The 57,671-nt window shown below is 50.8% G+C and carries 42 protein-coding genes and 2 pseudogenes (1 of these 44 cut by a window edge); 25 read left to right on the top strand and 19 right to left on the bottom strand.

The features are described 5' to 3' along the window. The 3 genes in view from PsWM33_RS04165 to osmF are tightly spaced (at most 11 nt apart) and all read right to left on the bottom strand, a layout consistent with a single transcriptional unit that may run on beyond the window. On the bottom strand, positions 1 to 506 hold the 5' portion of the coding sequence (locus tag PsWM33_RS04165; protein ID WP_063299329.1) for an ABC transporter ATP-binding protein. Its footprint begins 439 nt before the window's first position; the window shows 506 of its 945 coding nt (coding positions 1-506); the start codon lies at positions 504 to 506; its stop codon lies beyond the left edge, outside the window. Beyond that, positions 503 to 1,672, bottom strand: coding sequence for an ABC transporter permease (locus PsWM33_RS04160; RefSeq protein ID WP_063299328.1), 1,170 nt, complete (start codon positions 1,670 to 1,672; stop codon positions 503 to 505). The genes PsWM33_RS04165 and PsWM33_RS04160 overlap by 4 nt, the downstream gene beginning before the upstream one ends. 11 nt (positions 1,673 to 1,683) lie before the next feature. After that, on the bottom strand, positions 1,684 to 2,592 hold the full coding sequence (gene osmF / locus PsWM33_RS04155; protein WP_063299327.1) for a glycine betaine ABC transporter substrate-binding protein OsmF: 909 nt from the start codon (positions 2,590 to 2,592) through the stop codon (positions 1,684 to 1,686). 811 nt (positions 2,593 to 3,403) lie between these two features. On the opposite strand from osmF, the gene PsWM33_RS04150 reads away from it, so the two are divergent. The 7 genes from PsWM33_RS04150 (at position 3,404) to PsWM33_RS04120 (ending at position 13,640) form a co-directional block, all read left to right on the top strand. Further along, positions 3,404 to 5,065 (top strand): acetolactate synthase large subunit, encoded by a 1,662-nt coding sequence (locus PsWM33_RS04150; RefSeq protein WP_063299326.1) that lies wholly within the window; start codon positions 3,404 to 3,406, stop codon positions 5,063 to 5,065. Continuing rightward, entirely contained in the window at positions 5,062 to 6,447 is a 1,386-nt protein-coding gene (locus PsWM33_RS04145) for an aldehyde dehydrogenase family protein (protein WP_063299325.1), read from the top strand. Before PsWM33_RS04150 ends, PsWM33_RS04145 begins: the two co-directional genes overlap by 4 nt. Before the next feature lie 414 nt (positions 6,448 to 6,861). After that, positions 6,862 to 8,856, top strand: coding sequence for a BCCT family transporter (locus PsWM33_RS04140; RefSeq protein WP_063296817.1), 1,995 nt, complete (start codon positions 6,862 to 6,864; stop codon positions 8,854 to 8,856). Between the two features lie 265 nt (positions 8,857 to 9,121). After that, positions 9,122 to 9,586, top strand: coding sequence for a type III secretion system chaperone (locus PsWM33_RS04135; RefSeq protein ID WP_063299324.1), 465 nt, complete (start codon positions 9,122 to 9,124; stop codon positions 9,584 to 9,586). Positions 9,587 to 9,611: 25 nt separating this feature from the next. Next, complete coding sequence (locus tag PsWM33_RS04130; RefSeq protein WP_063299323.1) at positions 9,612 to 11,585, top strand: hypothetical protein; 1,974 nt, start codon at positions 9,612 to 9,614, stop codon at positions 11,583 to 11,585. Positions 11,586 to 11,746: 161 nt separating this feature from the next. Further along, the gene (locus PsWM33_RS04125) at positions 11,747 to 12,739 is read left to right on the top strand and encodes a hypothetical protein (protein WP_063299322.1); all 993 of its coding nucleotides are present in this window, start codon (positions 11,747 to 11,749) and stop codon (positions 12,737 to 12,739) included. A gap of 280 nt (positions 12,740 to 13,019) precedes the next feature. After that, positions 13,020 to 13,640: a 2OG-Fe(II) oxygenase gene (locus PsWM33_RS04120; protein ID WP_208991892.1), complete on the top strand. Its 621-nt coding sequence runs from the start codon at positions 13,020 to 13,022 to the stop codon at positions 13,638 to 13,640. A gap of 28 nt (positions 13,641 to 13,668) precedes the next feature. Here the strand turns inward: PsWM33_RS04120 and PsWM33_RS04115 are convergent, their stop codons facing one another. Further along, positions 13,669 to 14,115 carry an Lrp/AsnC family transcriptional regulator gene (locus tag PsWM33_RS04115; RefSeq protein WP_057465180.1) on the bottom strand — a complete coding sequence of 149 codons (447 nt, stop codon included), beginning with the start codon at positions 14,113 to 14,115 and terminating at the stop codon, positions 13,669 to 13,671. Between the two features lie 148 nt (positions 14,116 to 14,263). Between PsWM33_RS04115 and PsWM33_RS04110 the strand changes: the two genes are divergently transcribed. Both PsWM33_RS04110 and ctlX read left to right on the top strand, forming a co-directional pair. Next, a complete protein-coding gene (locus tag PsWM33_RS04110; protein ID WP_063299321.1) occupies positions 14,264 to 15,334 on the top strand; it encodes an ornithine cyclodeaminase in 1,071 nt (356 codons plus the stop codon). Continuing rightward, complete coding sequence (ctlX, locus tag PsWM33_RS04105) at positions 15,331 to 16,254, top strand: citrulline utilization hydrolase CtlX (RefSeq protein ID WP_063296812.1); 924 nt, start codon at positions 15,331 to 15,333, stop codon at positions 16,252 to 16,254. Before PsWM33_RS04110 ends, ctlX begins: the two co-directional genes overlap by 4 nt. A 76-nt stretch (positions 16,255 to 16,330) precedes the next feature. Here ctlX and alr read toward each other — a convergent pair whose 3' ends face one another. From alr to dctP, 4 genes and pseudogenes are all read right to left on the bottom strand, one after another. After that, entirely contained in the window at positions 16,331 to 17,473 is a 1,143-nt protein-coding gene (alr, locus tag PsWM33_RS04100; RefSeq protein WP_208994384.1) for an alanine racemase, read from the bottom strand. 88 nt (positions 17,474 to 17,561) lie between these two features. After that, positions 17,562 to 18,851: pseudogene (locus PsWM33_RS28320) on the bottom strand (TRAP transporter large permease). After that, a complete protein-coding gene (locus tag PsWM33_RS04090; protein ID WP_063299319.1) occupies positions 18,848 to 19,486 on the bottom strand; it encodes a TRAP transporter small permease in 639 nt (212 codons plus the stop codon). Before PsWM33_RS04090 ends, PsWM33_RS28320 begins: the two are co-directional and overlap by 4 nt. An 80-nt stretch (positions 19,487 to 19,566) precedes the next feature. Beyond that, a complete protein-coding gene (dctP, locus tag PsWM33_RS04085; RefSeq protein WP_063299318.1) occupies positions 19,567 to 20,559 on the bottom strand; it encodes a TRAP transporter substrate-binding protein DctP in 993 nt (330 codons plus the stop codon). Between the two features lie 166 nt (positions 20,560 to 20,725). On the opposite strand from dctP, the gene PsWM33_RS04080 reads away from it, so the two are divergent. Continuing rightward, positions 20,726 to 21,685, top strand: a complete 960-nt coding sequence (locus tag PsWM33_RS04080) for a LysR family transcriptional regulator (RefSeq protein WP_063296892.1) — start codon at positions 20,726 to 20,728, stop codon at positions 21,683 to 21,685. Positions 21,686 to 21,755: 70 nt separating this feature from the next. Here the strand turns inward: PsWM33_RS04080 and PsWM33_RS04075 are convergent, their stop codons facing one another. Beyond that, positions 21,756 to 22,925: an amidohydrolase gene (locus PsWM33_RS04075; RefSeq protein ID WP_244272535.1), complete on the bottom strand. Its 1,170-nt coding sequence runs from the start codon at positions 22,923 to 22,925 to the stop codon at positions 21,756 to 21,758. A gap of 511 nt (positions 22,926 to 23,436) precedes the next feature. Then, on the bottom strand, positions 23,437 to 24,432 hold the full coding sequence (locus PsWM33_RS04070; RefSeq protein ID WP_063299317.1) for a GlxA family transcriptional regulator: 996 nt from the start codon (positions 24,430 to 24,432) through the stop codon (positions 23,437 to 23,439). Between the two features lie 98 nt (positions 24,433 to 24,530). Between PsWM33_RS04070 and PsWM33_RS04065 the strand changes: the two genes are divergently transcribed. The 7 genes from PsWM33_RS04065 to PsWM33_RS04035 all read left to right on the top strand — a co-directional run bounded on the left by PsWM33_RS04065 (position 24,531) and on the right by PsWM33_RS04035 (position 34,506). Further along, positions 24,531 to 25,784 carry a sarcosine oxidase subunit beta family protein gene (locus tag PsWM33_RS04065; RefSeq protein WP_063299343.1) on the top strand — a complete coding sequence of 418 codons (1,254 nt, stop codon included), beginning with the start codon at positions 24,531 to 24,533 and terminating at the stop codon, positions 25,782 to 25,784. 12 nt (positions 25,785 to 25,796) lie between these two features. Beyond that, positions 25,797 to 26,114 carry a sarcosine oxidase subunit delta gene (locus PsWM33_RS04060; RefSeq protein WP_063299316.1) on the top strand — a complete coding sequence of 106 codons (318 nt, stop codon included), beginning with the start codon at positions 25,797 to 25,799 and terminating at the stop codon, positions 26,112 to 26,114. After that, positions 26,095 to 29,097: a sarcosine oxidase subunit alpha gene (locus PsWM33_RS04055; RefSeq protein ID WP_063299315.1), complete on the top strand. Its 3,003-nt coding sequence runs from the start codon at positions 26,095 to 26,097 to the stop codon at positions 29,095 to 29,097. The genes PsWM33_RS04060 and PsWM33_RS04055 overlap by 20 nt, the downstream gene beginning before the upstream one ends. Before the next feature lie 13 nt (positions 29,098 to 29,110). Next, positions 29,111 to 29,623, top strand: a complete 513-nt coding sequence (locus tag PsWM33_RS04050; RefSeq protein ID WP_063299314.1) for a sarcosine oxidase subunit gamma — start codon at positions 29,111 to 29,113, stop codon at positions 29,621 to 29,623. 701 nt (positions 29,624 to 30,324) lie between these two features. Further along, positions 30,325 to 31,599, top strand: coding sequence for an aromatic ring-hydroxylating oxygenase subunit alpha (locus PsWM33_RS04045; RefSeq protein ID WP_063299313.1), 1,275 nt, complete (start codon positions 30,325 to 30,327; stop codon positions 31,597 to 31,599). Beyond that, complete coding sequence (locus PsWM33_RS04040) at positions 31,596 to 32,726, top strand: hybrid-cluster NAD(P)-dependent oxidoreductase (protein WP_063288614.1); 1,131 nt, start codon at positions 31,596 to 31,598, stop codon at positions 32,724 to 32,726. The genes PsWM33_RS04045 and PsWM33_RS04040 overlap by 4 nt, the downstream gene beginning before the upstream one ends. A gap of 133 nt (positions 32,727 to 32,859) precedes the next feature. Further along, on the top strand, positions 32,860 to 34,506 hold the full coding sequence (locus tag PsWM33_RS04035) for a BCCT family transporter (protein ID WP_063299312.1): 1,647 nt from the start codon (positions 32,860 to 32,862) through the stop codon (positions 34,504 to 34,506). A 68-nt stretch (positions 34,507 to 34,574) separates the two neighbouring features. Here the strand turns inward: PsWM33_RS04035 and PsWM33_RS04030 are convergent, their stop codons facing one another. After that, on the bottom strand, positions 34,575 to 35,612 hold the full coding sequence (locus PsWM33_RS04030; protein ID WP_063299311.1) for a GlxA family transcriptional regulator: 1,038 nt from the start codon (positions 35,610 to 35,612) through the stop codon (positions 34,575 to 34,577). A gap of 474 nt (positions 35,613 to 36,086) precedes the next feature. Between PsWM33_RS04030 and purU the strand changes: the two genes are divergently transcribed. Both purU and PsWM33_RS04015 read left to right on the top strand, forming a co-directional pair. Beyond that, positions 36,087 to 36,944, top strand: coding sequence for a formyltetrahydrofolate deformylase (gene purU, locus PsWM33_RS04020; protein ID WP_063299309.1), 858 nt, complete (start codon positions 36,087 to 36,089; stop codon positions 36,942 to 36,944). A 71-nt stretch (positions 36,945 to 37,015) separates the two neighbouring features. Then, positions 37,016 to 39,577, top strand: coding sequence for a GcvT family protein (locus tag PsWM33_RS04015; RefSeq protein ID WP_063299308.1), 2,562 nt, complete (start codon positions 37,016 to 37,018; stop codon positions 39,575 to 39,577). Between the two features lie 126 nt (positions 39,578 to 39,703). Here PsWM33_RS04015 and speB read toward each other — a convergent pair whose 3' ends face one another. The 4 genes from speB to PsWM33_RS03995 all read right to left on the bottom strand — a co-directional run bounded on the left by speB (position 39,704) and on the right by PsWM33_RS03995 (position 43,690). After that, positions 39,704 to 40,702: an agmatinase gene (gene speB, locus PsWM33_RS04010; RefSeq protein ID WP_063288609.1), complete on the bottom strand. Its 999-nt coding sequence runs from the start codon at positions 40,700 to 40,702 to the stop codon at positions 39,704 to 39,706. Between the two features lie 20 nt (positions 40,703 to 40,722). Beyond that, positions 40,723 to 42,003, bottom strand: coding sequence for a TRAP transporter large permease (locus tag PsWM33_RS04005; RefSeq protein ID WP_063288608.1), 1,281 nt, complete (start codon positions 42,001 to 42,003; stop codon positions 40,723 to 40,725). Next, positions 42,000 to 42,605: a TRAP transporter small permease gene (locus PsWM33_RS04000; protein WP_063296878.1), complete on the bottom strand. Its 606-nt coding sequence runs from the start codon at positions 42,603 to 42,605 to the stop codon at positions 42,000 to 42,002. The genes PsWM33_RS04005 and PsWM33_RS04000 overlap by 4 nt, the downstream gene beginning before the upstream one ends. Before the next feature lie 62 nt (positions 42,606 to 42,667). Beyond that, positions 42,668 to 43,690: a TRAP transporter substrate-binding protein gene (locus tag PsWM33_RS03995; protein ID WP_063299307.1), complete on the bottom strand. Its 1,023-nt coding sequence runs from the start codon at positions 43,688 to 43,690 to the stop codon at positions 42,668 to 42,670. A gap of 142 nt (positions 43,691 to 43,832) precedes the next feature. Between PsWM33_RS03995 and PsWM33_RS03990 the strand changes: the two genes are divergently transcribed. Both PsWM33_RS03990 and PsWM33_RS03985 read left to right on the top strand, forming a co-directional pair. Further along, positions 43,833 to 44,714, top strand: coding sequence for a LysR family transcriptional regulator (locus PsWM33_RS03990; protein WP_063299306.1), 882 nt, complete (start codon positions 43,833 to 43,835; stop codon positions 44,712 to 44,714). A gap of 190 nt (positions 44,715 to 44,904) precedes the next feature. Then, the gene (locus PsWM33_RS03985; RefSeq protein ID WP_208991899.1) at positions 44,905 to 45,597 is read left to right on the top strand and encodes a hypothetical protein; all 693 of its coding nucleotides are present in this window, start codon (positions 44,905 to 44,907) and stop codon (positions 45,595 to 45,597) included. A gap of 103 nt (positions 45,598 to 45,700) precedes the next feature. On the opposite strand, the gene PsWM33_RS03980 is transcribed toward PsWM33_RS03985, so the two are convergent. Further along, complete coding sequence (locus PsWM33_RS03980; protein WP_063299305.1) at positions 45,701 to 46,981, bottom strand: 2-hydroxychromene-2-carboxylate isomerase; 1,281 nt, start codon at positions 46,979 to 46,981, stop codon at positions 45,701 to 45,703. 221 nt (positions 46,982 to 47,202) lie between these two features. On the opposite strand from PsWM33_RS03980, the gene PsWM33_RS03975 reads away from it, so the two are divergent. From PsWM33_RS03975 to PsWM33_RS03960, 4 genes are all read left to right on the top strand, one after another. Further along, on the top strand, positions 47,203 to 48,015 hold the full coding sequence (locus PsWM33_RS03975) for an IclR family transcriptional regulator (RefSeq protein ID WP_063299304.1): 813 nt from the start codon (positions 47,203 to 47,205) through the stop codon (positions 48,013 to 48,015). 22 nt (positions 48,016 to 48,037) lie between these two features. Beyond that, positions 48,038 to 49,348, top strand: coding sequence for a selenium-binding protein SBP56-related protein (locus PsWM33_RS03970; RefSeq protein ID WP_063299303.1), 1,311 nt, complete (start codon positions 48,038 to 48,040; stop codon positions 49,346 to 49,348). A 65-nt stretch (positions 49,349 to 49,413) separates the two neighbouring features. Beyond that, the gene (locus PsWM33_RS03965; protein ID WP_063299302.1) at positions 49,414 to 50,124 is read left to right on the top strand and encodes an SCO family protein; all 711 of its coding nucleotides are present in this window, start codon (positions 49,414 to 49,416) and stop codon (positions 50,122 to 50,124) included. After that, positions 50,124 to 51,314 (top strand): cytochrome-c peroxidase, encoded by a 1,191-nt coding sequence (locus tag PsWM33_RS03960; RefSeq protein ID WP_063299301.1) that lies wholly within the window; start codon positions 50,124 to 50,126, stop codon positions 51,312 to 51,314. Before PsWM33_RS03965 ends, PsWM33_RS03960 begins: the two co-directional genes overlap by 1 nt. An 85-nt stretch (positions 51,315 to 51,399) precedes the next feature. Here the strand turns inward: PsWM33_RS03960 and PsWM33_RS03955 are convergent, their stop codons facing one another. The 3 genes and pseudogenes from PsWM33_RS03955 to PsWM33_RS03945 form a co-directional block, all read right to left on the bottom strand. After that, complete coding sequence (locus PsWM33_RS03955; protein ID WP_063299300.1) at positions 51,400 to 56,583, bottom strand: hypothetical protein; 5,184 nt, start codon at positions 56,581 to 56,583, stop codon at positions 51,400 to 51,402. 345 nt (positions 56,584 to 56,928) lie between these two features. Beyond that, on the bottom strand, positions 56,929 to 57,198 hold the full coding sequence (locus PsWM33_RS03950; protein ID WP_153039894.1) for a hypothetical protein: 270 nt from the start codon (positions 57,196 to 57,198) through the stop codon (positions 56,929 to 56,931). An 86-nt stretch (positions 57,199 to 57,284) separates the two neighbouring features. Beyond that, positions 57,285 to 57,671, bottom strand: a pseudogene (locus PsWM33_RS03945) (integrase core domain-containing protein); the annotation flags it as partial.

Raw genomic sequence — 57,671 nt, 5'->3', positions numbered from 1 at the left:
ATGGGGTCCAGTGCCCCGAAGGGCTCATCCATGAGCAACAGGTCGGGCCGGGATGCCAAAGCTCGTGCCACGCCTACCCGTTGTTGCTGACCGCCTGAGAGCTCAGCAGGATAGCGATCCCGAAACTCATCTGGCGACATGGAGAATAGGTCCAACAGCTCGTTCACGCGCGCGTGGATCTTGTCCTTGTGCCAACCAAGTAGCCGCGGCACAGCGCCGATGTTTCTGGCAACTGTGTGATGCGGAAAAAGACCATGGCCCTGAATTGCATACCCAATACGGCGACGCAGGGCGTTCTTCGGCAATCCAGCAGTTGGTTCACCATTGATCCGAACTTGGCCAGACGTGGGCTCTACAAGCCGATTGACCATACGCAGTAATGTACTTTTCCCAGAGCCGGATGTGCCGACGATTGCGGTGATTGTTGCGCTCTCAATCGTCATCGATACGGCTTCGACAGCAGGCCGCCCGTCGTAAATCTTGGTTATGTTGTCGATCTCAATCATCCATGCCTCATCTGATTAGGGCGGGCCAGTTCGACCAGAATATCCATTGTAATTGCCGAGATAAGAGCAAGAATGACTGTTGGCAGAGCTCCAAGCAGGATCAAATCTGTTGCGGTCTGATTGAGACCTTGAAAGACAAAGGTTCCAAAACCACCACCGCCAATCAATCCGGCGATCACCGCAAGGCCGATATTCTGCACCAGAACAATCCGCAATCCAGCCAACATAACCGGAAGCCCGAGCGGCAGTTGAATCTGTATGAGGCGTTGATGGCGGGTCATGCCCATACCGCGCGCTGCATCCAGCGTCACGATTGGAGTGGCTTCCAGGCCAGCCACAGTGTTCGCCACCACCGGCAACAGGGAATAGATTACCAACGCAAGAAATGCTGGCAGAAAGCCGATACCGACGACACCCAGTTCCCTGGCACCGGGAATCGTACTGCCGACCCAGGCAAGAAGCGGGATCATGATGCCGAACATCGCAAGTGACGGGATTGTTTGCAGAAAGCTGAGTACTGGCAGAACTGCACCACGCAAGCTTTGGTTCCGGTGGCAATACACGCCAAGAGGGAAACCTATAGTAGCGGCCACAACAAGTGAGCCGAAAGCAAGGCCGAGATGCCGCCATGCTGCGTTGAAGAAGGCATCTTGTCTGTTGGCGTACTCTCTGAAGATTGACAGATCGGTCAAGGCTCCTGACCACAAGACCAATGCCGACACCACAATCGCAACCGACAACAAGGCACCGCGCATTTTGGGACCAGGAGAAAGAGAGGACAGAGCATCGGCCGCTAGCAGCAACAGGATGGCCAGCAAACACCAAAAGCCACTTCCTAGTGATACTCTGGCATATGTTCCAGCGCCTTCAAGAAGTGACGTACTGCCTTGCATCAGCAGCCAAACCAACGCCGCTATTCCAATCATTGAACCTGTAAAACGTACACTTTGCCAAGCGGATGGCAGGCCAAGGGCGAGCCCAATCAACACGCCAACCATACCGGGAATGATTGCTTCGGGTCCGGCCACGTCCCACACAGGAACAGCCTCGCCCGCTACAATACGATTGGCGGCAAGCGTCAGGAAAGGTGCGAATAAGGCAACCAGCCCCAGACTTGCGAACAAAAGCCCGGGGCCGGAGACGACTGATTTGATCCTGTTAGGCATAACTCGCGCAGTTAGTTCAGAACACCAATCTTGGTCAGGTAGTCTTTTGCAACCGAAGCTGCTGGCTCGCCACCAACTTGGATGCGGCCGTTTAGCTCCTGTAAGGTGGCCAGATCCAGACCTGCAAAAATCGGGTTCAAGACTGTAGCAACTTCCGGGTACTGCTTTAATACTGCGGCGCGAATAACCGGAGCTGGTTCGTAGACTGGCTGCACGCCCTTATCATCGGTCATAACAACAAGGCCTGTTGCAGCTACTCCGCCATCTGTGCCGTATGCCATAGCTGCATTGACGCCAGACGTACCACGAGCTGCAGCTTGTATCGTCGCGGCGGTGTCGCCACCTGAAAGAACAACGGTCTGGTCTGGAGACAGCTTGAAGCCATAGGTTTCCTGCATCGCGGGAAGAACTGCCGGAGAGGAAACGAATTCTGTCGAGGCGGCCAGCTTGACATTGCCTCCGTTTGCAACCCAGGCGCCGAAGTCAGACATAGTGGCAAGATTGTTCTGGGAGGCCAATGCGCCTGTTACAGCAATGGCCCAGGTGTTGTTGGCTGGCGCAGGCTGAAGCCATACCAGCCCGTTTTTCTCACCATCCAGCTCAGCTGCGCGGGCGTATCCGGCTTTGGCGTCTTTCCAGACTTCGCTGTCCGCCTCATTGTGGAAGTAGGCTGCATTGCCCGTATATTCAGGATAGATGTCGATTTGCTCTGCAAGCTGTGCTTCGCGAACCACCTGAGTGCCGCCAAGCTGCAGGCGGCGTTCTACTGGCAAGCCAGCATCTTCCAATGCAAGTGCAATAACGTTTCCGAGGAGACCACCTTCAGTATCAATTTTGGAAGAAACAACAATTTCAGCATGAGCTGCAACTGTTAAGGCTCCGGTCATGCCGATCGCAGCAAGAATTCGATTAAATGTCATGCGAAGTATGCTCCTCAAAGCTCTCTATTTTTCAGCACTGCATTGTGAAATTTCTATTATGGGAAGAATGTGGCATCCCTAAAAGGGCTATTGTCCTAAACTTGGGCGTTTAGCACGGAATCGATTTCGCCAAATCTGTCGAATATCATCTGAGATTTCCCCTCACTCGACTTCCTCCTCAGCCTCGAACACTCTTGTTAAAACCATAAGTAATCCAGAGTTGTGCCAAAGGCACCGCTCATATAGGTCGCCGCCTGTTCCTTCGCAACCCGCCTCGGGTCTCCAAACGGAACTTTATCCAGCGTTCATTCCGTCCCTTAATTCCCAAGGATATGCCCAGAGAAGTTCTGGCTGCAAGGTTTTGTTGAAATTGGCGCGTCAGAGATCAACAGTGATTTTACGGCTTTATTTCTGGAATGGCCAATCCAATAAATGAACTCGATTTTGGCCGTCATAGTGCGCAAGTTAAGAATTCATCTTGTTTAGAAGCAGTCCTGAAACCAAAGGAAGCAATACAAGTCTGACGCATGAGCAATAGCTGGTACCTCTGTCATGCAAGTTTGGAACTTCTAAATGAGAGCATACTGTCTTTACCTATTTCTGATCTTTTAGAGATCATTGGAGTAATCTGGAGCCTTGCAACGCAGTTTTGATCAAACCTACGTCAGGCATGAGTTGCAATGAAACATCAGTTCGTGATGATGTTTACAGGCCGTCTTTCGACCATTCTGATTACTCGCTCAGCTCTTTTAAAAAGAGCAAAGGAATACCTGAAGTTCTAAAGCCAAGCGTTGACTGAACAGGAGATCCCATGCCTGACTCTCACCCCCCGATGAAAGCTTCTGATCGTCTTGTAGCTGCACTGGAAGCGGAAGGTGTTGAATACGTCTTTGCTGTTCCTGGTGAGGAAAATCTTGACGTTCTTGAATCCCTTCGTACCTCCTCAATTGAACTGGTGCTGAACCGACACGAGCAAGGTGCAGCTTTTATGGCTGCCACTTATGGGCGCCTGACAGGCAAAGCCGGCGTCTGCATGGCGACGCTAGGCCCTGGTGCGACCAACTTTGCCACCCCGGCGGCCTACGCTTTTCTGGGCGGCATGCCTTTGATCATGATCACCGGGCAAAAGCCGATCAAGAAGTCCAAGCAAGGGCAATTTCAGATCATTGACATTGTCAGTCTGTTTGAGCCGATCTGTAAGATGTCCAAGGCGGTTGTCCATGGCAACACCATCCCTGCCCTGATCCGTGAGGCTTTCCGCGTGGCGGAAGAAGAGCGCCCCGGTGCTGTTTTGTTGGAGCTGCCCGAAGATATCGCCATTGAAGAAACGGATGAAGCTGTCTTGCACCCCCATCCCCGTTACTATGCAGTGGCTGGCGATACGGTGCTGAATGAAGCAGCTGATATGATCCGCAGTGCGAAAATGCCGTTGCTGTTGATAGGAGCTGGAGCGAACCGTAAGGACGCTCATTCCGTGCTCAGTGCTTTTGCTGAAAAGACCCAAATTCCGTTTTTCAACACTCAGATGGGTAAAGGCGTTATTGATGAGCGCTCTGACTTGTTTCTTGGTACTGCTGCACTCTCTGATGGAGACTACGTGCACTGCGCAATTGCACGCGCTGATCTGATCATCAACGTGGGTCATGACGTGGTTGAAAAACCACCGTTCCTAATGGAACATGGCGGCACCAAAGTGATCCATATGAACTACAAGGCTGCGCAGGTTGATCAGGTGTACTTCCCTCAGGTTGAGGTGGTTGGCGATCTTGCCCGCTCCGTTGCGCGGCTCGGCGATATCCTGGGCGGTCCGCTGGACTTTGATCGCAGTTATTTCCAGCGCATCAAAAAAGAGACAGACTTGCACACCTCTGAAGGTGGTGATGTTTCGCGTTTTCCGGTTATCCCACAACGGGTGGTCGCTGATACACGCAGGGTGATGGGTGATTTCGATATTATTGCGCTCGACAACGGGATCTACAAGATCTGGTACGCCCGCAACTACAAGGCTCATCAACCCAATACGGTGCTTCTGGACAACGCATTGGCGACAATGGGTGCTGGCCTGCCTTCGGCTATGATGGCAGCCAAGCTTTATCCAGATCGTCGTGTCATGGCGATCTGCGGTGATGGCGGTTTTATGATGAACAGTCAGGAGCTGGAAACGGCTGTTCGGTTGAAGCTCAATTTGGTGGTTACTGTTTTGGATGATCGCTCTTACGGTATGATCCGCTGGAAGCAGGCTCATGCAGGGTTTGAAGACTGGGGCTTGCAGTTTGGCAACCCTAACTTTGTCGAGTATGCGAACAGTTACGGTGCCACTGGCCACAGGATTACCCGCACAGAAGACCTGCTACCGACCTTTGAAGCGGCCTTTACCGCTGGCGGGGTCCATCTGGTTGATATTCCCGTTGATTACAGCGAAAATCAGCGGGTCTTGATTGATGAGCTTGCAGCCAAGGTGTGTCTGATATGAGCAAGACACTGGATGTCGTCAACCCGTACAGCCTGAAATACATAGGCAGTGTGGAGACCAGTGAATGGGAGCAGGTCGATGCATTTCTGGAGACTGCGCATAGTCTCTTTCGTCAGTGTGATGAGTGGCTTCCTGCCTTTCAACGAATTGCCATCCTGAAGAAAACAGCTCAGCTCATGGAGGCTCGTTTTGACGAGTTGGCGTTCCAGATCGCCAACGAAGGTGGTAAGCCATTGGTTGATGCCCGTGTGGAAGTTATGCGTGCCATTGATGGTGTGGAACTTTGCGTGCACGAGATTGGCCAAATGACTGGCCGCGAAATTCCGATGGATTTGACAGAGGCTGGATCAGGCCGCATCGCGTTCACCCAGCGCGAGCCGATCGGCGTGGTCGTTGCAGCGAGCGCTTTCAACCACCCACTCAACCTGATTGTCCATCAGGTGGCACCGGCGGTGGCCACCGGCTGTCCGGTTATCATCAAACCAGCTCCCGATACACCACTGTCCTGTTTAGCTTTTGTAAGCATGTTACATGAAGCCGGATTGCCTGCGGATTGGTGCCGTGCAGTTGTTTGTAATAACGAAGTGGCTGAGCAGATGATCACTGATCAGCGGGTTGGATTCTTCTCGTTTATCGGTTCTGCACGTGTTGGCTGGATGCTTCGCTCAAAGCTGATACCAGGTGCGCGCTGCGCTTTGGAACATGGCGGAGCAGCGCCAGTCATTGTCAGCGAAGATGCCCATATCGACGACATGATCCCTCTTTTAATCAAGGGAGGCTTTTATCACTCTGGTCAGGTCTGTGTTTCTGTTCAGCGTGTATTTGCTCCTCCCTCTAAAGCGCAGGAGATCGCGCAAAAGCTGGCAGAGGCTGCCAAACTGCTGAAAGTGGGTGATGCGACTGATGCGACAACGGATTGCGGTCCTCTGATCCGACCTGGTGAGGTGGACCGGGTTGAGGAATGGGTGAATGAGGCTATCGATGGAGGTGCCGAGTTGCTGGCAGGCGGAAAACGCCTGGGCCCGACAACCTATGCGCCCACCGTGTTGCTGAATCCGCCCGCCAATGTCCGCGTTTCACAACAGGAAATTTTTGGTCCGGTGATTTGCGTCTACAGCATTGATAGTATTGCAGAGGCTATTGAGACTGCAAACAGCCTGCCCTTTGCGTTCCAGGCCGCTGTTTTCACTCAAAGCTTAGAGACAGCCTTCCAAGCCGTCCAACGTCTCGATGCCACTGCCGTCATGGTCAACGACCATACCGCCTTCCGTGTGGACTGGATGCCCTTTGCAGGTCGTCGTCAGTCTGGCTACAACACCGGGGGTATCGGCTACACCATGCACGACATGACACAAGACAAAATGGCAGTCATCCGGCTTTGATGTTCCCTACAGAGTTGAACTGAGCATTTCAAAGCCCACTCGCGATCAGATATCTCGTTTTATGCTGTTTTGAGCTGGGCTCTCAGGCGAAACCGCTGAATTTGACAGCGCTGCTTTACAGCTCAGCACGAGCACTCTTAACTCAAATCTACAAGCCTTTGAAATTAAAAAAGAATGCGTACTTTCAGGCGCGACATAAAAGCTATTGCCTCTTGGTGACGGCAGGAGTAAATGCTCGGCCCCAGCTTTGGTCATTCGAAGCATATATATTTGTTTTGCTTAGAACCATCCTGAGTTGGACACATTGTTTTAAGAGGCCGTCTACACAACTGAGATAGCTTTGCTTTGAAAAATGCAGTCCTCGTCACTCGTGCGCCCTTTTTTTGCATTTTTCGGCGCTTGTTGAAGCACGTGATGAGAATAAAGCACAAGTTTAATCCTCCTGTTTTTATCAGCTCCATATCGCTGATTTTTCTGCTCCTGATTACAGCAGTTATCTGGCCAGAAGGCTCTCAGAGGTTTTACAGCAACATTCAGGATTGGATCGAAACTAATACTGGTTGGCTCTATATTCTGGCAGTTGCGATTTTTCTGCTGTTCATCCTTTTCATCATGGTGAGCCGGTTTGGCGATATCAAACTGGGTCCTGACCATGCCGAGCCCGATTATGCTTACAAAAGCTGGTTCGCCATGCTGTTTTCAGCGGGTATGGGCATCGGACTGGTTTTCTTTGGGGTCGCTGAGCCGATCATGCACTTCATGTCGCCCCCTGGCATGGAAGGGCAAACCATCGAAGCTGCTCGTGAGGCAATGAAGATCACCATGTTCCACTGGGGCCTGCATGCCTGGGCAATCTATGGAGTGGTGGCTTTATCACTGGCGTATTTCACTTATCGCCACCAACTGCCTTTGTTGCCACGGTCTGCACTTTACCCGCTGATTGGTGAGAAGATTTATGGCCCGATTGGTCATGCAGTTGATACATTCGCGGTATTGGGCACTTTGTTCGGTGTTTCTACCTCACTCGGTTACGGTGCGTTTCAGGTGAATGCTGGTCTGAACTACCTGTTTGATGTGCCAGTATCGACAACCTCTCAGATTGTTCTGATTGTGCTTATCTCCAGCATGGCAACGGCTTCGGTTTTTTCCGGCCTTGATCGCGGGGTGAAGCGTCTTTCTGAAACCAACCTCATTTTGGCTGTATGCATCATGTTGCTGGTCTTGATTGTTGGACCAACCGTCACCCTGCTCCAAACTGCTGTGCAAAATGCTGGTGCCTATATGGGCGACCTGATCCATAAGACCTTCAACCTTTACGCCTATGACCGAAAAGATGACTGGCTGGGTGGTTGGACGCTGCTCTATTGGGGCTGGTGGATTTCGTGGTCACCTTTTGTGGGCACTTTTATCGCACGTGTTTCGCGTGGTCGGTCCATTCGCGAGTTTCTCGTTGGACTATTGTTTGTGCCGACAGGGTTCAGTCTGATCTGGTTCACAATCTTTGGCAACACAGGTATCGATCTGATCCTCCATGGCGGAGCTGATAACCTTGCAGAAGCAGTTTCGACTGACGTGTCTCTGGCTCTGTTTAAATTTTTTGAATACATGCCATTTTCATCAGTGCTCTCCATGCTAGGCGTTGTGCTGGTGGTCGTCTTCTTTGTAACCTCTTCCGACTCCGGTTCCTTGGTCATTGACAGTTTAACCTCCGGCGGTGACATCAACTCACCTGTCTGGCAGCGCGTTTTCTGGGCTGTGCTACAGGGGGCTGTTGCAATTGTGCTGTTATCGGCAGGTGGGCTTGGGGCATTGCAAACTGCAACAATTGCCAGTGCGCTGCCCTTCCTCATTGTTATGCTGCTCATGTGCTTTGGCCTTTACAAAGCCTTGCAAGATGACGCTTTGCGCACCAAAAACCTGCAAATGCACCACACCACCGTTCAATACACAAAGAGCACAGTGGATTGGCGGCAACGCATCGGAACTCTGACTGAAAACGCGACTTTGAAAGACGCACGCCACTTCATGGCCACTGTCGGCAAACCCGCTTTGGAAAAAGTACAGGCTGAGTTTGAAAAGCGCGGTTTCAACGCCACGTTGACCGGCTCAAAGAACTATCGTTTGACCATTGAACAGTCTGAAGAGACCGTCTTTGTTTACGGCTTGCGAAAACGCTATTTCACAACAGCATTAGCCATCGGCCCCGGCCATCTCATCGACGAAGATGAAAATGAAGACGAGACCGAAGAAGAAGGCACCAACTATTACCGCGTCGAGGTGTTCCTTGCCCAAGGCGGTCAGGAGTACGACGTGCTCGGCTACACCGAAGAACAGCTGATAGCGGACGTCGTCACACAATACGAACGCTTCATGCAGTACCTGCACTTGTCGCAGTCAGAATTGCTTTGATCTAAAGAGACCGTCTTCGAGCAATAAGTTCGAAGACGGTCTCTCTTAAATGCTTGGTAGGCTTCGCAGCTTTGGCTCTAGCGAATATCTTCCCTGCTGAGACCATTTTGGTAACGCTGCTTCATTACTCAGCTTCCGATAGGTAAACATTTTCATCACACCTCTGTGAGCTATGCCTATCGGCACAATCACCTATTGCAACCTGTTCTAATGTTTTCCGCAGACACAAGGCCGTGGACGGCGGCAAGACATAGGGCGGAAAACTATGGTTGATACGAGTGAAGTATCGAAACTCGTCACGGAAGTGAGTGACTTATTCGTTGATGCATCCGTGTTTGCGGATCCGGCAAGAGACAGTTGGCTGTTTCAGTTCACTTCAGGTTTGGACGTGATTGCGACGCTGGAAGAAGACCGGCATGCCCTCGCTATCAGTGCGGAGTTGGGTATTTTACCAGAAGAAAACCGGGTTGATCTGCTGGGGTACTTTTTAAAGGTCAATCAGTCTTGGGCGGGCACCGGCAGCCTGCGGTTTGCAATGTTGGCAGATACAGATAAGACCATCACCCTCCTCTGGGATATTCCGATGAATGGGTTGGCTCGCCACGACCTTTTTGCTGCCCTTTCTGAGTTTGCAGAACGCGCGCAGGGTTGGAGGGAGCTTTTGAAAGCTGGCGTTCTCCTCACACAGGAGCTCGCTACAGAAATTCCCCAAAACTCTCTAAAAATCTGATCTCATAAGAACGAGGGCTTCCCCCATGACCATCCCGCAAGTGACTTCTGCGACACCAACAATTGCTCCTGCCAACATCCCACCACAGGCTGACACAACAAGCAGTCCAGCGTCGAGCACTACCCACCCTGCGCTGCAATCCCACCAACAAAAAGCGGTTGAAACCCAGTCTTCTGTTAAAGATCAACTCGCAACGACGCAAGGAAACGCTGGTGCTGATAAATCACTATATGATCTGATTTGTGTCGGGCGAGGCACATCGGCAGCAGCCTACCTCACCAGCCTGAAACGGTGTGATTGCTCTATTGTTGCGGACAGCACAAAGAACAACGTGCTTGTGGTTGGCAAAAATGATCCATGGGCCGGTGCACGAGGCTATGAGAAAGGCCATTACACTCAGTGCATCAACCAGGCACAACAGCTTGTGAACCCTGGCGATGAACCAATTGCATCCTCCAGTCTGGACCCGGTTGACAGACAGGAATGGTCTCAGCTCAATGCGCAACGCATCGATCAGGTCTCTGGTGGGAACATCCTTGATGCCGAAGTCCGCCAGATCAGCCGAGACAGCGAGACTGGTCTTTTTAAGGTGCAGACTGATGCAGATAGCGAGCCGCTTCTGGCCAAGAAGGTCGTCCTTGCTACAGGCGCCGGCATTGAACGCTCAGACTACGAGTACCACCACGTCCCACCGGAAGTTGCTGATTTTAGAAAATCTGGTCACCCCAATGCTGCAAACTGTCTGGATCTGGATCAGTTCCAGCGTAACGAAGCAGGCACACGAGACCTGACCGGACGTGTTGTGGCTGTTATGGGTCCGAATGCGGGCACAGATGCGATTATGGAGCTTTCAACACGCGGTGTTGATAAGGAAAACATCTTCTGGATGATGCAGCCCCATCAAAAGCCTGGCGTGGCACTGACATGGGATGTGCGCTCTGTTGGTATTGAGGCCACCTTTACGGCACAGGAAGCAGGTAATGACCGTTCTGATGGTGGCACTGTATTCCGTTATCAGCAGATCAACAAAGTCTCTGCGGGTGAAAATCGCCCCTTGACCATCAGCACAGATGGTGGAGACTTTGAAGCAGATTACCTGGTCTATGCAGTCGGTCAGCGTGGCGGCGGAATCAGCAGAACCGAAGTGGTTGAAGGGGCGGCTAAGAAAGTCCCGCTCCTTGAAAGAGAACTGGCCTCTCAATTGCAACCAGTCTACGACGTCAACCAGCGTTTCAGTGACCTCTCTTCCGGTGGGGCCTGGCAGCACGTGGTGGGTCTGGAAGTGGCAGGTACGACCAAGACTGAAGGTCTGGAAGTGGTCGGCGCTGCTGCGATGCAGTCCAGCCGTGGGATCCAACACAATTATCTTGATGCAGATTACAGCTCGCAGCTCAAAACTGTCCTTGAGAACAATCCTGAGTTCCGCTCTTTGGCCACAGAACATTTTCCGGCTCTGTTGGATGCAAAGCCATTTGAGCAACTTCTGAAGCCAGATTCCGGTTTGAAAAAAACGGGCGAATATGAGGATCAGAAGGCAGCACTGTTAAGCGCACTCAAAGCAAACGATGCTGAGCAATCTCTGAGTAACGTTAATGAGCTGCTGTATACCTTTGATTTACGGAGCAAAGCGGCAAACGATCTAGGTGGCGCGGCTAAACCAATCCGCGTGTCAGACCTGCTGGCGCAAGGCTTGAGCCGCACACAGCCCGCAACCGTTGCAGACCCACGCCTGATTGGTGGAGCACAGCTGAACATTGCGGCCCAGACTGAAAGCTTTAAACCACAGCAGATCACGACACCGGGTGGCATCAACTTCAACGAAGATCAGCAGACCGTTGCCCTTTATGTGGCTCAAAACTATCCGGACATCCCTGCGGACAAAGCCAATGAGTTCGTCGCCAGCGTGATCGCGCAACGCACAGATGGCAACCACTTACGCGGTTTCACGCCGGAAGAACGCGCCCAGTTTGAAACTGAGTTGCAGGGGCTTTCTGAGTAAGGCCTGAGTTCATCAAACCGCTGATTGCTCGTTCATAGTCTGTTTGGTGCAGACGTGACCGCACAACGCAGCATGTTCATTTCAATTAAGTCAGGACGAGGATGAGCACCTTTCGTGAGCGAAAGGCTCATCAGTCCTGCAAGTTCTGAGAGGAAACCAGAATGCCAGTCACACTTGCCACATCAACACCGCAGGTACAAGAAAACCTACAGAATACAGTGTGCTCAAGCTCTACCGATAAGAGCATAAAGCTGCCAGATTATCAGGAACGGCGCCTGAATGATGTTGGAATTACGGTCAAGTACAATGCAGAACTCCCAAGTCAGAAAGTAGAGAGCTCTTTAAAGGCTGTATCGATACACCGTGTGGTCAACCATAAAGTTGCTGTCACGACCAATGCTCTTCATAGCATCATCCCTCCGGGGAGTGATGTGGTTATTAATCGAAGTGCCCCACACATTACACCGGCTTCTCCTTCACAAACGGTCGCGGGCACTCACCAGAGTATCTTGGAGACGAAAACATCATTGTCTTCGCTCCCAGATAGCGCCTTTTCTGTTATCGAAGGGACATGGCATGATGCAAACACAGTCAGCATCGCCGCGCCTGGAAACGTGTTTGGAGCATCTGGACGTCTTTCCTGCACAGATGTTTTACTGGAAATTCCGATGGTAACGGAGTTATCGCCTGCATTCGAAGATGTAACGCAAGCCTTTGGCGTGAAAGTCTTTGATAAAGGCGAAACCGTTCCAGTGAAGTTCGACAAATGTGATCTCAACGTCGTTGAATACCAAATTACACCAGCTAACCACCAATACTCTCTCGAAGAAGCCAATGGGTTTTTCGTCGAAAGACATGAGTTCCCTCATATCTTTATGGCTTCGTCAGATCAGGACGAGATCGTTATTACCGTGGGTAAACAGATCAAAGACGACCAATTTGCGCTGGCCAATATTAAAGTTCCGGATGGCAAAGCAATTATGCTTCCGGGTGGAACCATTCACACAGACAGTTTGTCACGAGGAAACATCGTAATCATGCTCACCGAATGTGTGGGGGCGGATACGGTACTCATGCACGACAAAGATAGCCAACCTATCACGTTGCGAATAGACAGCTCAGAACGCATCGGTCTTGCTGAGTGGCATCTGTAAAAAGACTGCAATGCCATTTGATTGGAGGATTTCTTTCAAATGGCATTTCCCTATGCACTTGTTCTCTAGATCTCAGAAATTAGGCGCGTAGAATAGACTTTTTGATAGTGAACTATTATTTTACAGCCTAATCAACATAAGCGATCTCTCTGGTCGATTTGATCCTTTACCATTTAAATTACAGTCTCAAATTTTCTGCACTCAGAACTGAGAATTTCTGGCTTTTCTAACCTGTGCTACAGCTACCACTTGTTTTTTGCTGCGTCAGGGAAGTTGGAAAATGATCAATTTCGATGCTCTCAGAGACTCCAATACTCGTATAACTCCTTTCCAGTATCTGGTGGGGAGAAATGTACTGACCCAAAAGCAAGCTGCTGATGTTCGTCGTGATTATCCTGACATCAAACAGACTGGGTATCTTCCTTTATCTAAACTTGAATCGACTGGTGCATTCAAGCAACTTGTAGATGATCTTTATAAACCTGAACTGGCTGAAATTCTTTCGGAAAAACTCAGTTTGGATCTAATGGACAAGCCCCGAATGATCACAGTCCGACGTTTGTCCAAACACGGTGATGGCCGTATTCACAACGATTCCAAATCCAAGATCTGCACCATGCTCATCTATCTCAATGAAGACTGGGATGACGCCGCCGGAGGTGCCATTCGTGCGCTCAATGGAGACACCGATATGGGCGATTATGCGGAGGAAGTCTCTCCGCTTGCTGGGAACGTGTTTGCATTCAAACGTTCAGAAACAAGCTGGCACGGCCATCCTTCGTTCAAAGGCGAACGCTATGTGGTGCAAGTAACGTTTCTCATCTCTGAAGAGGAATTAGCACGGAAAGAGAAACGCGGCGGCTTCCAAACTATGCTTAAACGCTTGTTGCGGATCAATTAGGCAAGAAAACAAGACAAATTGTTTGCAGTCAAACGCTGGACAGCAAGATGCTTGTTTCGCTGTTCATGACGCCTTCGATCAGGCGGACTTCGCGCAGGACGCGGTCGAACTCTGAGAGGTTTTCGACGCGGATGTCTGTGACCAGATCCCATTTGCCGCTTGTGGTGTGGAGGACTTGTAGTTCAGGCAGACCACGCAGTTTGCGGATGACCTGGGTGGTGTTTCGTCCCATCACTTCGATCATCATGACAGCTCTGATTTCGCCGCTGTCATAATCTTCTCGCACTCGTGCCGTAAAACCAAGCAGAGCCCCTGTTTCCAGCAAGCGGTCCATGCGTGTTTGTACAGTTGCGCGTGAGACGCCCATAATCTGTGAGAGTTTGGAGACTGGAGCACGGCCATCCAAACGCAGAAGGCTGATTAATTGCCTGTCGAGCTCATCATAAATATGTTTCGCTGTATGGTTTTGCTTCATAAGTGCTCTCAACCAATAAGTTTAGCAATAATATAAAATTTGCCTAGCAATCTGTCAAAAACTATCTCTCATATTTAGCAAGATTGATATGTTTTTTGCAATTTGTACAGTTAATACTAGGGAAACTGTAATTACTTGAGGAAAGCTCATGTCAGCCCCTGCCCCGTCAGAACTCGCGTTTGTTCCATTTGTCAGTGTCGACAATATGATGAAGCTAGTCCATCGCATTGGCATTGAGACCATGCTCTCTGGCATCGCTGACTATGTGGAAGAAGATTTTCGCCGGTGGGAGTTGTTTGATAAGACACCCCGGGTGGCCTCCCACTCCAAAGAAGGTGTTATTGAGCTGATGCCGACCTCCGATGGTGAGACATACGGCTTCAAGTACGTCAACGGACACCCAAAGAACACCAAGGAAGGCCTGCAGACCGTTACTGCATTTGGCCTTCTGGCAGATGTTTATACCGGTTATCCGGTCCTTGTGACTGAAATGACCGTGTTGACCGCCCTGCGTACAGCGGCGACCTCTGCAGTGGTGGCAAAGTATCTTGCTCCTAAAGGCGCCCATACCATGGCGATGATCGGCAATGGGGCTCAGTCAGAATTCCAAGCTCTGGCGATGAAGGAAATCTGCGGGATCAACACACTGCGGCTTTATGATGTAGATCCTAAAGCAACAGAGAAACTCATGCGTAATCTGGAAGGTCGTGGCCTGACCTTGCAGGCATGCAAAAGCGCAGAAGAAGCAGCTTTGGGCGCGCAGATCATCACAACGTGTACTGCTGACAAGCAAAATGCCACCGTGCTCTCCGACAATATGGTTGGCACTGACGTGCATATCAACGCGATTGGTGGCGATTGCCCGGGCAAAACAGAACTTGCCAGTGGCATTCTGACCCGCTCTGATGTCTTCGTTGAGTACCCACCTCAGACACGCATTGAAGGCGAAATTCAGCAGATGCCTGAGGATTTCCCGGTCACTGAGATCTGGAAAGTTATTACGGGTCAGGCTGAGGGCCGTAAGGACGAGCGTCAGATCACCTTGTTTGACGGTGTCGGCTTTGCAACTGAGGACTTCTCCGCACTTCGCTACGTACGTGACCAGCTTAAGGGCACTGGTTTGTACCATGACCTTGATATGCTGGCTGATCCTGATGACCCACGTGACCTGTTCGGCATGGTGATGCGCGCAGAACCGGAAAGCGGAGACGCTGCATGAACCGCACATCCGTTCAGGCGCCTGGCGCCGTCGTCATGGTTCGCCCGCACCACTTCTCAGTGAATGCAGAGACAGCAGCTGATAACGCATTTCAGGCTGAGGTCACAACAGATTCAAAGCATGCCAAACAAGCGTATGATGAGCATACCGCAATGGTGGAGCAGCTTGAATCTCATGGTGTACGCGTTCATGTTTTTGAAGGTGACACTCCGGGCCTTCCCGATTGTGTGTTCCCAAACAACTGGTTCTCTACGCATGCTGGTGGGCACGTTGCGATTTTCCCGATGAAAGCGGAAAACCGGCGTTTGGAGCGTCGTCACGACATCCTTGAAATGCTGAAGTCCGACTATCGTGTTCAAGATGTCATCGACTACTCCGGCCTTGAGCAGGATGGGCTTTATCTTGAAGGAACCGGCGCGATGGTGCTCGATCACATTGATCGTGTTGCCTATGCGGTGGAAAGCGACAGAACCAATCCAATTGCACTGGAGCGTTTTTGCACGCACTTCAACTTTGAGCCAATGGTGTTCGCTGCTGAAGATGACAAAGGCACGTCGATCTACCACACCAACGTGCTGATGTGCGTTGGGACCAACTTTGCGCTGATCGGTACAGATATGATCACGGATACGGCGCGACGGTCAGAAGTTGTGGCACGCCTTGAGGCGACAGGTCGTGACGTGATTGAGCTGAGTAATGCTCAGATCTCAGGTTTTGCCGGGAATGCAATAGAGTTGATGGGCAAGAATGGCCCCCTGCTCGCACTTTCGCAAACTGCCTACGATATTCTGACTGAAGAGCAACGCGACAGGATCTCTGCTTCTGCGACACTGGTGCCGCTTGCTATCCCAACGCTTGAGCTGGCTGGTGGTTCTGTACGCTGCACAATTGCAGGTCTTCACCTGTCACCGCGCAACTAATTCCAGCGAAACGAGATACGCCCGCCAGAGAAGTTCCGGCGGGCGTATTTATATCAGTTGCAGAGATTATCTGAAGTCAGATGAGCAACGTTTCTTCCTTCGGGACGTCCTGAGTGTGTTTTTCGACGCGCGGATTGCGTTGACCCCAATCTGTATAGAGATCAGCCATGATGGTTCCTGAGGACGCCTCCGCCATTTGGGTTGTGATTTCAGCGAATTGCTGGCGGCCAAACAAGACCACTTCCTCTCCCAATGCAACACCAGTCAGATCTGTGACATCCACAACGATGGTGTTCATGGAAATTTTCCCCAGAATCGGTTGCTTTCTGCCCTGAATGAGGACGCTGCTTAGCCCAGCAAAGCGCCGCAGATATCCATTGGCGTATCCCAATGATACTGTCGCAAGCCGCTTGTCTTCATTCAGCACCGTCGCACGGTCATAACCAATCGTGCTGCCAGCAGGGAATTCTCCAAGACTTATGACTCTTGCCTTTAATGTCATGGTGGTTTTGAAGCCAAGCTCTGGATTTACAATTCCGTATAACACCGCTCCACAGCGCATCATGTCTGAGTAAGGGTTACATCGTGAGACAAGTGTCAGTGTGCTACCGGCATGCACCAGCAAGTTTTCACGTTGCAATGAGGTGTTGGCGACAACCCAATCCACGTCCTTATGAAACCGTGCGATGCTCGTCTCAAGATCCTCAGGCAGATTTGAGGGAAAATGGGTACTCACGCCAATGATGTGCGACCCCAAAACGTCGACAATGCGTTTGCAAACCTCTTTGCCTTTTGAGGAGGAAAGCTCCAAGCCATCCCGCGACATTCCCCCCGCATTTAGTGAGAGATGGTAATTTGCAGGTGCACTGTTGTTTCTTTGGACACTCGCAAGTTCCAATGCCCCCTCCAGACTGCCCACTTGCTCCTGGACCTGAAGAGGCAAAGCAGCTTCTGCTTCATCACGAGTTGTTGCCCGCAACCGGAGCAAATCACCTTTGTAACCCGTGTCACGAACAGCCTGTGCCTCTGCGTTGGACGTGATGCCAATATAACGAACATTGTTGCGTTGGATGATAGGCATTACGTTTGCAATACCATGTCCGTAGGCGTCCGCTTTAACAACTGCACAAAACTTGGTTTTGTCGGGTAAGAGCCCGAGCGCAATCTTTAAATTCGCTTCAATTTGGGTGCACGAAATCTCGCACCAAGAGGAATACATTGGTGTTGCCATCTTCATATATGCCGATGTGAAAGTAATATTGGTGAGTTGCCTCAGTTCATTAGAGTGAGCTGAGGCTAAACTCTGATCAGCCGAACACCAGTTCTGGCAACCATAGAGCAACCTGCGGAATAAAGGTTGTGATTACCAGTGTTGGTAGCCAAGCGAACGCGATCATTATCAGTGTCGGCTTCATCATCTTGTTGACCGGGGCGTCCGTCACGCGCGCTCCAAGGTAAAGCAGTGGTGCTGTTGGCGGCGTGATGTTTGCCATGCCCAGATTGACGCCAAGCACCGCTGCGAAATGAACTGGCTCCATGCCAACACTTTGCACGATTGGCAGCAAAAGCGGTGCGGACAACAGCAAGCCGGAAATATCATCCATGAGCATGCCAATGAGGATCATGACCAGATTGACCATAAGCAAGATGATGATCGGATTGTCAGAAACTGAATAAATCAGATCCTTTGCCATTGCCGGAATGTTCTCAAACACCAGAAACTGACTGACAATGAGCACCATAAGCACCATCATCATGACAACGCCGATGGTTGTGCCAGCATAGCGCAGCGTTGGGAAAAAGTTCTCTCTATCAAGACCACGGTAGATAAAGAAACCGATTGGAATTGCGTAGATCACAGCAACACCAGCAGCTTCTGTTGGCGTCATAACACCACCATAGATGCCACCCAGAATGATAACAGGCATCAACAGAGCGGGCATGGCTTTGAAGCTTCTGGTGCGCAGCTCAAACGTGAACTTTCCGCCAACGCGTTCGGTCTTCAGATCCTTCACGTTCCGCAACATCACGAAGTTTACGATGCAAAGGAAACCGATGAGGATGACCCCGGGAACAACGGTCGCCAAAAAGCACTTGAGCACGGATTACTGCGTGGTCAAGGCATAAAGAATTTGCGAGGAGCTAGGCGGAATAAGCAGGCCCAATGGACTTGCGCTCACGATCAGCGCTGCAGCCATGCCTTCCGGATAGTTGGCTTTGCGCAGATGCGGCATCATGATGGAGCCGATGCAGGTCAGCGTTGCTGCGGCTGAGCCAGAGATTGCTCCGAAGATACCACTTGCAACGACTGCAGCTGCACTCAACCCACCCCGGACATTGCCCACCATTAACTCAGCAAGAGACACCAAAGGTGCCGCTATCCGGCCACGCTCCATGATTGCGCCAGCCAAGATGAACAAAGGGATTGCGAGCAGGACCAGTGAGCTCACCTTCCAGTGCCCGGTTGGCATAAAGCCGCTGACGTCATGGCCGCCAAAAAGCGCGATAAATAGCAGAACAGCGCCAAAGGACATTGGGACACTGACACCAATCACCAGCATGAGACAGATAAGAATAAGGCTTCCCAGAATAATCATAGTGCTGGCTCTTTTGTTTTTGTTGTCTCTGGCATGACCGGCGAAAACGATACATCATCTTGCTGTTGCACATTTGATTGTGCCGCAGATTTGGCGGGGCCGGTTTTGACGAGCACAATCAGATGCAGCAAGCTGTAGAAGGCCATGGTTGCGAACCCAACCAGCATGGCAAGGCGTGGGACAAAGAACGGAATTCGAAGGGCAATTGTTGCGCGCCACCGAGGATAGCTGTCGATCTCATCAATGATCATGAGTGCAGACCAGTAGACCAGTAGACCAGTAGACCAGTAGACCAGTGCCATCGCAATGATGAACTCGATGCCACCGATAATAACTGCCCGCACATGTGCTTTACGTGGATCTTTGATCACATAGGTCAGCAAGTCTGCATTCACATGAGAGCCATCGTAGGTTCCCATTGCAGCGCCTGCGAAATACATCCAGAAACAGATGATCAGCAGCCATTCTTCGTAGGCAAACAGGTCTGAGCCAAATCCATAGCGAAAGATCACCACGAGAAAGAACGTGCCAGCCATGATGATACAGCCGATGGCAAGCAACCAGGATTTGATCGTTACCAAGCGGTCGACAAATCGAGACCAGCCTGGTGAGAGGTGTTGTGAGAGTTCAGACATGAATGCTCATAGTTCTGGCTTAACTTCAGGAAAAGAAACGGGCAGTAACAGGCCACCCGTTCGCACTGGTGTCTTCGTACTTATTTATCAGCCATCAGAGCATCGATGGTATCTTTGCCAACGATTTCAGAGATTTGTGGCCATACGTCGGCCCGCACCTTTTCAGCGATTGCAGCACGGTCTTCATCAGACACAGTCACAACCTGATAGCCGCTTTCCTGAAGCTTCGTGACGTACTGCGCTTCATTGTTTCGGCCCCAGGCGGCATAATCACGTGCCGCTTTGTCAAAAGCTGACTGGACAGCTGACTGCTGCTCTTGGGAGAGTTTGTCCCACGTGCGGCTGGAGGCGTAGTAGGTGGTGTTTTCGACTACAGCGTTGTACGGGATGAAGGCTTTGCCAACATCAGAGGTTGCAAATGCGCTGTAAGCCAACTGCGCAGTACAGCAGATCGCTCCATCAACCGTACCCGCCTGAATGGCAGGAAAGACTTCGCCCCAGTTCATTGTGGTGGCTTTAAACCCGATTGATTCAACGGTCGCTTTGATGACCTGAGAGCTCCAGACACGAATGTTCATGCCTTTGTCGCCTGTGTTGCCTGCATTGTCAGGCACATCATTTGCTACAACACCGATGAACCCTTCTGGTGCGTTCGCCAGAAGCTTGAGACCCAAGCCGTCAAGACGCTCAGCAAAGATTTTATTGAAGGCAGAGCCCTTGTTCAGATAGACTTTTTCGGCTTCATCCCAGCTGCTCACAAGGTATGGCAGAGAGTTGATTTCCAGAACCGGATCACTGTGCGCATACACCACAGAATGCACCAGATCTACGTTTCCACGTGCAGCAGCTTCAAACAGTTCTTCGCCCGCACCAAGCTGGCCTGCAGGGAACACGGTTACTTTCAAATCAACATTGGCAGCTTCAATATCAGTCTTGATTTGCTCCAGCAGTGTGTTGCCGTAGTGCTCAACTGGTACAACACCGGCAAGCTTCAAGGTGGTTGCAGCAGAAACGCCGCTTGTCAGGCTGAGTGTCAGCGCAGTTGCAACAGCGAATTTTGTGAAATTGGTCAAGTGTCTCTCCTCCGAAAAATCGTTTTTTGCGTATGCCGAGTGCTGGTTGTGTGCGCTACCCCTTTTTGCTGCAACTAACAACCTACTCATAAATTCATAGGACCAAGAGTAGACGCATTAAGCAAGTTCATATATTTAATGTAGATATAAATTTGAGTAATATCATATGAATCGAACCTCTCTTGAACGCTTCTGTCGAAACCTCGACTGGAACTTGCTTTATACCTTTCTCATTATCGTTGAGGAGAAAGGGGTTACTAAAGCTGCTAAACGACTGCTACTAACCCAGCCAGCAATCACCAACGCGTTGAAACGACTGGAAAATCAGTTTGATTGCGTGCTGATAGATCGGAATGCAGGTGAGTTCTCACTGACCAAAGCCGGACAGCTTCTCTATGAAGAATGTTTGGAGATTTATAGCGGGGTTTCACGCATCGCAGCGGTGCTGAAAGACGTGCGCGAGGATGTGACCGGACACGTTTCTATCGCCACGGGAACCCACGCCGAGTCACCTGTGATTGATGCTGCTTTTGTGCGGTTTCACAAGACACATCCTAAGGCAACACTCTCAATTAAGGTTGCGACAAGCGGTGATGTGGTCACGCAAGTTAAGCGCAAAACGGCTTCATGTGGGATCGGCCTCACCACAGCCCGTCAACCTGGCCTGACCTATGAGATTATCTACCGCGAGAGATTTGCGCTTTATTGTGGCCGGCTCAGTCCGCTGTTTGGGCGCGATGATATTCGTAAGGAAGAGCTCGCGCACGAGCCCTATGTGACTTTTCCAACCGATGAACCCGGCGGAGAAATGAGTGAATTTGCCATGGCGCGCAACAAACTGGGCATTGAGCATTCACCCGTTGGCCGGTCCTATCATTTGGAAGAGTTGCGCCGATTGATCGAAATTGGTGTGGGTGTCGGGCCATTTCCGGTCCATGTGGCGCGGCCTTATGTTGAGGCGAAGCGATTATGGCGCATTACCGATTTTGCAGACCTGCCGATCTACGACATTGCACTCATCACAAACTCAAAGACCCGGCACAATGCAGCGGAGGCTGCGTTTATTGAGATACTGCGGGACGAAATTAAAAAGGTGTCTCTGGAAGACAGAAGCTATCTGAACTAGGTTTTATCGCTGGACCAAAACTAACGCCCCACCTCAGAGAGAGATGGAGCTACAGTTAGTTGAACAAGCCTTAGTCAGTAAGTCCCAAAAGCTGTTCAATGATCGTTATGAATAGCTCTGCTCCGATTGGTATCAGTGCATCCGGGAAGTCATAGTCTGGATTGTGCAGTTGTGGCTGGGTTTCTCCAGAACCCAAAAAGAACATCGCAGACTTTGCCCCATCCAATCCAAATCGACCAAAATCCTCGGACCAACGCATCGGATAGTCCAGTTCTTTCAATGGAGTGCCGATCCGCTTCGCTGCCTGAATAATCTGCTCACGACTTTCTGGGTGATTGACACAGGCGAGGAAAATATCATGCCATGTGATTGCAACATCCAGATCAGGTGTTGCTTGCGCTACAGCCTCTTGCGCTCGGGCAATCATATCTTCCATCAGGGCATCACTGATGGACCGCAGTGTGACGCGCAGCTCCCCAAAACCGGGTGCAATCCCAAACGTTGGTTCCCCTAAACGAGCATGAGTTAATGTGCTGAGTGTGAATTGATCATTCATCTCCCCACCAACACCGAGCTTTGCGAGCTGATCCATCAACATGGAGATCGCCGAGGCCGGGGAAAGGCCATCTTCTGGTGCGGCAGCATGCGAGCTTTTACCACGCAGGTTGATCTGCATTCCACGGGATGCGCAGTTGGCATATTCCTGACAGATGCTGACTTCACCCAAAGGTCGCCCTGGCAAATTGTGCAGCGAGAACGCAAAATCTGGTCGAAATTCTGCGAAGTTCGGATCTTCAATCACAGCCGCAGCCCCTGCTCCAGTTTCTTCAGCTGGCTGGAACATCAACACAACACGCCCTTGCTTCGGGCGTTGTGCGGCAAGTAAATGAGCTACACCAAGAACCATGGTCATGTGCCCGTCATGCCCGCACAGATGGCCACGGCCCGGAGTTTGTGAGCGATACGGAACGTCGGAGATCTCTTCAATGGGCAACCCATCCAGCTCACACCGGATCATCACAGTTGGCCCATCTGCAGCACCACAATACTCAGCAATCACCCCAAAACCGCCAAGCCCGGAAACAATACGATCAGCCCCAATCCGCTCGAATTGCTCAACAATAAAGCGACCAGTTTGCTCTTCTTCACCAGAAGCTTCCGGCGCTTTATGCAGTGTTTGCCGAATATCTGTCAGATGACCAATTTGTTCAGCATTCAATTTGAACTGGATCGTGTCCAAAATGTGACTTCCCTCTCCAATCGAAAAAATTCTCAAAAAATTGAAAATTCAAAACTTTGAGTTACTTTTCATTAAAAATATTTTACAAGTAAAGTTCAATCTTAGTCATTTTTTCGATCAAATCACTTGTTTTTCGTTTTAAAACTAACTTCAATATATTGATTTCTTATTCTGTGAAGTGAAAGTCAAATTCGTTTGTTTTATGCGCTTATAAAATGAGATGATGAGACTATCAAACTGCATACTTCATTGAGGCCATGATTTATATCTTCATCATTTTTGGGGCCGCATTCGGACTGATTGCTGTTCCTCTAGGGTTTTTCATCGGCCTTCAGGTCTCGCTAATACTCGCGAATATTCTTTTGTTCCCCTTTATTACGGCCAGTTGACTGCTGGATGTGCCTCTTGGAGAAATGTCTGGCCTGCTGCGCATTTGCCTCACAGTGCTGTCTTCAATTATCTGGGCAGGATTGTTTGGCTTTGCGGGTTCGCTGCTCAAGAAGAAGCCTTCTTAAGCGGCTAAGAAATTACGATATGCACTTGCGGTCAGACCAGTGTGTTTCTGGAAGACTTTGTTAAAGTGGGATGCATCAAAAAAGCCGGACCGGATGGCAACATTTGTGATGGTTGCTTCTGTTTCCCCCAGTAAGCGTTTGGCTTCTTCTACCCTTATATGACTAAGCGCTTCGGCTGGGGATTTACTGAGGTCAGATTTGAATTTCATTTCAAGGCTGCGCCGTCCAACACCTAACATCTTGCAGAGCTGTTCAATGCTGCGCAAGTTCTCTGTTTCCTGCTGCATCATCAGCACTGCCCGTTGAACCAGATTATCTTTCGCTTTGAGCGACGTGGGCAGGAACGGCTGGGCTTTGCTGTCATCCTGAGCTTCATCCACCATCAGAATATGAAGGCTCTTGCGCGCTTGCCGCAGGCCGACATGACGCTCAACCAGATGGGCTGCGACATGCACTGCACTTGTGCCTCCTGAACAGGAAATACGATCCCGGTCGACGACAAAAATGCGATCAGAGACTGGCTCCAGCCCGTCAAATTGCTCCAGGAAATCCGTCCGGTGAAACCAGCTCACACAACATTTATATCCGTTCATTAATCCGGCACGATGCAAGATAAAGCTGCCAGTACACAGGCCTATCAATGGGACATCCTTCGCCACAGCAGATTTCAGATACTCAACATAGCGGCGATCCAAACGCTCAATGTGGTCGATCAAACCTCCAACAACCACTAGGTAATCAAAATGAGCTGGGTCGATCAAGTTGGTATCAGGATGGATGCGAACACCACAACTGGCTCGGATGGGTTCCATATCAGGCGCAATGACACTCCAACTGCATAGGATTGGTCTGCTGCTGTCTCCTTCATCGGCAGAAAGGCGCAGGACATCAATAAAGCTGGCGAAGGCCGACAATGTGAACCGGTTGGCCAGAATGAAGCCAACATTGAGCGCTGGACGGGACTGCCGATTGGTCCGTATTACGTTCTCCACCAGCGCCTCCTGCGCAAAAATACCTCATAATATTCGCAAGAGTACCATACACAATTTTGCATAGCAGGCAAACTCTCTTGAATTCCAAGGAGGTAGCCTTGTCAAAATTTTCCGCAATGTCGCTCCTGAAAGGAGCGCTCACAGGCTATAAAAACGTTGAGCCGCAATGGCCTGACGCTGAGCTGAAAAGCGAATATGACGTTATTATCGTAGGTGCCGGTGGGCATGGCCTTGGGGCCGCCTACTATCTGGCAAAAGAACATGGCATCACCAATGTGGCGGTGATTGACAAGGGCTGGCTTGGCGGCGGCAACACCGGCCGGAATACGACAATCATTCGCTCAAACTACCTTTATGATGAAAGTGCGCGCCTTTATGACCATGCCGTAGATCTATGGGATGGGCTTAGTCAGGACCTGAACTACAACGTCATGTTCTCGCAGCGCGGTGTAATGATGCTGGCGCACAACGTTCATGATGTGCAGAGCTTCAAGCGTCACATCCACTCCAATCGTTTGAACGGCGTTGATAATGTCTGGCTCACTCCTGAACAGGCCAAAGAAAAGTGTCCGCCCCTCAATATCGCGGCCAACGCACGTTATCCGGTGATGGGAGCCGCGTTTCAGCAACGTGGCGGTACTGCACGTCATGACGCGGTGGCTTGGGGATATGCACGCGCTGCTGCGGCAAGAGGCGTTGATATTATTCAGAACTGTCCGGTTCTTTCTATCGAACGAGGAGCAGACGGATCTGTCACAGGCCTTCAAACTGCACGTGGTTTTGTGAAGGCTAAAAAGATCGCGGTTTCTGCAGCTGGCGGAACGTCTGTGGTGATGGATACTGCCGGTGTACAGCTTCCTCTTGAAAGCTACCCTCTTCAGGCACTTGTCTCTGAACCCGTCAAGCCGATCTTCCCCCAAGTGGTGATGTCCAACAGTGTACACGCCTACATCAGCCAGTCTGACAAGGGCGAGCTGGTGATTGGTTCTGGAACTGATCAGTACGTTTCTTATTCTCAACGCGGTGGCTTGCCGTTGATAGAGCATACGCTTGCTGCCATCTGCGAAGTGTTCCCGATTTTCCGCCGTATGCGCATGCTGCGCAAATGGGGCGGTGTGGTTGATGTGACGCCTGACCGTTCTCCAATCCTTGGAAAGACCCCTGTACAAGGCCTCTACCTCAATTGTGGTTGGGGTACGGGCGGCTTCAAGGCGACGCCGGGCTCTGCGCATGTTTTTGCGCACACAATTGCAAAAGATGAACCTCACCCTATCAATGCGCCGTTCACGCTCTCGCGTTTTGAAACAGGTCGTTTGATTGATGAAGCAGCTGCTGCTGCCGTGGCGCACTAAGGAGGCAGCCTGATGCTCTTAATCCACTGTCCTTATTGCAAGGAAAAGTTGCCTGAGCTGGAATTTGAATATGCCGAGCAAGCGCATATTGCACGCCCGGAAAACCCAGCTGAGCAAACAGATGCTGAATGGCGCGACTATCTGTTCATTCGCTCTAATGTACGCGGAGATCATGCCGAGCAATGGCGACACTCACATGGTTGTGGGCGTTATTTCAACGCTCTGCGGAACACTGTGAGCGACAAATTCATCGCCACCTATGAGATTGGACAGGCCTGCCCGACTAGCCACGCAGAAGGTGAAGAGAACAATGAACAACTGGAGAGTTGACGGCAAAGGCCGCATCAATCGCGAAAAGCGTGTTCGCTTCACTTTTGATGGCGTTTCCTACCAAGGATATGAAGGCGATACGGTTGCCTCTGCCCTGCTTGCCAACGGCGTTCATCTTATGGGGCGCTCGTTTAAATATCACCGTCCGCGTGGTCCTGTGACAGCCGGATCAGAAGAACCTAACGCGTTGATTGGAACGTCCCGCTCTGGTGCAGGTCGCTTTGAACCGAATACCCGCGCTACTGTTCAGGAGCTTTACGAAGGGCTGACCACTGTTAGCCAGAATAAGTGGCCGAGCCTGAACTTTGATGTGGGTGCTGTGAACGACAAGCTCCACAAGCTGTTTGCAGCCGGGTTCTACTACAAGACCTTCATGTGGCCAAAGAGCTTCTGGGACAAGGTTTATGAGCCTGTTATCCGCGCGTCTGCCGGATTGGGCGTCTCCCCAACCGAACCGGATGCTGACACCTATGCCTCGCGCTATCTGCATACGGAACTGCTGATTGTTGGTGCTGGGCCTGCTGGGCTTGCTGCGGCTTTAACGGCGGCTCGCAATGGAACTGATGTGGTCCTTGTCGATGAGAACCGGGAGCTTGGAGGCTCTCTACTTTCGGAAGCTCCATCCGCCATTGATGGGAAGAACACCGAGAGCTGGCTTGCAGCAGTTATTGCTGAGCTTGAAGCCTGCAACAACGTTCGCATCATGACCCGTGCGACTGCTATTGGCTATTACCATGAGAACATGGTGGGCGTTGCTGAAAAGCTCACAGATCACATGGAGAACCCGCCTGCAAATGCTCCACGAGAACGGATGTGGCGTATTCGGGCGCAAGAGGTCATTCTTGCTCAAGGTGCACTTGAACGCCCGTTGGTGTTTGATGGCAATGATCGCCCCGGTGTGATGATGGCAGGTGCGGCGCAGACCTATCTCAACCGCTATGGCGTGAAGGTTGGCAATGCTGCTGTTGTGGTTACTTCCCACGATTCAGCCTGGTACGCCGCCTTTGACCTTGCTGATGCAGGTGTGAAAATCCCCGCGATTATTGATGTGCGCACCACTGTGAATGACTACTTGCAATACGAGGCCCAAAAACGCGGTATCTCAACGAAGGTGGGCCACAGTGTAACGTCAGTAAGCGGGACAAAGCGCGTCTCCGGGGTGAAAGTCGGCAGAATTTCTGGCGAACAACACGTTACTGACATCATTTCCATCCCTTGCGATGCAGTTTTGATGAGTGGTGGGTGGACCCCATCCCTTCACTTGTTCTCTCATACCAAAGGCAGTTTGCATTGGGATGAAGAGAACGAAGTCTTCTTGCCTGGTGAGCGGACCGAACGGTGCCATATCGCTGGTGGTGGGCGTGGGTTATGGAGCCAGCAGGCCGCTTTTGATGATGGTGTGCATGCAGCTCAGCAAGCTTTGACTTCATTGGGGCAGAATGCTCCAGGTCTTTCCGTTGATGTTGATGGGGATCGCGCTGGTTCCGGTATTGTTATGGAAGAGCTGCCAAGCAACGATGACAAGCTGGCACGCCGGGCTTTTGTGGACTTTCAGAACGATGTGACAGCCAAGGATATTCGCCTTGCTGTGCGCGAAGGTATGCTCTCCATTGAGCACGTAAAACGCTTTACGACCAATGGCATGGCGACCGATCAGGGCAAGATGTCAAACATGAACGGTTTGAAGATCGCTGCTAATGAACTTGGGCGCCCTACTCCCAAGGTTGGCCTGACTACATTCCGTCCGCCTTATACACCCACGACATTTGGAACGTTTGCCGGCTATCACAAGGACGAGCTGTTTGAAGTAACGCGCAAGACCAACATTGATAGTTGGGCGGAAGCGAACGGTGCTGTGTTTGAGCCGGTCTCCTTGTGGCGCCGTGCGTGGTATTACCCCAAGGCTGGTGAAGATATGCACGCGGCGGTGGCGCGGGAATGCAGAGAAACGCGTGCTTCTGTCGGCATGTTTGATGCCTCTACTCTCGGCAAGATTGAAGTTGTCGGGCCGGATGCTGCCGAGTTTATGAACCGGATGTATACCAATCCATGGACAAAGCTGGCATCAGGTCGGTGTCGCTATGGTCTGCTTCTGGGTGAAGATGGTTTCATTCGGGATGATGGTGTTATCGGGCGGATCAGTGAAGATCGCTTCCATGTGACGACCACGACTGGCGGTGCTGCTAGGGTTTTGGCCATGATGGAGCACTTTTTACAGACTGAATGGCCGGATCTGGATGTGTGGCTCACATCTACGACCGAGCAATGGTCAACCATTGCACTGAATGGACCAAATGCTCGTAAGGTGCTGGAACCATTCGTGAAAAGTACAGATCTTTCTGCTGAAGCTTTCCCGCATATGGCGCTTCGTGAGTGCACTGTGGGTGGTTTTGAAGCGCGTCTCTTCCGCGTCAGCTTTACTGGTGAACTGGGTTTTGAAGTGAACGTTCCATCTGAGCATGGGCGCGCGCTTTGGGAGATGCTTTATCAGGAAGGCAAGAAGTACGACATGTGTGTCTATGGCACTGAAACTATGCATGTTTTGCGGGCAGAAAAAGGCTTTATCATTGTTGGGCAGGACACCGATGGCACTGTTACGCCAGCGGATGCAGGCCTGACCTGGGCCATTGGCAAGAAGAAGCCAGACTTTGTCGGCAAGCGTTCCTTGACGCGGCCTGATATGCTGTTGCCAAACCGAAAGCAACTGGTTGGTCTTTTGACGGAAGATCCAAGTGTTGTGCTGGAGGAAGGTGCTCAGATTGTTGAGAGCGGTGACACTGCTATCCCTGCTAAGATGTTGGGGCATGTGACGTCTTCGTACTGGAGTGAAGCACTGGGGCGTTCCATTGCTATGGCTTTGATTGAAGGTGGTTTTGAGCGGAATAGCACCTCAATAGATATTCCAATGCCAGGTCAGACCCATCGTGCAACTGTCAACGGGACCGTGTTTTACGATCCTGATGGCGACCGGATTAAGATGTAAGGGAGTGGCACACATGGCTTTCAATAGTACAGTCGAAACACTGCCAGCAATGGGCCGTTTTAGTTTGCGTTGTAAGCGTGAAAACACCGTTGCTATGTCAAAAGCACTCGGTTTTGAGCTGCCCTCATCCATCAGCGAGAGCGCTCATTCAGGCGACATGACTGCCCTCAAATTGGGGCCGGATGAGTGGATGCTGACCTGCCCAATGGAGGCGCGTTCAGAAATCGAGCAATCATTGGCTGCGATCTATCCGGACGCAGTTCATAGCCTGACAGACATTTCCAGTCGGGAAGTCAGTATCCGGATTTCAGGTCCTGAAGCTGAGGAGCTGCTCTCTACGTCCTGTCCACGAAACCTTGCAGAGCTGAAGAGTGGTCGCGGGGTGCGGACTATATTTGATAGTGTGCAGGTGATCCTGACACGAGAAGAGCAAAACCAGTTTCGACTGGATGTTTGGCGATCGTTTGTGCCCCATGTAATGGGGCTGCTGACAGTCGCTGTTGCGGAGTTTGAATGCGGCCTTTAGGGCCGCATTTTTCTTGAGCGCATTTATCCTGCCTCTCTTCAATTTTATTTGAGCTTTTGCTCATACTTCCTGCGGATCAACCTGATGTTTTCATCAGACACCTAAGCATTTTCTGCAGCATTTCTCCCCAGAATCTCACTCATTCAACCTACCAATTCACCGTGTGGTTGAGGCTGTCTTGAATTTGCAGCGGGAGCAACGTAGAGGCGTCGCATTTTTACTGTCAATGTGCCTCAAACTTCCTGCCTCCATGAGATTAATTCGAACTAGATTTCCTGATTACTCTCGAGTTTCACGGGCCTGACGCAAAGAAACTGCCCATGAAATTTTAGAGAACTGTCACACTGTAAGAGGGAGGCTTAAAGTGTATCAGTCAGCATTTTCCAATGCTTGTGCGAAACACAGGCCTTGCCGCAAATCGACGAACTCCAGGCTCGTCTGTGCGGAGCCATCTTCAGTTCATTCCACCGGTTTTGATCATGTGTGGCTGAATTCAAGTCATGCCTCTTTGGTGTTCTCTGAATTTTCTTTAACAAACTACGCTAAGCCTCTTTACAAGCACGCTAATTCCAAATCACTTCATACTGAAGTGATTGACGTTCTATCGACTTGTTCTTCACGATCAGGTCTGACACCTGATCATCTCAGCAACCTGCACCCGTCATCTTCCCAGGCATCATTTTAAGCCGAGGTATCTGAACATGAGCGTTCCGTCTTACATTCAAGATCTTATAGCTCACCGCGAAAAGGGCAAAAGCCTCAACGCCCCCTTCTATAGTGCTCCCGACATTCTTGATCTGGACATGGAAGTTTTCTTTCGCAAACACTGGATTTTCGTCGCTGTTGAACCTCAGCTTCCGGAACCGGGCGATTGCATTACTGTTGAAATCGGAAAGACATCCGTCCTGCTGTTGCGCGGTGATGACATGTATATCCGCGGCTTTCACAATATCTGCCGACATCGTGGTGCTAAGCTCATTGATGAGCCTGAGGCCACAATCGGCAACATTGTTTGCCGGTATCATGGGTGGACCTACAATGAGGATGGTGAACTCATTCTAGCCGAGCATATGGGCAAGGACTTCGATAAGACCTGCCATGGTCTGAAGACCGTTCATGTACGCTCAATTGCAGGTCTCATCTTCATTTGTCTTGCGGAGAACCCTCCGGAAGACATTGAAGAGATGGCGCAGATCATGGAGACCTATATTGCGCCTCATGATATTGCCAACTGTAAGGTGGCCTACACGACTGATCTGATTGAAGAAGGCAACTGGAAGCTGACGCTTGAGAACAACCGTGAGTGTTATCACTGCGAAGGTACTCATCCGCAGCTCACCGTTCCACTCTCCGAGTTCGGTTTTGGCTTTTCGCCTGATGAAATGGATGAGCGGCGGACTGCGGACGTTAACAAATATCTGTCTTTGCTTGAGAGCGAGCACAAGCGCTGGGAGGCTGCCGGGTTGCCATCAGCTGAAGTGGACAAGCTGGCCAATGCCACCAGTTTCCGCTGTATTCGCCTGCCTTTGATGGGCGAAGGCGAGTCCCACACTCTGGACACCAAGATCGCCTGTAAGAAGCTGCTTGGGAACTTCAAGGACGCCAAGCTTGGTGGTTTGAGCTTCTGGCATAATCCTAACTCCTGGCACCATTTCATGAGTGATCACATCGTGACCTTTGCAGCTTTCCCGTTGTCGCCGGATCGTACGCTGGTGCGGACCACCTGGTTGGTGCACAAGGATGCAATTGAGGGCGAGGATTATAACCTCGACAATCTGAAGCAGGTTTGGATGATGACCAACCAGCAGGATGCGGATCTGGTGCGTCTGGCACAGCTTGGCAGTGAAGACCCTGCTTATGAGCAAGGCCCATACTCGGAATACACTGAGCCTCATGTGGAAGCCCTTTGTGAGTGGTATATTGAACGCCACAAAGCGCATATGCCTGCCGGTGATGTTGAAATGGCGGACGCATGACTCAGAACGTAACTTTTGATGATCTGAAGACCGTCACGGACTACGATGAAGAACACTTCACCGAAGCGACCCGGATCCCCATGTGGGATCCGGAGGTGGATGATGTTTTAGTCTGCCGACAAGTGCGGCAGGAAACGCATGATGTGAAGACGTTCCTGTTTTCTGCACGTGAGCCTCGGGTTTTCAGGTTCTATCCCGGCCAGCACATGACCTTCGAGCTTCCGGTTGAAGGCATGATCATGCGCAGTTACACAATTTCCGCTTCTGCTGCGCGGCCCTATCGTGTTGAGATCACGGTCAAACGGGTGCCGGGTGGTCCGGGCTCCAACTGGCTTTTGGACAACATGCTGCCGGGCAAGGAAGTGAATGTCTCTGGCCCTGCTGGTGAGTTCACCACGGATGCCACGCAGGAAGAGAAGCTGTTATTCATTTCAGCAGGCAGTGGCATCACCCCCATGATGTCGATGACCCGCACGGCTTGCGATCTTGCAGAGCCGACAGATCTGCATTTTATTCATGCTGCACGCACACCTGCGGATATCATCTTTAGACATGAACTGGAGTTGCTGGCTGCACAAAACCCTGCCTTCAAGCTCTCTTTTACTTGCAGCACGACATCTGGATACAACAGCTGGAGCGGGTTTGAAGGTCGTTTGAGCCTTCAGATGCTGTCACTTATGTCGCCAGACTTTAAAGACAGGAAGATCCTATGTTGCGGCCCTGCCCGTTTCATGGAAGGTGTGCAAAACATGCTGCAGGAAGCAGGCTTCGACATGGCTAACTACCATGAAGAAAGCTTTGACTTTGGGGCTGAGACAGCTGGTACCTTTGAGGATCAGATTTCTGCGCCGGAAATCAGTGACCAAACCTATCGGGTCACCTTCACCAAGACCGGACACGTGGTTGAGTGTGGGCCGGGCATGACAATCCTTTCTGCTGCGCGTGAAGCTGGCATTTTACCGATGGCATCCTGCCAACGCGGTATTTGTGGTACATGCAAATCTCAACTGGTTTCGGGTGAAACCGACATGCAACATGGCGGAGGCATTCGAAAACGGGAAATTGATCAGGGTAAAATCCTGATTTGCTGCACAACACCTTTGTCAGACATTGAAGTGGACCTTTAGTGTTTGGCACTCCCCCATCCATTGATAAGTGACAATAAAAAAGTGTATCTAAATCAATAAGAACGATAAGAAGGGTCCAGCCCAAGGATCTCTCCTGACCACAAGATAAACGGTCCAACACAGGAGAAGCTTCATGACTGATTTACGCAATTCCGACCGGCCTCCGGCGGATATTATGGATAGTCCATCGGACGATATGGCAGACTCGGATTACAGTCTTGGCCAAGATAACATTGAAGGAAAATTTGGACCCATTGGGTTTGACATTCACAATCCAGTATTCGCTATTTCAGCTTTAGCTGTCGTTGCATTTGTTGCCTACACCTTACTTTTGCCAGAGCAAGCAAACTCCGTTTTCAGCACGCTCTTTTCTACTGTCACGAAGAGCTTTGACTGGTTCTTTATTGGCGCTGCCGACATTTTTGTTATCCTCTGCCTTGTAATCGTGGTGAGCCCTTACGGCAAAGTGCGCCTTGGTGGTAAGGGAGCTACGCCAGATTTCAGCTATCTGAGCTGGTTCTCCATGCTGTTTGCAGCTGGTATGGGCATCGGGTTGATGTTCTACGGTGTTTCTGAACCGATCAGCCACTTCGCCTCCTCACTGGGTGGTACAACTGTTGGTGCTGATGGCGTGCGAACCGATTGGGCGCCGCTTGGTGCAGCTGCCACACAGGAAGAAGCGATCCGTCTGGGTATGGCTGCCTCTATCTTCCACTGGGGTCTACACCCATGGGCGATTTATGCTGTTGTTGGATTGAGCCTTGCGTTCTTCAGCTACAACAGAGGCTTGCCGCTGACAATCCGCTCTGCTTTTTATCCGATTTTCGGCGAACGTGTTTGGGGTTGGCCGGGACATATCATCGATATTCTTGCCGTTTTCGCAACCCTGTTTGGTCTCGCCACATCTCTTGGCCTGGGCGCTGTTCAGGCGAACTCCGGCCTCAACAAGTTGTTTGGCATGCCAATTGACAGTACATGGCAGGTCATACTGATTGCTGCAATCACTGCGATTGCGCTCGTCTCCGTTGTGCGCGGCCTTGAAGCGGGTGTGAAGCTGCTTTCCGAAATCAACATGGGACTGGCTGCTCTGCTGGTGCTCTTTGTTGTTATTGCGGGTCCGGGCCTGATCTTGCTGCCAGATGCTCTGAACTTCCTCGGCGCTTATTTGCAGTATCTTCCTGCACTTTCCAGCCCGGTTGGTCGTGAAGATGTCAACTTCATGCAGGGTTGGACGTCCTTCTACTGGGCTTGGTGGATTTCCTGGTCACCTTTCGTGGGCATGTTCATCGCGCGTGTCAGCCGTGGTCGTACTGTTCGTGAGTTCCTGATTAGCGTTCTGCTCATTCCATCATTGGTATGCGTGCTTTGGATGTCCATCTTTGGTGGTGCTGCGATCAACCAGATCGTCAATGATGGCTACACTGCTGTTCAGGAAGCTGCGTTACCAGTTCAACTGTTCACAATGCTGGAAGCTATGCCATGGGCAACAATCACAAGCTTTGTCGGTATCGTGCTTGTGATCGTCTTCTTTGTCACCTCTTCCGATTCAGGTTCTTTGGTGATTGATACTATTGCTGCAGGCGGCAAAGTGGATGCGCCGGTTCCTCAGCGTGTGTTCTGGTGTCTGTTTGAAGGCCTGATTGCGATTGTGCTGCTGCTTTCTGCAGGCGGACTGAAGTCTTTGCAGTCCATGGTGATCTCCACCGGACTGCCTTTCACAATCGTCTTGCTTATCATGTGTGTTGCGATTTGGAGAGGACTTGCAAGCGAGCCGCGCTAGGTTATCGAGATAACTTAGCCTCTTAACTTTTAATGCCGCCGCGACCTTTCAGGTTCGGCGGCATTTTTTTAGGCGACTTTCTCTTCCGTCACAGAGACGCGTCGTAAGACCTGCGGCGTACAGCCGTAACGGCGGCGGAACATGCGGCTGAGGTGGGATGAATCGCAGAAGCCGCAATCAACCGCAATTTGCGCAACAGATTTCTGGCTTTTCTCGATCAGGTGACGCGCAAAATCCAGCCGAATATTGAGAAATGCGACCTGTGGTGATGTTTCCAAAGACAGGCGGAAGTATCGTTCTATCTGGCGCTTGCTCTTGCCCATGCGCTGCGCAATTTCCTGAATGGAGATCGGCGTGTCGATGTTTTGCTGCATGATGTGCAAGGCACGCTGTACAATCGGGTTTTGTGTTTTCAGATCAAGCGGGATGCCGGGTTGAGGCTTTTCGGCCTGATGGGCGTCATCAATGATCATGATGTGCAGGCTTTTATTGGCATGTGCGCGGCCTACATGTTTATCCACCAGATACGCAGCAAGATGGGCAGAACTTACACCGCCTGCGCAGGTGAGACGGTCACGATCAACGACGAAAATCTGATCGGTCACCGGATCAAGGCCATCAAATTGCTCTTTGAAATCAGAATGGCTGAACCAGCTGACGCAGCTTTTGTAGCCGTCCAGCAGTCCGGACCGATGAAGCAGGAACGCACCGGTGCACACGCCCACAAGGGGAATTCCGGCGGCGGCAGCTTCTTTCAGAAAGTTTTGATAGGCCGGGCTGAATTCCGTGCTCTCATCAATGAGACCGCCCACAACAACGATGTAGTTGAAACGTCGCGGATCTCCTAGTCGCTCTTTAGGGTGAACGGAAACGCCGCTGCTGGATGGGATCGGGTCCATGGTGTCTGACAGGACGGTCCAATTGCACAGGATCGGGCGACTTCGATCACCCTCATCTGCCGCGAGGCGCAGGACATCGACGAAGTTGGCAAATGCGCAAAGGGTGAAGCGTTTGGCGAGAATGAACCCAACAGAAAGACGGGTCTTCTCCTGCTTGGAAACTGGAGTACGCAAAGCGTTGGTCGGATGCGATAGTGCCTGTGTCATACGAGATGCTTCTCTTTATATTCAGACCGACAAACTGCAATGATTACATTGCCTGTCTGCGGCCTGAGCCCATCCAATCCAGGTCAGTTTTAGCGTGTCTTCAGCTGCGTATTTTTCCAGCTGGTCTGACCATGCTGGCCTGCGTCTTTCTCGAGTTTCGTCAGAGTGCCCAGTCTCCTAACCCGTGTCAGGAGGCCGGATTTATGGGCTTTGGCGACCACGCTTAAGCCCATGCAGTATTTATACTTAATTTGAGTCAGCTTGGCTACGCATTCCATCTGCACTCGCATAAAAATTGATCAGACGTGATGTGTTGATGGATGCTCAATTAAATGTCGTAGGGGTAATCCCTATCTGACGCAAATCTCCTATTTCTGAGCGTAAAACCTCTCCAAATTGATAGTTTGAAGACGCAAAGAGTTCAGCGAAACGCTTTGTTTCATTTGGGATTTTGATTGGGAGAGACCTGTTTCAGTGAGTGATACATCCTTCATCCTTCGCTTCACCTGTGTGGATCAACCGGGCATTGTCTCGACAGTGACGTCAGCCCTGGCTGCTCGCGGTGCAAATATTGTTGAGGCGAACCAGTTTTGTGATCGCAAGACAAACCAGTTCTTCCTGCGGGTTGCCGTGCGTGTGCCGGAGCACATCGACAGAGCAGCTCTTGAGCTGGCCCTGTCACCCGCCGTTGACCGGTTTAAAATGCGGCTGAAGGTGGAAGATTTCTCACGTCGTCCCAAGGTCATCATCATGGTCTCCAGATTTGACCATGCGCTGCTGCATCTGCTTTACCAGATCAAAGTGGGCTGGCTTGATGCCGATGTTGTCGCCATTGTGTCCAACCACGCGGACAGCAAAGGCGTTGCGGACCATGAAGGTATCCCGTTTTATCACTGGCCTATCACCAAGGCGAACAAGCTTGAGCAGGAAGCCAGGCTGAGTGATCTTATTGAAAAAACAAATGCGGAACTGGTTATCCTTGCGCGCTACATGCAGGTGCTGAGCGATGAGATGTCCAGCAAGTTCTTTGGCATGATCATCAACATCCACCATTCATTCCTGCCAAGCTTCAAAGGGGCAAAGCCTTATCATCAGGCTCATGATCGCGGAGTGAAGCTGATTGGTGCGACCGCTCATTATGTGACGCCGGATCTGGATGAAGGTCCGATCATCGAGCAGGAAACTGAACGGGTGACGCATGGCATGACGGCTGAAGATTTTGTGGCCGCAGGCCGGGATATTGAATCCCGCGTTCTTGCACGAGCCGTCAAATTTCATCTGGAGGGCCGCGTCATGCTGAACAACAACAGCACGGTGGTCTTTACCTCTTAGCGGCCACTTCCCCACACCCAACACTGCTTTGCCAACGCACCGAGAATTCATAGAAGTAAAGGATCGAAAACATGTCCGCATTTCCTAACAAAGCGAAAGTTGTGATTGTTGGCGCTGGCGGCATTGTTGGAGCTTCCGTCATCCATCATCTCATTGAAAATGGCTGGGACGATATTGTCGGCATCGACAAATCCGGCATTCCGACAGATATCGGGTCAACAGCTCACGCCTCTGATTTCTGTTATGCCACCAGCCACGATCTTTTGACCTGCTGGACCACCATGTACTCCATGGATTTTTACGAGAAGATGGGTCATTACGCCCGTATCGGTGGGTTGGAAGTTGCGCGTGTGGGTGATGATGAGCGCATGGGCGAGCTCAAGCGCCGGGTGGATTCAAGCAAAGCCTTTGGCACCAATGTGAGCATCATCAGTGCTGCTGAAGCCAAAGAGAAATTCCCGCTTTTGGAAGAAGATCAGATCCAGGGAGCCTTGTGGGATCCTGATGCCGGTCTTGTTGTTCCGCGCTCTCAAACTGTTGCTGGCAAGCTTATTGATCTGGGTGAAGCGACCGGGAAGCTCAAGATCTTTGCCAACACATCGGCGCTGGAGCTCATCACAGATAATGGCCGTATCACTGGGGTGAAGACAGAGCGCGGGACCATCCATGCTGACCATGTTGTGGTGTGTGCTGGCCTTTGGGGGCGCCTTATTGCGGAGATGGCTGGCGAGGATTTGCCTGTCATGCCAGTGGACCATCCCCTCACCTTCTTCGGTCCTTACAATGAGTTTGAAGGCACAGGCGCTGAGATCGGCATGCCTTTGCTGCGGGATCAGGGCAACTCTGCCTATATGCGTGATACGGGTGATCCGAAGAGCACTGAAGGCGGTCAGATTGAATGGGGCTACTATTACGAGGAAAATCCTCGCCTCGTGCATCCGCGTGACATTTTAGAAAAAGAGCAGGCCCGTCTTTCTCCCTCCCAGCGAGATCTGGTGCTTGAGGATGTGATTGAGCCTCTGGAAAAAGCGATGGAACTGACGCCGGTTCTGGCTGAGCTCGGATTTAATGAAAGCCATTCCTTCAACGGGCTTTTGCAAGCCTCCGTTGATGGTGGCCCCTCCATGGGAGAAAGCCGGAAGCTGCGCGGGCTTTGGTATGCTGTCGGCATCTGGATTAAAGACGGTCCTGGCATGGGCAAGTTGATTGCTGACTGGATGACTTATGGCAAGACCCATGTAGATCACAACTCGGTGGACTTCTCTCGTTTCAACGAGTTCCAGCTGAAAGAGCAATACATCCATGACCGGTGCTGGGAGACTGCGAAGAAGATTTACAATCCGCCTGTTCATCCCCGCGAACCCTTTGCAAATGCTCGCGGCATCCGTCGCTCACCGTTTTATGAGCGGGAAGTTGAGCTCGGTGGCTACTTCATGGAGCTTGGCGGCTGGGAACGTGCCCATGGCTATGCCGCCAATGAGCACTTGCTGAACAAGCATGGTAACCGAGTGCCTGAGCGTGAGAACGAATGGGACAAGCGCCATTTCTGGCGTGTTTCCAATGCTGAGCATCTGGAGATGAGTGAGGATTGCGGCATCATCAATCTCTCCCATTTTCACATGACTGACATTTCGGGTCCAGATCACGTTAACCTGATGGAATGGCTGTGCGCAGCCAAAATTGGCGGTGACAAGAATATTGGCAAAGGCATTTACACACATATGCTGGAGGATGATGGCCATGTGCGTGCTGATTTCACGGTGTTTCGTATGGAAGACCGGTGCCGACTGGTGAATGGAGCAGATGCTGGACCGCGTGATCTTGTCTATATGCAGCGTGTTGCAGATGATAATGGCTGGAATGTCTCCATCACAGATGTGAGTGAGGATTACACGACCATTGGTATCTGGGGGCCAAACGCTCGTGAAAACCTGCAGAAGGTCGTTGAGGACCCTGACACCCTTACACCAGAACACTTCCCGTTTGCAGCTATTCGCGAGATCACCATTGCTGGCAAAACCGTCTCTGCTTTCCGCATCTCTTATGTGGGTGAGCAAGGGTGGGAGCTGCATATGCGCTATGAAGACGGTTTGGCTGTCTGGGATGCTTTGCGCGAGATCGGCGTGATTGCGGTGGGTGTCGAGACCTATGCAAACTCGCGGCGCCTGGAGAAGTCATTACGCTTGCAAAATGCAGACCTGCACACGCAGTACAATCTTTTTGAAGCCGATCTATCCCGACCAAAGGTGAAAGCGGCTGACTTCCGCGGTAAAGAAAAGCACTCAGAGTATCGCGCCCGTGAGGCTCAACCTGCCATGTTGTGTACACTGGTGATGACAGACAACACCGACAAAGACGGCGTCGCGCGCTACCCAGTTGGCAACCTGCCTGTGATGCATCCGGATACGGGTGAGACACTGGTGGATGATCTGGGGCGGCGGTCTTATACAACATCCATTGCTTATGGACCGAGCATCGGCAAAAACATCGCCCTCGCCTATCTGCCGCAGGAATACTGCGAGGAAGGGCGACAGCTGGAGGTGTCCTACTTCGATGAAATCTATCCGGTTGAAGTCGCCGGAGTGGGATATGCGCCGCTCTACGACCCGGAAAACCTGAAGCCTCGAAGCTAAATTGTGCGTTTTGCACGCAAAGATTTGAAGAAATGCAATGGCCCCGGATCTGATTAAGATCCGGGGCCATTTTCTTGTCGTGCACAGTGTTAATTCGCGCCGCGATGGGCGTCGTTCCTATCGGCTTTAAGCAGTTTCAGTTTCTGGTGCGCTTACCGCGGCTTTCTTGTTGTGAAAGATGAAGCCGATGAAGTTCAAAAGAAGCTGGGCTGCAAGAATTTGCGTGGATTCAGATGGGTCATAGGCAGGAGCTACTTCCACAAGGTCCATGCCAACCACATCACCACGTTTGCTGAGGCCCTGCAGAATTTCAAGCACGTCGTAATACTGGAAGCCACCGTGACTTGGGGTACCCGTACCGGATGCGATGGACGGGCAGAAGGCGTCGATATCGACTGTCACATAGTAACGCGCGCCTGCCGGAATGCGCTCCAGTACAGCTTCTGCTCCCAGCTCCCGCACCTGACGGACCGACAGGATGTCAGAGCCTCTTGCGCGAGCATCGTCATAGCCTTCCTTGGCGGTGGAGGACACATTGCGAATGCCCAGCTGGGTCATTCCTGAGACATACTCTTTCTCAATCGCACGGCGCATAGGATTGCCGTGGCCCTCCGTCACGCCATGGCGTTCATCAACGAAATCAAGATGTGCGTCGATCTGGATTACATGGATCGGACCTTTTTCAGCACAATCTTCCTCAAAGGCGCGGATGCATGGGATGTTGATTGAATGGTCACCGCCAATCACTACAGGAAGCGCACCAGCATCGAGGATTTTCTTGACCCCAAACTCAATGTTCGCATGGCTTTCAACGGTCTTGGTGTGGATGATGTCCGCGTCTCCAATGTCAACGATACGGACATCGCTGCTGAGATAGGTGGCGTCATCTTCATGGTCGTACGCACCAGCATGGCCGAATGAAAACAGCGTGGACGCTTCGCGCACGGAACGTGGTCCAAAACGTGCGCCTGAGCGCCATTGTGCGCCAAAGTCAAACGGTGCACCCAGAACCGCTACATCCGCATCAATTTGATCCCAATCCGACACATACTCTTTTTTTCCAAAGGTCGAGATTCCAACGAATGGCAGATTGAGGCGCCCGGATTTATAGCCGTGATCAGACATATTTCTTCTCCGTTAGTTCATTATCTGTAGGCGAGTTCTGGCAAGAACAACGCAATTTGTGGGAATGCCATCACAAGCCCTGTTGTCAGCAGCAAGATCAGCAAGAATGGGGGAACTCCGCGGACAACATCCACAAATGGTCGGCGGAAAACAGCAATTGCCGTGAACAGGTTGCACCCGAATGGCGGTGTGGCAGCTCCAATGGCAACCTGCAGCGTGATGAGCACTCCAACCAGCACCGGATCAAGACCCGTCGATTTGATCAGTGGGGCAAAGATTGGCACCAAAATCAAAATCACCACGATGGAGTCGACAAACATGCAGCCGATGAAGAACGCCAGAATGATCGCCGTCAGCGTCATTATCGGTCCAGCCTCATTGAGCCCGAGCGAACTGATGATTGTCTGAGGCACCTGCGCGAACGAGAGGGTCCAGGAGAAGGCTGCGCCCGCTGCGATCAGGATGAACACCACCGAGGTGATGGCCCCCGTCGACAGAGCGATATCCGGCAGATCGCGAAGGCGGATGGATCTGAAGATCAGGGCTTCCAGAACAACGGCGTACAGCACACAGATGGCAGCAGCTTCTGTTGGCGAGAAGACACCGCCATAAATTCCGCCAACAATGATCAGCGGAAAGCCCATGGGCCAGAGTGCGCGCCTTACCGCATCAAACCGCTCTCCCCAGTCAGATCTTTCCAGTACGGGGATGTCGTGTCTGTACGCATGCCACATGCAATAAGCAGAAAAGAACACCACGATGATGAGGCCTGGAACGATGCCAGCGATGAAAAGCTGCGAGATCGATGTACCGGACACAACACCATAGATGATCATGCCGATAGATGGCGGAATGAGATAAGCCAGATCAGCCGCATTGACGATCAACCCAATGGTGAAGCTGTCCGAATAGCCTGACTTCAACATACGTGGCCGCATCGCGCCGCCAACCGCAACAACTGTGGCCTGCGTAGAGCCACAAACCGCCCCGAACAATGCGCAGGCACTGGTTACCGAGATAGCCAGCCCGCCCTTGATGTGCCCCATAAAGCGCATCACCACATCAATCAGACGATCAGCAGAATGACCGCGTGTGATGATATCGGCAGCAAGGATGAACATTGGGACTGCGACCAAGGCAGAGGGTTTGACCCCACCTATCATCTGCTGGACCAGTATCTGCGGACTAAAGTTTGGGAAGTAGATCAGGAACCCGATAAAGGCTGCCGAGATCAACGGCATTTTCATCGGGAATCCGAACAGCAGCAGAACGACCATGACCGTTAGCATGAGCTCTGTCATTTTGCGGTCTCCTCTTCCTTCTCAACGAAGCGCGCGACTGCGGCGGCCGTTTCCGGATCCTCATAGCTGTCGACCTCCAGATAGGAGACGTAGATTTCCTCTTCCGACAGATTGAGGTTTCGCAGAGCTGTTAAGAGATATTGGAGGGTTGCTAAGCCCAACCCGATAACCACCCAGATGTAAGTCAGATAAAGCGGCACCTGCAGTGCAGGCGTGACCCGGCCCCGGCTGGCAACTTTCGCTACATATTCAACGGCATACCAGGTCAGCGTCGCCATCATGGCTGCAGTTGTTATAGTGATCAAAATCATCAGGATCTTACGAAGCTTCTGAGGCAGAGCATCATAGATGGCCGACATGCGGATATGGATGCCCTTTCGTGTGGCGTAACCCAGCCCCATGAAGGTGATGATAACGATCAGAAACTCATTGAGCTCTTCGGAGAAATAGATCGACTGGTGAAAGACGTAGCGCCCGAACACATTTGCGATGGTGTTGACGGCCATGGCGATAACGCCCCAACTGAGGATGAAGACCTCAATCTTGCTAATCACACCGTCAACTTTCCCGAGGAGCTTAAAGGGGACAGAACGGGGTTCCATCTTTACCCTCCTCCAGTGTACCCACACCCCGCCATTTGAGAGCTGGGATGTGGGACTTCCTATTATTGGTGAGTTGATGCAATCTCAGTTTTCAAGGTCTTCAACAGCTCTTCACCGCGAGATCCGGCAGCGTCTACATAGGCACTTGCCGTTGCTTCACTGCGAGCACGGAAGACGTTGCGTTCTTCTTCTGAAAGGACCACCAGATTGATCTCAGGCTTGTTCGACTTAATGGTGTCGAGACGTTTCTGGTTGAAGTCAGAGACCACACCATCAATGAAACCTGACATTCCAGCCATTGTTTCTTTAACAAGCTTTTGACGGTCTGGGGAGAGTGTGTCGAACCAATCAGTTCCGGCAACAACGGTGGTGACGAGTTCCTGCTCGCCAGCCCAGATCAGGTAATCCGTAACCTCATAGAACTTCATCTCTTCGATGGTTGGAACAGGGTTTACCTGTCCATCTACAGCGCCAAGCTGCAGAGCGCCAAAGACCTCACCAAATGGCAGCGGTGTTGGGCTCGCGCCCATGTTCTTGTAGGTCTCCAACAAAATTGGAGAGACCATGACGCGCATTTTGAAGTTAGAGAAGTCATCCGGATTGCGGATTTCTTTGTTGGTGGTCCAGACCTGAGGACCTTCTGAATACATGGTCAGGACTTCTAAGCCACGCTTGCGGAAATCCTCATTCAGATCACCGTAAATGGTCTCAGAGTTGTTCAGAATGTTTGAGACTGCTTTGGCGTCAGATGAAAAGAGATATGGCAACAGAAAAATCTGACTTTCCGGGACGATGGTCCCCAGATTACCGATGGATACGTTGGTGAACTGGATGAGGCCATCCGTCGCCTGCTCTACCGTATCCGTTGGCGTGCCAAGCGTTCCCATTGGGTAGATCGTGATGGTCACGTCCCCATCGGTCTTGGTTTCAATGCGCTTTTTAAACTCCTGCGCATAGGCATCCATGATCGAGCCTGGAATTTCCTCGATGGCGAATTTCCAGTCTTCTGCATAAGCGCTTAGCGGGACTGTGCCCAGAACCATTGCAGCTGTTAGTGTCTTTAGCGATTTAAGAATTGAGTTCATTTCATCCTCCCACAGAACTAGTTCCCAATCTTCCTCGCCGCTAGCACACTAGATGTTGAACCTAGAAAAAATATCAAATAAGTTATGTTTACATGAAATATATCAATGTAATTAAATTATCTGAGAACAGGAAGATCATCAGATGAAACTTCTCCGAAACAATCTGCTCGAAGCATTTTGTGCTGTCGTGGAATGTGGTGGTTTTTCTGAGGCGCAGTTCAGGCTGGGTATATCTCAATCGGCGATCAGCTGCCGCATCCGGGATCTGGAACTTGCGCTTGGATATCGCGTCTGTGAGCGCGGTCGCAGTGGCTTTCAACTCACTGAACGCGGTAAGATCGCCTATGAGAAGGCGTGCGAAATTATCCGACTGGTTGAGGATTTCGACGCTGAACTGCTCGAGTTGCGCGGTACGATTACCGGACAGCTGCGCATTGGCATTGTTGATACGGTGATCAGCCTTCCGGGGTTTCCACTAGTCCCTGCGTTGCAGCGGTTTTTCTCAAAGGAGAACGACGTCAATCTGGAGCTGGTTGTTGCCTCTCCGAATGACTTGAAAGAAGGGCTGATTACGGGAAGTCTGCATATCGCGATCGCACCGTTTAAACGAAAGCGCGATGAGCTTGAGTACATTAAGGTCTGCAGTGAAAATCACTATATGTACTGCGGTCAGGCGCATGACTTGTTTGCATGTGACACCAATGAAATCTCGCCGGACATCCTGAATAATCACGCTGTGTGCCAGCGCTCCTACGACATGATCGTTGCACGGGATGCCAAAGCCCCAGAGCCCAAGGCAATTGTAACAAACATGGAAGCGGCAGCGGCTCTTATTTTGAGTGGGAAGTTCCTCGGCGTCCTCCCTGATCACTACGCCACCCAATGGGTCAACACCGGCGAAATGCGCCTTCTGGAACATCCAGATCTGACCTGGACATCAGAGTTTTACATCGCTTCGCGCAAATCCCAAGCACACAGACAGGCTGTCGAGTGGTTCATCAAAGCGTTGCTGCACGGATTGTAAAGATCATATCAAGAAACAAAGAAAGGAATAAACCGTTTCAATTGCTTAATTAGCAAAGTCATTATCTATTACAAATTCTAGTATTCTTTTTGGTGGCCATTCTTAAACTTGTGGCGCTTAGACATTGCATCCCGGTTTATTTGTGATGTAGGAAGCTGAATGCTCGGCTCTTATGATCAGGGGATGCACCTTGTCTGAACAAATCGAAAATGCAGCCAGAAAACTGGCTGATCTCTTTGACACTTCCACTCCTTTGTTTCCAACGGCCAGCGGGTCACCTAAAGCGTTTGCGAATGGCTTAGAGGATGCCCAAAAACGTATGGAAGAGCGTTTTACTGCGTTATGCGAACTGGCTGGATTGCTGGATCGCGAGACTGAAAAGAGTGAAGTGGCGCAGGGAGCTGCGATTGATCTGTTCCAGTGCTCCGGCTTTTTCTATCTGGCATTGATGCAATACTCTGAAAACCTGCCGAATTCGCTGCTGATGGCGGGCTATGACATTTCGGTTGGCCGCATGCCTCCGGTTGTCTCAAAGGCGCTCAAGCACGTTTCCTTTACGATGAAGAGTGCTATTGCGGAGGACATCACCTTCATGTGCCCTCACCTTTCTAACCTCACCGAGAAGGATGAGTTTGAAGGACGAGCACAAGTGATTTTGGATAAAGTTCTGGCGCAAGCCATTGCCCGCACCGCTCATGCGGTCTCTTCACTGGAAGAAAACGAAAAACTCGACGGTTATGAGATCACTGAGGAAGACAATGCCCTGCGTGCGCGTTGTCAGACCTGTACCGAGTTGCTTGCAAAACTTGTCAAACATTCTGCTAACCCACGTGAGCATGCAGAACGCGTTAACGCGTTTCAGGCATTCCTTGGTAACGCCTAAACGAGCCTGATTGATCAAGCCATGGGATCCTCCTGCATCCCGTGGCTGCCTTGGCAGTTCCACCAAGTTTTACCTTTCAAAGTATACATGATGGAAACGTCATCTAGTTTTCGACAGTTAGAGTGGCGTCGCATATGGCGTCTTCAACTGCCCAGAGGCGGTCTTGCCCCCATATACCGATGGTTCCAACTCGAAAGCTGGGCACGCCCCAAAGCCCGAGCTCTGTAAGTTCCTTGCGGTTTTGCTCTGTTCTTGCACGCCAATCTTCATTGTCGACAACCAGACGTGCCTGCTGCCAATCCAGACCGGCATCTGCGAGGATGCGTGACAAGCCTTTATCTGTGCTTGCATCAACACCTTTCGCCCACACGCCAGTCATAAAGGCACTGCAAAATTCCCTAAGCCTGTCATTCTTCTCAGCAAACTCGAGGAGAGAGTAGCCTCGCTCGATTGCTGTTCCCAGTGGGTCGCAAATCCGGCCAAATGGAATGGCATGCAAGCGGGCTTCACGCGCGGCATCAGCCAATATGTACTTCCGCTTCATAGGCGGTACTGGCAAGCCGCGCATGACCATGGGTAAGACGGGCCGAATGTTCAGCTTTATCCCCTGTCGATCAGCCAGGGCACATGTACGATCAAATGCCAGATACGAATATGGACTCCGGAACGAAAGGAAAAAATCGACCTCCATATGTGCTGGCGGTCTATGAGAATGTCGCCTTTGCGCTACTGCTGGCGCCAACTTGGAGGCTGAAGGCCCAAGTCCAAGTTCATGCAGGCGATCCTGGAGATAGTGTAGCCGGTCGATGCCCCAATACCATTCATCGCCATAATAAAAGGTCGCGCCGAGATAGTGCCCGTGTTTTGCGAGGAGCGTATCACCGCAGGTTTTGGCTTGATCAACCTTGTCGCCCTCCACTGAAGATCGGATTTTTTCTCCACACCACAATTTAGTGCTTATTTCCAGCAGCTTACTCACGCATGCATCGTTGGCGAGTTCCTCTGCCATTAGCGTTTCTGCTTGATTGATTTGGGTTTCATCTGGGGCCTTAAAAGGCCTGCCTGTCAGGCCGTAATGTTTGGCAAGGAAGGCCGCATCCACTCGAGCATATGCTTCCAACGCTGACCTTTCAGGTACGGCCCAATCAGGCGGGCCAGAGATCAGATGGATTTTCAGGGTGACTGCATAGTGCTGCTGAAAGTCGCCGAGCATTTGAAGTATTAGGTGAGCATATGGATCTGCGGCATGATGAAAATAATGTACTTCATGCGCCTCACCCCGCCGACTTCGTTGTTTTTCGTAGAAGGCCCGTTTTCGCTGCACTCTGGTTTCACTCGTAATGTATTCTGCAATTCTCGACTTTATTGCTGAGTGAAACGACATAGAGACGGCTCCTCCATCCAAGAGTGAGGGGCAACGTTAACCTGCTATTTCTTTTGCTGCAACGAGGCGTTTGATTGATGCCTGCAAACCTAACGGACGTTCAATGACGCATAATCGTAATACGTAAGCTACAAAAAGACGCCTTATTCTGTCAAATTTCACGGGTTGTCGGATAAACTTTTCTCAGAATACGCTTCAAACGTCCATATTGTGAGAATCTCATGCAGGAACGTTTGATACAGCTGCTGGAATCTGTTGCTGGAGCCGCCAAGCCGGTCAGTGCGAACGATCTTGCGCAGATGACCAAGCTTCCCAGAGCAACGATCTATCGGAACCTGTCGTCTCTGCTTCGCTGCGGCTTTCTGGATGAGGTTGAGGACGGCAAACGGTATGTTCTGGGTATCCGGTTTATCAAAATTGCCCTCACAGGAAAATCAGAGTCACATGTGATCAAAGCTGTCTCTGCTATGATCCACCGGCTGGTGATTGAACTTGGTGAGACGGCTTTTTTGGCACGATATCGTGGTGGCCGTGTGGAACTTATCCATGTTGAGCCTCCCAATGATCCATCCATATCTTATATTTACCCCGGCCTCGGGACCCGGCCTGTTCATGCTTGCTCCTCCGCCAAAGCCATTGCTGCTTTCATATTGCCCGAACTGCGAGATGAACTGCTGCGAACCGAACGCGTGCAATTTACGCAAGCCACTCTCATTGACAGTTCTGATATCGCTGCTGAGCTGGAGAACGTGCGGCGCGATGGCTTTGCGCTTTGTGATGGCGAGATTGATGACTGTGTCACCAGCATTGCCGTGCCCATTATGGTTGACCGACTTGGAGCACTCTTCAGCATGGGTGTTGTTGGCCCCCAAAACCGCATAAAGCCGCGACTTCACACGCATATTTTACCTGTACTCAAAGAAGAAAACATACGCGCCGCAGCTGCCATTCAGCACTGCTCAATTGTTGATGCCGAGAGAGCAAATTTGGAGGCTCTCTCCGGCGAGTTGGAGGCAACTCGAAATACTCATTAATTAATTTCTATTGGAGGATCTTATGAATAGAAGAGAATTTGGTGCACTGGTTGTTGCTGCTGCAGCGGCTGCCGGACCGTTTAGAGCTTTTGCTGATGAAACCTGTCAGTCACCTTACATGCCCAAGATTACCGGGCAGGAAGAATTCGTTTATGTCTGGACACTCGGCGTTGAGGGAATGGGCGATGAGCAAGATAAGCTTGTTACCATTGATCTGCGGCCAGACTCGCCCATGCGCGGTCAGGTGATCAACAGTCTTTCTGTCGGCGGACGGAATGAAGCACATCATGGTGGCTTTTCAGCAGATCGTCGCTATTTCTGGACTGGTGGTCTGGATACCAATCGCATCTTCATCTTCGACGTACATAGTGACCCATCAAAGCCATCCCTCCACAAAACTATTGAGACCTTTGTCAAGGATTCAGGGGGCGTTGTTGGGCCACATACATTCTTTGCCCTTCCCGGCAGTATGATGATCACCGGGCTTTCCAATGATGATGATCATGGTGGGCGCACGGCACTGGTTGAATACAACGATGCCGGCGATTACGTGGCGACTTATTGGATGCCAACCGCTAGTGACATGCAGGGTGCCGTTGCTGTGGGGGATGCTGTTGCGGACGGTTATGGCTATGACATTCGCGCACTCATTCGCAAGAACATCATGTTGACCTCCTCCTTTACTGGCTGGTCAAACTACATGATGGATTTTGGGCAGATGCTGCAAGATGCCGACGCGATGAAGCGGTTTGGCAATACGATCGTTCAATGGGATCTGCATACTCGTCAGCCGCGTAAGGTCTTCAACGTGCCGGGCGCTCCGCTGGAGATCCGCTTCCCATGGGGGCCGAATGCGAACTATGCATTCTCTACGACCGCTCTCACCTCCAAACTCTGGTTGATTTATGAGGACGACAGCGGAGAATGGCAGGCCAAAGATGTAGCGGACATCGGAAATCCAGCGGACATTCCGCTTCCCGTCGATATCTCCATAGCTGCTGATGATCAGACACTGTGGGTCAACAGCTTCATGGATGGCAAGACGCGGCTCTTTGATATTTCCGATCCGCATAACCCCTCTCAAATTTATGAGAAAACCATCGACCGTCAGGTCAACATGGTCAGCCAGAGTTGGGATGGGAAACGGGTCTACTTCAGCTCTTCCTTGCTGGCAAACTGGGACAAAAAGGGTGACGACGATGTGCAATATCTGCGTGCATACACCTGGGATGGGAAAGAGCTGATCGAGGACTTTGATATCGATTTTTACAAGCTCGGCCTTGGCCGTGCGCACATCATGCGTTTTGGCAGTTCTGAGCTGTACACCAGCTAGATCAAACTCGTTTTGGGGCAGCACGCGTGTTGCCCCATGCTTTTCCAACTCATTAGGTCTGATGCATGCGTGTATTGAAAAAGTTCCTGGTCTTCAGTGGTGTTGCAGCAACACTTCCAGCACTCTGGTATACCTTAATGGCCGGACAAGCTGCTCCCACTCGCCCATTTTCAGATGCCTTTACCCCTCATGAAGAGTTTCAGTTTGATCCTCCCAAGCCGGGTTCTTACACGCTGAACCGGTTTAGGACGGCGCCAGATGGACGGGTTCTGGATGTAAATGGACAGACACATTCATTTGCAGCACTGACCAGAGGTAAGATCAATTTGGTGAGCTTTGTCTATCTGATGTGCGGCGATGAGAATGGGTGCCCAATCGCTATGTCGACGCTCTTTGAAATTCACGATGCCAGCCAGAAGCTTCCCGGACTGCGAGAAGACGTTCAACTCATCACGATCAGCTTTGATCCTGCCCGCGATACGGTTGAGGCCATCAACTCCTTTTCATACCCCCTTCAAATCGATGCGAATGCCGATCAAAAGCTGAAATGGCACGTGCTTACAAGTTCAGGCATGGCAGATCTGCAGCCTATTCTGGATGGTTTTGGCCAAGTCATTGATCGGTCGAATGATCAGGAGGTCATCAATCATCTTTTACGAATGTATCTGATTGATCGCGAAGGCGTTGTACGTAACGTTTATGGGCTTGGAACCATCGACCCGAGGCTCTTGATCACTGATGTGGAGACGCTTCTACTGGAAGAAAGCAGGTCATAATGCGCCAGTGGTTTCTTACATGTCTGATTGGCAGTCTCCTGTGTTGGACAGATGGCGCACATGCACAATCGCATTGCATAGCAGACCTAGAAAACTGGTCTGCACTGGCTTTGAAGCGGAGCCTTTCTACCCCGCTTGGACTTCCGCCCGTCCCACATCCACATGACAACCCACCTAGTATTGCGAAGATTAAGTTGGGCCGGAAGTTGTTTTTCGATCGGCGCTTGTCGATCAATCGCACAATGTCTTGCGCCATGTGCCATGTTCCAGAACAAGGGTTCACCAATTGGGAGCTGAGCACAGCCATCGGCGTTGAAGGGCGCAGTCTTAAGCGAAACTCACCAAGCATTTTGAATGTCGGGTATCTGAATGTGCTGTTTCATGATGGCCGGGATCATGCATTGGAGACACAGTTTATCAGTCCATTAACCGCGCGAAATGAAATGGCAAATCCGTCTGCGGGACGTGTTGTTGCTCTTTTGAAGGAGATTCCGGACTATGTGCAGATGTTCGAGGATGCCTTTGAGGCTCAGGCGTCTCTCGACAGGGTTGGGATGGCCCTTGGCGCATATCAAAGAACAATCCTTGCGGGGAACAGTCCCTTTGATCAATGGTACTTTGGTGGTGATGAAACTGCTGTTAGTGCCGATGTTAAGCGTGGTTTTCAGGTATTTAACGGCAAAGCGGGCTGCAGTGCTTGCCATCTGATCAAAGATGACTACGCCCTCTTTACGGATGAACTTTTCCATGACACCGGATATGGTCAGATGCGTGAAGAGAAGCGCCAAAATCCCCCGACAAGCATTCCTGTGCAAGTTGCCCCCGGAGTGGTGCATCGGATGGAATTTTCAAAAATCCGATCTGTTAGTGCTGAACGCGAAGCTGATCTAGGGCGCTATGAGGTAACAGAGGACCCAGTTGACAGATGGAGGTTTCGCACGCCTTCGCTGCGTAATCTCACAGTAACGCCACCTTATATGCACGACGGCCATCTCAGTACGATTTCGCAGGTTATTGAGTTCTACGACCAAGGCGGATCACAACTGAGTGGTCAAGACCCACGCATCCGCCCGCTTGGCCTCACAAGAGCTGAAAAACAAGACCTCGAAGCCTTCCTGCAAAGCCTGACCTCTCCTGATCTCGACTGCCTGATAAGCGAGGCAAGAGTGTTGCCACCTGATAATCACTAAGGTGGCAACCTAGGTCGATCCACTCAGACTTGCAGTGCGTGTTGTTATCCGGACTAGAATGCTCCTCATCGCTCGCAAACACGTTCTACTTCTTGCGCTTTAGCAGATTCTTCAGTTTTGCGCGTCTGCTGGTGTGGCTGTTCAGGATTTTTTCCAGGTTGCCGACTTTTTCACGCAGGGTGTCCATTTCGTATTTAACTTTGCGGATGTTTTTGTCGTTGAGCAAGCGTGCAACCTGATAAACTGATGCGCTCGCTTCGTCGCGGACCTTATCAAACTCAGCCTGAGCCTTCGCTTCGCTAATCGTGTTGCGTTTCAGATTGAGTAGGATGAGTTTTTGGCCAATTTCATCGATCTCTTTTTCATAGCCCGGTGCAAGTTGCGAGGTTGCGAGACCTACGCGGTGCGCATCATGTAGAGTGTCCAAAGCAACCTTGAGGTACTCGATGCTTTCATCGCCGTCGTCTAATCTGGCATTCGCGAGGTGGTCTTTTGCGGCGGCGGCGTGCTCTTCGGCTTTCTGGAGGATCATCCCGTAATACTCTGCTTCTGATGCATCCAGCAGGTCTTTAACATTTGCTTTGGCTGTTTCCAGAAGCTGGTCAGTGGACGCGATTGCATCTTGAAGGTTGGCTTTTTGCTCTTCATCATCAGCTGGGCCGAAGCTGTCCTCACGTTCCAACTCCAGCTCTTCTGATGGCTTGAGCGTTTCTTCAGGTTGATCCTCTGATTTAGATTGCACCGAACCAGACCTGCGCTTAGGACCTTTCGTTCCCTGTTTGTCGAGAAGTTCCTCCATTTTATCAAGGTAGTACTGGAGTGTATTTAACGCTGCCTGAGCACGTCTGATCTCACCTTTGAGGAGAAAGTCTTTTGCTTCAAAGGCCGTTCGGATACCGATGGAGTGATACTTGCCGTAGTTTACTGCGTCGTCGGCATTCTGGATCGTGCTGCTCAGTTTATTGAGATCGGCCAGATCCGTTGTTACATCTTCAACTTCCTGTTCCAGCTCAGGAATTTTGTCTGCTATGGCTACACCGGAATCGTGTCTTGATTGCAGAGCTTCATTAACAACGCGCAGAGCAAATAGCTCAAACTCGGCCTTCTCGAAGTTTTCCTGCTCCATCAGTTTTTGTGCTTCTGCTGCATGTTCAGCACCGCGCACCTGCATTGCCTCAAAGACTTCACGGTCCATGCCATCCTGAATGTCTTTCTTCAGAGCCTCGAACTCGGCAAGTTTTTGCTGGCTCTCCTTTATCGTGGCAGCGAGCTTTTCTGGATCTTTTGAAAGTGGCATTGCCTCCTGGAGCAGTTCAAGCATGCGATCTTCCTGGCTGAGTATGTATTCACTTTCCTTGTCAGGACCGAAGCGGTCTCCTTTTTTAATCAAGGCAATGCCTCGATCTATCGCCTGGAGAGCTGAGCGTTCAGCATCATCAAAAGCCGTTGTAAGATGTTTGATTTTTTCGAGTTCTGGTCGACGTTTAACAACGTCTGCAATGCGCTGCCGATAGACTTCAAAGCCTTCTATGAAACTCGCCTTTGCCTCTTCAAATAGGCTCGCATAACGCTGTTTCTCGGCTTCAACCACCTTCACGGCATCGGTAAGCTGATGATTGAGATCTAATCCGTCCAGATAATTTTTTCTCTGAATGGCTTCCCTCAATTGCTCAACCAACCCTTTGGCTTTATTGTAGTTTGTTTCGAAATCGGTAAAATCCAACCCCCAATCTGCATATTGATCAAGGCTCACATTTACGTTGTCAATAATCTTTTCGAAACCTTCGGCCCGTTGACTCAATCCTTTCATCTGAGACTCTGTGAAGTTCTCACTGAGCTTGCGGAAATTGTCCATCGCGTTGAAGGCATCCAGTGCCTCTTGTAACCCGGATTCCATGCCCGCAATGATGGCTTTACGGTCTCCGTCCTCTTGTGAGTTATTTAAGTCAGTTGCAGCAGTAAGATTCAATCGTGCCTTATCAAATTCCTCAATGAAAGTCCCTTCAAAATAGGTGTCACGACAGGACGGCCACCATTCATCGTATGAAGCTATTACAATGTCTTGTAGTTTGCTAACATCAGAATAAATATTGTCTTTTTTAATTCTGAAGGCAGTGATGTCGGCATCGTACTGGGCTTGTGCGTCGAGTTCTGATCTCACAGCTGCAACACCTGCGTCACCGAGAGCATCGAGCATGACGTCCATAGCTTTCTCGATCTCTGAAAACTGCAGTACTGCGGCCTTTCCCTCTCCAGATTTTGCCAGTTCATGAGCTTTATCCAGACCAGCTCTCGCAGTGGCATCTGCATTTTCAAAAACTTTCAAAATCTCTGGAAATTTTGCAACCGTGTCTACAAGTTCGGACAGCTTAATGTAGTCAGTCAGCAAGTCAGAAAATGACGTGAAGACCTTAAGTTCTTCGTCTAGTGCTGCTTTTTCCGCTACCTCACTCGCCTGTCTCATGCTCTGCCGGTGTGTTTCAGCCAGATCCAAAGCATCCCGAGATGCTGCAACATCTTGTTGTTCTACGGATATTTTGAGTTCCGCAATGTTGTCCATTGCTGTCAGATAGGCATCATCTAATGCGGACAGATCAATCGCCCAGCCACCCAAGTTTTCACGCACTTTGTAAATATCTTCGAATGCGGCAAGATAGTATTTGGCCCCTTCAGAGATGCCGTTGAGCTGCGACATCACGATTTGCTTACTGACATCAAACGCATTTTCCATGTCGCGATAGGCTTTTTTGGCCTCTGTGATTGGCTCTCGTATGCTCGTGATGAATAGATCCTGATTGACTTTCATCCGTGGGCCAGGTGTCATCATTTGGTCAGCGCCTGTGAGCCAATCCATCGCTTCATCGATTGAGGCGTTTGCCAGTTGGAATGAGTTCTGGAATCGTTGGAGGTAGTCTCCTTCACAGAAACGTTCCCAAACTTTATTCCCCTCTTTGACAGCGTTTTTCAGCTGTTCGACCTCAACGCGAAGCTGCTTTAACTCCCTGACGAATAGTGCAATTTCTTCCTGCTCTTCTTTTTCCGCCAGTTGTTCTATAGTTAGAGCTTCCTCTTCCACTTCAGATGTTTCCGTACCTGCCTGATAGCTTTCCGGTTGCTTTGGTTTTGGCGGATTGGCGACAAAAGCGTCCAAATTGACCATAGATTGCTTCAGGTCTGCCAGCGCGCCTCTGGCGTCTGTGATTCGGCCTTGGCTGATGTAATCGAAGACTTCTTTGGCGTAGCCTTGGGCGATCATCCTGAAACTGAGAAATTCCCCACAAAGTTCATCATTTACAATGCCATTCGCAACGTTTTCATAGGCTTGAATTCTGCCCCAGGCCTCTTGCACATCAAGCTTCAGGCCTGCAACTTTGGCTGCGGTTTTTGCGCCGCGTTCCAAGGCGATTTCGAGGCCGCTGAGAGCAATCTGGGTGTTATCGATTGCATCGTCGGCGTCTTCGTATTTCTTGCGTTTGAAGAGAATTTCAGCCTGATCGGAGTACTCGACAGCTCTATCGTATAGATTATCGAAAATTGCCTCTTCTTCTTTGTCTTTGAAGACATCGCTGCGATCATTGTATGCGGCAATATTTTCTCGCAATCTGTCCAGCGTCTGCATGAAGAGTTCAGTATTCTCCACCTGAGTGGCAGCTGTTCTGATCCCCTGGAAGTTCTGCAATTTGTCGACGTGGTTTTGCAGGTTTGCAATGGAGGTCTGTGCGTTGGCGGTGACCTGATTGGCCTCGCTCAGGTTTTCATTTTTCACCGCTGTGTCCGCGCGATCAAGGTTGAACTCAACTTCGCCCGCAATATTATCGAACCTTTTGAGGAAAATCACTTTTCTCTCATTTACCTCTGCGAATTTCACAAACTCAGAGCGACGGGAGAACAATGGAGCAGCTTGTTTTTGCAGTAAAGCGATCTGATCCTGTGCAATCTCAAGAGCCGACTGTGCCTCAACAGCAATCTCATGCATCTCAGTCAGGTCAAGCTTGACCTTTTCAAGCTTGTCTTCTGCGGACAGCACTTCACCTTTTAATAGGTCAGACTGCGCATCTGCAATGGCGCTACGTGCAGACTTATCCGCCTTCCTAAAGACGGGCAGAAGTCCGTTATACTCGCTCACCAACCCTTCCTGAGAGGCCAGTTCATCTGCCTTCTTTGTCAGCTCAATCGCATCACCAGCAAGCAGTTTTACTTCGTTCTCGTCATCATCGTCCTCTTCAGGCGTCCCTTCAGAAGACGCAATGCTTTGCAACATAACTTGCTGCATTTCGATGAAGCCGTTTTCAGCGCTCTCAACCGCCTTTTCCGCCTCAAAGCCTTTGCCTGCTGCGACCGGAGATGTTGCTTGCTTGCAACTAGCCACGACCGCCTCATGAAGCTTCTCAAATTCTACCAAGTCTTTGGGATTATGCTCTATTTCGAATTTACGTGTACTCAGATCAGCAGCTGCTGTTTCGGTTGATTGAACTCGGTTCTCGATATCTTTTTTCGCGTTTGCAGCATGTTTTTGCGTTTTCTTCAGCAGGTCTTTCAACACCGCAAGATTGATAGATGCGGCTTGTAGACTTTGCTTGGCAACAGAGATGCTGTTGCTGTTCAATGCCGTGTTCAGATCCCTAATGTTTTCAGCGGCCTGTTCGTAAGCCCCGTCAAAGCGAGACAGATCAATGTTCCAGGTTTCAATACTGGCGCGTTGCTTATGGACATCATCCAGTTTCTTCTTTGCTTCAGCTGCTATCCCCCTCATGCTATCGAGAGTGATGTCCTGGCCTTCCTTGAAGTTGGACTGCATCACGCGGAGATATTCTTCTCCACGGTCCATGAAGGCCTGCAGTTTACCAAGGTCAACAAAGCCTTTTTTATCTGGCTTGTTCATGATGTCGTTGGCTTGCTTTACATTGGCCTCGGCAAGCTGCTTAGCGTCTTCGAACACCCTTTGAGTGACGTCTTCAATGAAGACATCAGTTCGTTTGCCAGCTATATGTACTGCTTTAGCAAGGGACCTTAAGTTCCTGCTTACTTTAGACAATTCCTTTTGATGAATACGCTTGCGTTCTGCCAGATCCAGAACAGCCTGCTGTTCTTCGGCTTTGTCTTGCGGGGGGTGCTCTGCCTGAGAAGCAGAGACTGTTTCGCCACCTTGCCCATTTTCGCTGTTCGGCACCTGATCATCATCATCAGGCAGATTAAACCTGACCTTCATCGTCTTTAAGACTGCATGCGCCCAGTTTTCGTGCTCTGGAGGGAGGTTATTCTCAGGCATTTGGAATCTCCGAAGTTCAGGAAACTGCTGTTTCACACTTTAATCGCGCTCCGCAGAATTATGCGTTGTCGCTCTTCGGATATGGGAAAAATCAAGTCTTTCGCTGAAAATTACGTTGCTGATACTTGGTTAAGTTAAGGTAAGTTTAGATCCAGTCTGGATTTGTATTTGAGGCAAGGTTTAAATACACGAAAAGAGATGGTTATTACGCAATGCACACAACGGAAAATGGCTTTGCGTTGGTTTGTGTTGAAATGTGATTGTAACGGTTTGAGAGCCTACAGGCATTCTTGAGAAAGAGATTCAGAAATGCCTATTAATGCGTTGATTTAACTATAATATTATTCAGGTTACATCTATAAACTTCGCTCCAACATTGGCAAACAAGGCTAAGTCGTTTGCTGCGTCAGTTAGCGTTGTTTCGTAAAACTCTCCATCCACTATAGCTTTATAGAAGGCGTCCAACTCAATCCGGAACGGATCTTCATAGGACGGACCAATCACCTCTTTGGTGGTCTGTTCTTCGGTTGAGCGAGTGATACTAAGTTGTGTCGGTAGATTACGAATGTACGGTGTATCATAAGTCACCTGGTATCGCTCCATCTGGGTCAACACTTCGATACCTGCTGTCCGTCATCAGGGATAATTGGACAAAATCGGTTTTCGAATAGCGGAGTGTCTGGCCCTTTTGCTTGTTGATGTTAAGCGTCTTGTGTGTGGTAGCGCAAGCGGCGGTTTTGAAGAGTTTTTCGTTTAATCATCTTCCGATGCTGTAGGATCTGTTTATCTCGCCCGAAATAGGCGTTGGCTGGCGTGACGTTGCCAAGGCTCTCGTGATAGCGGCGGTGATTATAGTAATCGACGAAGTCTGCGATTTGCGCCTCCAGATCCTCTGACATGTAGTAGTTTTCGAGTAAGATGCGGTTCTTCATAGTCTGATGCCAACGCTCGATCTTACCTTGCGTTTGCGGACGCTCCCTGAACATGCTTCATACGCTTCTCCTCCAACCATTCAGCTAGGTCGGTAGAGACATAGGAGCTCCGGTTATCGGACAGTAGGCACGGACGGTGCAGCACCTTTGGCTGCC

Origin of the sequence: Pseudovibrio sp. WM33 (assembly GCF_001623165.1) — a bacterium.
Lineage (GTDB): Bacteria > Pseudomonadota > Alphaproteobacteria > Rhizobiales > Stappiaceae > Pseudovibrio.
Note: the sequence above shows the minus strand (reverse complement) of the source record. Positions and strands in the feature narration are given on the sequence as shown.

Excerpts from the sequence above, each read along its gene's own strand:
- PsWM33_RS04110 (WP_063299321.1), top strand. The coding sequence starts at position 14,264 with ATGTCAGCCCCTGCCCCGTCAGAACTCGCGTTTGTTCCATTTGTCAGT.
- PsWM33_RS03975 (WP_063299304.1), top strand. The coding sequence starts at position 47,203 with ATGCAGGAACGTTTGATACAGCTGCTGGAATCTGTTGCTGGAGCCGCC.
- PsWM33_RS04035 (WP_063299312.1), top strand. The coding sequence starts at position 32,860 with ATGACTGATTTACGCAATTCCGACCGGCCTCCGGCGGATATTATGGAT.
- PsWM33_RS03995 (WP_063299307.1), bottom strand. The coding sequence starts at position 43,690 with ATGAACTCAATTCTTAAATCGCTAAAGACACTAACAGCTGCAATGGTT.
- PsWM33_RS04045 (WP_063299313.1), top strand. The coding sequence starts at position 30,325 with ATGAGCGTTCCGTCTTACATTCAAGATCTTATAGCTCACCGCGAAAAG.
- PsWM33_RS04060 (WP_063299316.1), top strand. The coding sequence starts at position 25,797 with ATGCTCTTAATCCACTGTCCTTATTGCAAGGAAAAGTTGCCTGAGCTG.
- PsWM33_RS04080 (WP_063296892.1), top strand. The coding sequence starts at position 20,726 with ATGAATCGAACCTCTCTTGAACGCTTCTGTCGAAACCTCGACTGGAAC.
- PsWM33_RS03960 (WP_063299301.1), top strand. The coding sequence starts at position 50,124 with ATGCGCCAGTGGTTTCTTACATGTCTGATTGGCAGTCTCCTGTGTTGG.
- PsWM33_RS04090 (WP_063299319.1), bottom strand. The coding sequence starts at position 19,486 with ATGTCTGAACTCTCACAACACCTCTCACCAGGCTGGTCTCGATTTGTC.
- PsWM33_RS04030 (WP_063299311.1), bottom strand. The coding sequence starts at position 35,612 with ATGACACAGGCACTATCGCATCCGACCAACGCTTTGCGTACTCCAGTT.
- osmF (WP_063299327.1), bottom strand. The coding sequence starts at position 2,592 with ATGACATTTAATCGAATTCTTGCTGCGATCGGCATGACCGGAGCCTTA.
- alr (WP_208994384.1), bottom strand. The coding sequence starts at position 17,473 with ATGTATTCCTCTTGGTGCGAGATTTCGTGCACCCAAATTGAAGCGAAT.
- PsWM33_RS03955 (WP_063299300.1), bottom strand. The coding sequence starts at position 56,583 with ATGCCTGAGAATAACCTCCCTCCAGAGCACGAAAACTGGGCGCATGCA.
- PsWM33_RS04050 (WP_063299314.1), top strand. The coding sequence starts at position 29,111 with ATGGCTTTCAATAGTACAGTCGAAACACTGCCAGCAATGGGCCGTTTT.
- PsWM33_RS04120 (WP_208991892.1), top strand. The coding sequence starts at position 13,020 with ATGATCAATTTCGATGCTCTCAGAGACTCCAATACTCGTATAACTCCT.
- PsWM33_RS04160 (WP_063299328.1), bottom strand. The coding sequence starts at position 1,672 with ATGCCTAACAGGATCAAATCAGTCGTCTCCGGCCCCGGGCTTTTGTTC.
- PsWM33_RS03980 (WP_063299305.1), bottom strand. The coding sequence starts at position 46,981 with ATGTCGTTTCACTCAGCAATAAAGTCGAGAATTGCAGAATACATTACG.
- PsWM33_RS04140 (WP_063296817.1), top strand. The coding sequence starts at position 6,862 with ATGAGAATAAAGCACAAGTTTAATCCTCCTGTTTTTATCAGCTCCATA.
- PsWM33_RS04055 (WP_063299315.1), top strand. The coding sequence starts at position 26,095 with ATGAACAACTGGAGAGTTGACGGCAAAGGCCGCATCAATCGCGAAAAG.
- speB (WP_063288609.1), bottom strand. The coding sequence starts at position 40,702 with ATGTCTGATCACGGCTATAAATCCGGGCGCCTCAATCTGCCATTCGTT.
- PsWM33_RS04000 (WP_063296878.1), bottom strand. The coding sequence starts at position 42,605 with ATGGAACCCCGTTCTGTCCCCTTTAAGCTCCTCGGGAAAGTTGACGGT.
- PsWM33_RS04145 (WP_063299325.1), top strand. The coding sequence starts at position 5,062 with ATGAGCAAGACACTGGATGTCGTCAACCCGTACAGCCTGAAATACATA.
- PsWM33_RS04015 (WP_063299308.1), top strand. The coding sequence starts at position 37,016 with ATGTCCGCATTTCCTAACAAAGCGAAAGTTGTGATTGTTGGCGCTGGC.
- ctlX (WP_063296812.1), top strand. The coding sequence starts at position 15,331 with ATGAACCGCACATCCGTTCAGGCGCCTGGCGCCGTCGTCATGGTTCGC.
- PsWM33_RS03990 (WP_063299306.1), top strand. The coding sequence starts at position 43,833 with ATGAAACTTCTCCGAAACAATCTGCTCGAAGCATTTTGTGCTGTCGTG.
- PsWM33_RS04150 (WP_063299326.1), top strand. The coding sequence starts at position 3,404 with ATGCCTGACTCTCACCCCCCGATGAAAGCTTCTGATCGTCTTGTAGCT.
- PsWM33_RS04040 (WP_063288614.1), top strand. The coding sequence starts at position 31,596 with ATGACTCAGAACGTAACTTTTGATGATCTGAAGACCGTCACGGACTAC.
- PsWM33_RS04135 (WP_063299324.1), top strand. The coding sequence starts at position 9,122 with ATGGTTGATACGAGTGAAGTATCGAAACTCGTCACGGAAGTGAGTGAC.
- PsWM33_RS04115 (WP_057465180.1), bottom strand. The coding sequence starts at position 14,115 with ATGAAGCAAAACCATACAGCGAAACATATTTATGATGAGCTCGACAGG.
- PsWM33_RS03965 (WP_063299302.1), top strand. The coding sequence starts at position 49,414 with ATGCGTGTATTGAAAAAGTTCCTGGTCTTCAGTGGTGTTGCAGCAACA.
- PsWM33_RS04125 (WP_063299322.1), top strand. The coding sequence starts at position 11,747 with ATGCCAGTCACACTTGCCACATCAACACCGCAGGTACAAGAAAACCTA.
- PsWM33_RS03970 (WP_063299303.1), top strand. The coding sequence starts at position 48,038 with ATGAATAGAAGAGAATTTGGTGCACTGGTTGTTGCTGCTGCAGCGGCT.
- PsWM33_RS04130 (WP_063299323.1), top strand. The coding sequence starts at position 9,612 with ATGACCATCCCGCAAGTGACTTCTGCGACACCAACAATTGCTCCTGCC.
- PsWM33_RS04005 (WP_063288608.1), bottom strand. The coding sequence starts at position 42,003 with ATGACAGAGCTCATGCTAACGGTCATGGTCGTTCTGCTGCTGTTCGGA.